General features: G+C 32.0%; 59 protein-coding genes and 1 other RNA gene (2 of these 60 running past the window's edge). 44 read left to right on the top strand and 16 right to left on the bottom strand.

Going from position 1 to position 57,671, the window contains the following annotated elements; translation table 11 throughout:
• Positions 1-582: the 3' portion of a glutamate dehydrogenase gene (locus BK011_05945; protein AUD65247.1), read on the top strand. It extends 708 nt beyond the left edge of the window; the window shows 582 of its 1,290 coding nt (coding positions 709-1,290); its start codon lies off the left edge, out of view; the stop codon is at positions 580-582.
• Positions 583-710: 128 nt separating this feature from the next.
• Here the strand turns inward: BK011_05945 and BK011_05940 are convergent, their stop codons facing one another.
• Together BK011_05940 and BK011_05935 are read right to left on the bottom strand one after the other, a co-directional pair.
• A complete protein-coding gene (locus BK011_05940; GenBank protein AUD65246.1) occupies positions 711-1,043 on the bottom strand; it encodes a hypothetical protein in 333 nt (110 codons plus the stop codon).
• A gap of 4 nt (positions 1,044-1,047) precedes the next feature.
• Complete coding sequence (locus BK011_05935; GenBank protein AUD65245.1) at positions 1,048-2,355, bottom strand: hypothetical protein; 1,308 nt, start codon at positions 2,353-2,355, stop codon at positions 1,048-1,050.
• A gap of 185 nt (positions 2,356-2,540) precedes the next feature.
• Between BK011_05935 and BK011_05930 the strand changes: the two genes are divergently transcribed.
• From BK011_05930 to BK011_05900, 7 genes are all read left to right on the top strand, one after another.
• Complete coding sequence (locus BK011_05930) at positions 2,541-4,769, top strand: hypothetical protein (protein AUD65244.1); 2,229 nt, start codon at positions 2,541-2,543, stop codon at positions 4,767-4,769.
• Positions 4,769-5,686: a hypothetical protein gene (locus BK011_05925; GenBank protein AUD65243.1), complete on the top strand. Its 918-nt coding sequence runs from the start codon at positions 4,769-4,771 to the stop codon at positions 5,684-5,686. The genes BK011_05930 and BK011_05925 overlap by 1 nt, the downstream gene beginning before the upstream one ends.
• Positions 5,687-5,819: 133 nt before the next feature.
• Positions 5,820-6,752: a hypothetical protein gene (locus BK011_05920; GenBank protein ID AUD65242.1), complete on the top strand. Its 933-nt coding sequence runs from the start codon at positions 5,820-5,822 to the stop codon at positions 6,750-6,752.
• A 14-nt stretch (positions 6,753-6,766) separates the two neighbouring features.
• Positions 6,767-7,711 carry an L-lactate dehydrogenase gene (locus BK011_05915; GenBank protein ID AUD65241.1) on the top strand — a complete coding sequence of 315 codons (945 nt, stop codon included), beginning with the start codon at positions 6,767-6,769 and terminating at the stop codon, positions 7,709-7,711.
• 438 nt (positions 7,712-8,149) lie between these two features.
• Positions 8,150-9,496: a hypothetical protein gene (locus BK011_05910; GenBank protein AUD65240.1), complete on the top strand. Its 1,347-nt coding sequence runs from the start codon at positions 8,150-8,152 to the stop codon at positions 9,494-9,496.
• Positions 9,497-9,716: 220 nt separating this feature from the next.
• Positions 9,717-10,076 (top strand): PadR family transcriptional regulator, encoded by a 360-nt coding sequence (locus BK011_05905; GenBank protein ID AUD65239.1) that lies wholly within the window; start codon positions 9,717-9,719, stop codon positions 10,074-10,076.
• A complete protein-coding gene (locus BK011_05900) occupies positions 10,036-10,995 on the top strand; it encodes a hypothetical protein (protein ID AUD65238.1) in 960 nt (319 codons plus the stop codon). Before BK011_05905 ends, BK011_05900 begins: the two co-directional genes overlap by 41 nt.
• 43 nt (positions 10,996-11,038) lie before the next feature.
• Here the strand turns inward: BK011_05900 and BK011_05895 are convergent, their stop codons facing one another.
• The 7 genes from BK011_05895 to BK011_05865 form a co-directional block, all read right to left on the bottom strand.
• Positions 11,039-11,740 carry a PIG-L family deacetylase gene (locus BK011_05895; GenBank protein ID AUD65237.1) on the bottom strand — a complete coding sequence of 234 codons (702 nt, stop codon included), beginning with the start codon at positions 11,738-11,740 and terminating at the stop codon, positions 11,039-11,041.
• A complete protein-coding gene (locus BK011_05890; protein AUD65236.1) occupies positions 11,737-12,702 on the bottom strand; it encodes a hypothetical protein in 966 nt (321 codons plus the stop codon). The genes BK011_05895 and BK011_05890 overlap by 4 nt, the downstream gene beginning before the upstream one ends.
• Positions 12,703-12,812: 110 nt before the next feature.
• Entirely contained in the window at positions 12,813-13,424 is a 612-nt protein-coding gene (locus BK011_05885; GenBank protein ID AUD65235.1) for a carboxylesterase, read from the bottom strand.
• Positions 13,425-13,865 carry a hypothetical protein gene (locus BK011_05880; GenBank protein ID AUD65234.1) on the bottom strand — a complete coding sequence of 147 codons (441 nt, stop codon included), beginning with the start codon at positions 13,863-13,865 and terminating at the stop codon, positions 13,425-13,427. It lies immediately after the preceding gene.
• 11 nt (positions 13,866-13,876) lie between these two features.
• Entirely contained in the window at positions 13,877-14,863 is a 987-nt protein-coding gene (locus BK011_05875) for a ring-cleaving dioxygenase (protein ID AUD65233.1), read from the bottom strand.
• A 101-nt stretch (positions 14,864-14,964) separates the two neighbouring features.
• Complete coding sequence (locus BK011_05870) at positions 14,965-15,627, bottom strand: DNA alkylation repair protein (protein ID AUD65232.1); 663 nt, start codon at positions 15,625-15,627, stop codon at positions 14,965-14,967.
• Positions 15,624-16,097: a hypothetical protein gene (locus tag BK011_05865; GenBank protein AUD65231.1), complete on the bottom strand. Its 474-nt coding sequence runs from the start codon at positions 16,095-16,097 to the stop codon at positions 15,624-15,626. The genes BK011_05870 and BK011_05865 overlap by 4 nt, the downstream gene beginning before the upstream one ends.
• 171 nt (positions 16,098-16,268) lie before the next feature.
• Between BK011_05865 and BK011_05860 the strand changes: the two genes are divergently transcribed.
• On the top strand, positions 16,269-17,363 hold the full coding sequence (locus tag BK011_05860; GenBank protein AUD65230.1) for a hypothetical protein: 1,095 nt from the start codon (positions 16,269-16,271) through the stop codon (positions 17,361-17,363).
• A gap of 54 nt (positions 17,364-17,417) precedes the next feature.
• Here the strand turns inward: BK011_05860 and BK011_05855 are convergent, their stop codons facing one another.
• The 3 genes from BK011_05855 to BK011_05845 form a co-directional block, all read right to left on the bottom strand.
• A complete protein-coding gene (locus tag BK011_05855; GenBank protein ID AUD65229.1) occupies positions 17,418-18,113 on the bottom strand; it encodes a 23S rRNA pseudouridine synthase F in 696 nt (231 codons plus the stop codon).
• A 217-nt stretch (positions 18,114-18,330) separates the two neighbouring features.
• A complete protein-coding gene (locus tag BK011_05850) occupies positions 18,331-19,131 on the bottom strand; it encodes a hypothetical protein (GenBank protein AUD65228.1) in 801 nt (266 codons plus the stop codon).
• Positions 19,132-19,347: 216 nt separating this feature from the next.
• The gene (locus BK011_05845; GenBank protein ID AUD65227.1) at positions 19,348-21,078 is read right to left on the bottom strand and encodes a hypothetical protein; all 1,731 of its coding nucleotides are present in this window, start codon (positions 21,076-21,078) and stop codon (positions 19,348-19,350) included.
• Between the two features lie 432 nt (positions 21,079-21,510).
• Here BK011_05845 and BK011_05840 point away from each other — a divergent pair, with 432 nt between their 5' ends.
• From BK011_05840 to BK011_05820, 5 genes are all read left to right on the top strand, one after another.
• Positions 21,511-21,972, top strand: coding sequence for a hypothetical protein (locus tag BK011_05840; protein ID AUD65226.1), 462 nt, complete (start codon positions 21,511-21,513; stop codon positions 21,970-21,972).
• Positions 21,969-22,529, top strand: a complete 561-nt coding sequence (locus tag BK011_05835) for a hypothetical protein (protein AUD65225.1) — start codon at positions 21,969-21,971, stop codon at positions 22,527-22,529. Before BK011_05840 ends, BK011_05835 begins: the two co-directional genes overlap by 4 nt.
• A 219-nt stretch (positions 22,530-22,748) precedes the next feature.
• Entirely contained in the window at positions 22,749-22,943 is a 195-nt protein-coding gene (locus tag BK011_05830) for a hypothetical protein (protein ID AUD65224.1), read from the top strand.
• Positions 22,940-23,563, top strand: a complete 624-nt coding sequence (locus tag BK011_05825) for a hypothetical protein (protein AUD65223.1) — start codon at positions 22,940-22,942, stop codon at positions 23,561-23,563. The genes BK011_05830 and BK011_05825 overlap by 4 nt, the downstream gene beginning before the upstream one ends.
• Before the next feature lie 46 nt (positions 23,564-23,609).
• The gene (locus BK011_05820; protein ID AUD65222.1) at positions 23,610-23,813 is read left to right on the top strand and encodes a hypothetical protein; all 204 of its coding nucleotides are present in this window, start codon (positions 23,610-23,612) and stop codon (positions 23,811-23,813) included.
• Positions 23,814-23,943: 130 nt separating this feature from the next.
• Here the strand turns inward: BK011_05820 and ssrA are convergent.
• Positions 23,944-24,285, bottom strand: a transfer-messenger RNA (tmRNA) gene (gene ssrA, locus BK011_05815).
• A 343-nt stretch (positions 24,286-24,628) separates the two neighbouring features.
• Between ssrA and BK011_05810 the strand changes: the two genes are divergently transcribed.
• The 3 genes from BK011_05810 to BK011_05800 are packed head-to-tail and all read left to right on the top strand — an operon-like array spanning position 24,629 to position 29,925.
• The gene (locus BK011_05810) at positions 24,629-25,297 is read left to right on the top strand and encodes a hypothetical protein (protein AUD65221.1); all 669 of its coding nucleotides are present in this window, start codon (positions 24,629-24,631) and stop codon (positions 25,295-25,297) included.
• Entirely contained in the window at positions 25,284-27,506 is a 2,223-nt protein-coding gene (locus tag BK011_05805) for a hypothetical protein (GenBank protein AUD65220.1), read from the top strand. Before BK011_05810 ends, BK011_05805 begins: the two co-directional genes overlap by 14 nt.
• A gap of 1 nt (position 27,507) precedes the next feature.
• Entirely contained in the window at positions 27,508-29,925 is a 2,418-nt protein-coding gene (locus tag BK011_05800) for a hypothetical protein (protein AUD65219.1), read from the top strand.
• A 37-nt stretch (positions 29,926-29,962) separates the two neighbouring features.
• On the opposite strand, the gene BK011_05795 is transcribed toward BK011_05800, so the two are convergent.
• Entirely contained in the window at positions 29,963-30,571 is a 609-nt protein-coding gene (locus BK011_05795; protein AUD65218.1) for a nitroreductase family protein, read from the bottom strand.
• Positions 30,572-30,746: 175 nt separating this feature from the next.
• Here BK011_05795 and BK011_05790 point away from each other — a divergent pair, with 175 nt between their 5' ends.
• From BK011_05790 to BK011_05780, 3 genes are read left to right on the top strand one after another with little or no spacing between them, the layout of a single operon-like run.
• Positions 30,747-31,271, top strand: a complete 525-nt coding sequence (locus tag BK011_05790) for a hypothetical protein (GenBank protein ID AUD65217.1) — start codon at positions 30,747-30,749, stop codon at positions 31,269-31,271.
• Entirely contained in the window at positions 31,271-32,275 is a 1,005-nt protein-coding gene (locus BK011_05785; GenBank protein ID AUD65216.1) for an A/G-specific adenine glycosylase, read from the top strand. The genes BK011_05790 and BK011_05785 overlap by 1 nt, the downstream gene beginning before the upstream one ends.
• Before the next feature lie 14 nt (positions 32,276-32,289).
• On the top strand, positions 32,290-33,264 hold the full coding sequence (locus BK011_05780) for a hypothetical protein (protein ID AUD65215.1): 975 nt from the start codon (positions 32,290-32,292) through the stop codon (positions 33,262-33,264).
• 14 nt (positions 33,265-33,278) lie between these two features.
• Here BK011_05780 and BK011_05775 read toward each other — a convergent pair whose 3' ends face one another.
• The gene (locus tag BK011_05775) at positions 33,279-33,725 is read right to left on the bottom strand and encodes a hypothetical protein (GenBank protein ID AUD66157.1); all 447 of its coding nucleotides are present in this window, start codon (positions 33,723-33,725) and stop codon (positions 33,279-33,281) included.
• 152 nt (positions 33,726-33,877) lie between these two features.
• Here BK011_05775 and BK011_05770 point away from each other — a divergent pair, with 152 nt between their 5' ends.
• From BK011_05770 to BK011_05660, 23 genes are all read left to right on the top strand, one after another.
• Positions 33,878-34,993, top strand: a complete 1,116-nt coding sequence (locus BK011_05770; GenBank protein AUD65214.1) for a tRNA guanosine(34) transglycosylase Tgt — start codon at positions 33,878-33,880, stop codon at positions 34,991-34,993.
• 63 nt (positions 34,994-35,056) lie between these two features.
• Entirely contained in the window at positions 35,057-36,199 is a 1,143-nt protein-coding gene (locus BK011_05765) for a cell division protein FtsZ (protein AUD65213.1), read from the top strand.
• A 40-nt stretch (positions 36,200-36,239) separates the two neighbouring features.
• A complete protein-coding gene (locus BK011_05760) occupies positions 36,240-37,337 on the top strand; it encodes a redox-regulated ATPase YchF (GenBank protein AUD65212.1) in 1,098 nt (365 codons plus the stop codon).
• A complete protein-coding gene (locus BK011_05755; GenBank protein AUD65211.1) occupies positions 37,334-37,924 on the top strand; it encodes a YggS family pyridoxal phosphate enzyme in 591 nt (196 codons plus the stop codon). The genes BK011_05760 and BK011_05755 overlap by 4 nt, the downstream gene beginning before the upstream one ends.
• A gap of 8 nt (positions 37,925-37,932) precedes the next feature.
• Positions 37,933-38,286 carry a hypothetical protein gene (locus tag BK011_05750; GenBank protein AUD65210.1) on the top strand — a complete coding sequence of 118 codons (354 nt, stop codon included), beginning with the start codon at positions 37,933-37,935 and terminating at the stop codon, positions 38,284-38,286.
• Between the two features lie 228 nt (positions 38,287-38,514).
• Positions 38,515-41,211, top strand: coding sequence for an isoleucine--tRNA ligase (locus BK011_05745; GenBank protein AUD65209.1), 2,697 nt, complete (start codon positions 38,515-38,517; stop codon positions 41,209-41,211).
• Positions 41,212-41,216: 5 nt separating this feature from the next.
• Positions 41,217-41,954 carry a 5'/3'-nucleotidase SurE gene (locus BK011_05740; protein AUD65208.1) on the top strand — a complete coding sequence of 246 codons (738 nt, stop codon included), beginning with the start codon at positions 41,217-41,219 and terminating at the stop codon, positions 41,952-41,954.
• Between the two features lie 54 nt (positions 41,955-42,008).
• Complete coding sequence (locus BK011_05735) at positions 42,009-42,866, top strand: hypothetical protein (protein ID AUD65207.1); 858 nt, start codon at positions 42,009-42,011, stop codon at positions 42,864-42,866.
• Positions 42,867-42,875: 9 nt separating this feature from the next.
• Positions 42,876-43,535, top strand: coding sequence for a hypothetical protein (locus BK011_05730; GenBank protein AUD65206.1), 660 nt, complete (start codon positions 42,876-42,878; stop codon positions 43,533-43,535).
• Entirely contained in the window at positions 43,525-44,199 is a 675-nt protein-coding gene (locus BK011_05725) for a deoxyribose-phosphate aldolase (protein ID AUD65205.1), read from the top strand. Before BK011_05730 ends, BK011_05725 begins: the two co-directional genes overlap by 11 nt.
• Complete coding sequence (locus BK011_05720) at positions 44,180-44,887, top strand: purine-nucleoside phosphorylase (protein AUD65204.1); 708 nt, start codon at positions 44,180-44,182, stop codon at positions 44,885-44,887. Before BK011_05725 ends, BK011_05720 begins: the two co-directional genes overlap by 20 nt.
• Positions 44,887-46,092 (top strand): hypothetical protein, encoded by a 1,206-nt coding sequence (locus tag BK011_05715; GenBank protein AUD65203.1) that lies wholly within the window; start codon positions 44,887-44,889, stop codon positions 46,090-46,092. The genes BK011_05720 and BK011_05715 overlap by 1 nt, the downstream gene beginning before the upstream one ends.
• Positions 46,089-47,366, top strand: coding sequence for a hypothetical protein (locus BK011_05710; GenBank protein AUD65202.1), 1,278 nt, complete (start codon positions 46,089-46,091; stop codon positions 47,364-47,366). The genes BK011_05715 and BK011_05710 overlap by 4 nt, the downstream gene beginning before the upstream one ends.
• A 233-nt stretch (positions 47,367-47,599) precedes the next feature.
• On the top strand, positions 47,600-48,526 hold the full coding sequence (locus BK011_05705) for a hypothetical protein (GenBank protein ID AUD65201.1): 927 nt from the start codon (positions 47,600-47,602) through the stop codon (positions 48,524-48,526).
• 175 nt (positions 48,527-48,701) lie between these two features.
• Complete coding sequence (locus BK011_05700; GenBank protein AUD65200.1) at positions 48,702-49,061, top strand: single-stranded DNA-binding protein; 360 nt, start codon at positions 48,702-48,704, stop codon at positions 49,059-49,061.
• Between the two features lie 259 nt (positions 49,062-49,320).
• A complete protein-coding gene (locus tag BK011_05695) occupies positions 49,321-50,667 on the top strand; it encodes a hypothetical protein (GenBank protein ID AUD65199.1) in 1,347 nt (448 codons plus the stop codon).
• Positions 50,668-50,871: 204 nt separating this feature from the next.
• Complete coding sequence (locus tag BK011_05690; GenBank protein AUD65198.1) at positions 50,872-51,174, top strand: PadR family transcriptional regulator; 303 nt, start codon at positions 50,872-50,874, stop codon at positions 51,172-51,174.
• A 7-nt stretch (positions 51,175-51,181) separates the two neighbouring features.
• Positions 51,182-51,745, top strand: coding sequence for a hypothetical protein (locus BK011_05685; protein ID AUD65197.1), 564 nt, complete (start codon positions 51,182-51,184; stop codon positions 51,743-51,745).
• Entirely contained in the window at positions 51,742-52,758 is a 1,017-nt protein-coding gene (locus tag BK011_05680) for a hypothetical protein (GenBank protein ID AUD65196.1), read from the top strand. The genes BK011_05685 and BK011_05680 overlap by 4 nt, the downstream gene beginning before the upstream one ends.
• A 73-nt stretch (positions 52,759-52,831) precedes the next feature.
• Positions 52,832-54,208 (top strand): dipeptidase PepV, encoded by a 1,377-nt coding sequence (locus tag BK011_05675; protein AUD65195.1) that lies wholly within the window; start codon positions 52,832-52,834, stop codon positions 54,206-54,208.
• Positions 54,209-54,220: 12 nt separating this feature from the next.
• On the top strand, positions 54,221-55,087 hold the full coding sequence (locus BK011_05670) for a thymidylate synthase (protein ID AUD65194.1): 867 nt from the start codon (positions 54,221-54,223) through the stop codon (positions 55,085-55,087).
• Positions 55,084-55,557, top strand: a complete 474-nt coding sequence (locus BK011_05665) for a hypothetical protein (GenBank protein ID AUD65193.1) — start codon at positions 55,084-55,086, stop codon at positions 55,555-55,557. Before BK011_05670 ends, BK011_05665 begins: the two co-directional genes overlap by 4 nt.
• Positions 55,554-56,351, top strand: a complete 798-nt coding sequence (locus tag BK011_05660; GenBank protein ID AUD65192.1) for a hypothetical protein — start codon at positions 55,554-55,556, stop codon at positions 56,349-56,351. Before BK011_05665 ends, BK011_05660 begins: the two co-directional genes overlap by 4 nt.
• Here BK011_05660 and BK011_05655 read toward each other — a convergent pair.
• Entirely contained in the window at positions 56,348-56,932 is a 585-nt protein-coding gene (locus BK011_05655) for a hypothetical protein (GenBank protein ID AUD65191.1), read from the bottom strand. The two genes, BK011_05660 and BK011_05655, sit on opposite strands and share 4 nt — an antisense overlap.
• An 83-nt stretch (positions 56,933-57,015) precedes the next feature.
• Here BK011_05655 and deoA point away from each other — a divergent pair, with 83 nt between their 5' ends.
• Positions 57,016-57,671 carry the 5' portion of a pyrimidine-nucleoside phosphorylase gene (gene deoA, locus BK011_05650; protein ID AUD65190.1) on the top strand. 640 nt of this gene lie beyond the right edge of the window, so only the first 656 of its 1,296 coding nucleotides appear in the window; it begins with the start codon at positions 57,016-57,018; its stop codon lies off the right edge, out of view.

Here is a 57,671-nt window from a genome sequence, read left to right as displayed (position 1 = left end):
AAAATTACTGCAGTTAGTAGTTGGGATATTCATGAGAAAAAAGCAATTACCTATCGTAAAAAAGATGGCATTTGCATTCATGAGCTATTGAGTATTTCAAATGGTTATGGCACAATTGATAAACAAAAAGCAGTTGAGCAACTTGGTTGTGAAGTCTTAGATGGTGATGATTGGATCAAACAAGATGTAGATATTTTATTACCTTGTGCACTAGAAAACCAAATTACTAAAGACAATGTTAAACAAATTTCTAAAAAAGTGAAAATGATTGCTGAAGGAGCAAATGGTCCAACAACACCAGAAGCTGATGAAGTCATTAAGCAAAAAGGTATCTTTATGATTCCTGACTTCTTGTGTAATGCTGGTGGTGTTACTTGTAGCTATTTTGAACAAGTTCAATGTAATATGAATTATTACTGGGGACTTGATGAAGTCTTAACAAAACTTGATATCAAAATGACTGATGCATTCCATGCAGTCTATAAGTTATCTCAAAAGAAGAATTTATTTATGAGAGATGCAGCTTATGGTATCGCAATTAAACGTGTTGCTGATGCAGTTAAACTAAGAGGTTGGATCTAACTTGATATTGATTAAAGCACCCGAGGGTGCTTTTTTGTCTTAATAGGAAATTCTATTTTCAAATCTAAAAATCAAAATAGACAAAAACCCCACAGTTATGTGGGTGAGTAAGATATAAGTCAAAACAATTATCTAAAAACCTTTAAGGTTTGTTTATGATAAACATCAAGTGGTACAGAAGATTCTTTCCCACAGTTTTCACAGTATATTTTAGGATAATCAGAAATAGATTCATCCCAAATTTCTAGTAAGATATCATATTCCTCAACATGTTCAGTGCCACAAACAAGACATTTAAAACGAACGAATTCATCAAAGATATCTTTATTCATAAAATCGTGGATATCAACAGGTGGTCCAAAGTAAAAGCCGTTTTGAAGGGCATAGCGATAGTCTTCTAAGCGAAGTTTTTTCTCTTCATCAGAAATTTTCAATTTGATGGTATTAAAATATTTTGGCATAGGTTTAACCTCCGGGGTCTCTTAGTAAAGAATAATCTAGATTAAGTTTCATGATGTGGCCACATGAACATAAGATGGGATGATACTTATAAATTGATTTTAGCATATGTATCCAATTTGAGCGAGAACGTTTGAGTTTAATAGAAGCATTTGAAAGTAGTTTTTTGAAAGTAGCGACCGATTTCTTTGATTTATTTGCATAGAAACCAAAATAGCGAATGGTGTGAAAGTGCTCATCTGGAATGTGAACGATGAGTTTGGCAATAAACCTAAAGACATGTTCAGTGATGGTTTGTCTACCAAGAAATGAAGGATCATCTTCTGATTTATCATCATCTTCATGAGGATCATAGGTCCAAGTGATCATATGGGTAGAAGTATCGAGATTCAAAATACGTTCTTCAGAAATTGCAGGACGTGAAGCATAACGTGTGATATAATCAGAAACTTTTTTCGCAGCATTCAGAAAACCATAATCTTTAAGTTTTGGACCATGTGCATAAAAGCCTTTCTTATATTTTGAGATGAGAGAAGATCTCAAACGATTGAAGCGGTTATAGATGTCCTTACTCGCGTGGACCTTTAAGTAATTTGAGATATTTCTAAGTAAAGCAAGTTGGAAGTAAAGTCTAAGTTTTTCAAAATGAAAGTAAGAAAACTTTCGCAAGTTTTGATTGAGATCGAGCGTTCTTTCAGCAACCAAAACGTGAATATGAGGATTAAACTTAAGATCACGCCCAAAGGTATGAAGAAAAGCAATGAGACCAAGTCTACGATCTTCTTTAACTGCAATCTTTGATGAAAAGACAAGTGCTTGAAGCGCTTCATTAACAGATGAGAAAAAGACATCAAAAAGCCCCCGATAAATTCTAAAGTAATCTCTAAGTTCTCTAGCGATAGAAAAGACGAAGTGACGGTGAGGGACATCTAAAAGTTTTGATTGAACAGCAATCGTTCTTTTCTCACGATAGTTCTGGTTACAAGAAACACAAAATCTAGAATGACAAGATAAACCTTGGAGATGAAAGTTATCACAAGAAGGACACTCGAAAAAAAGATGTCCTTTAGATAAATTTTTACAGTCAATCATTTTTTCAACATTAGAAATGATGGCAGGTCTTAGTCTATCGATAAACAAAGGTTTAAATATGGGCCAGTATGTTTGAAAGATGGATTGAATGGTTAGTTTTGGCTTTCGATAGGCTTTCAAATTTGAAAGTTTATTCAGTTCATTTTCATAGACATCCTTACCCTGCATCGCAGCGAAGGCTAAGAGATCTCTAAACTTATATTTGAGTAAGATAGGGTCCATGATTCTATTATAAAAAGAAAGATAAAAAAAGAAAAGGCGATTTTATCGCCCTGAGTGAATTTATTCACTTTTGTTCTGTGATCTATGAAACTATTTGTCAAAACTTAAAAATCAAGGCCAAAAGCTTAAGCAATATATAAAAATATAGTATACTTAAACTGTAAATATGGCACAGGAGATTTTTTATGAAAAAACTATTATTTTTATTTTCAATCATTGCATATCTATCGATGTTGATCGGATGTGAATCAACAGATGAACCTGAAGATCCTAATGATCCAACTACATATACGCTAGATGAAGCGAGAGTTACGATTGATTTAGAATTAGAACGAGTTTCTTCTGAATCCATCTATTTTGATGCACTACTCATTGATAACAATGGTTTTGAGTTGACTTTAGACTTAGTCGAAGATACTATTTTTGGTCAAAACTTTAAGTTATACATCAATGGTATTTTTATTGATAACAAAATGTATGAAATAGCAAATGATCACTTAACATATACATTTGAAGATATAAATGACATTGATCCAAATAGGATTGCAGCTGTAGATGTAACATTTAATCTCAACGGTGGTATGCTCGTACGTTCTGACTTTGAGCAAGTAGATCCCGATAGTCAATTAACCATAACATCAAAAAATGATGGGTATGGATCGACGTTTAGCATTATCGATGATACAAGATTTTTACTTACCTATTTCCATAAAATATTTATAAAATATAATGAGACATTTGATGCTTATGAAGTTATTCATGTTGATCCTGTAACAACGAGTACTTCACAGCTTGATATTGGTGAGTATGATTATGTGATTGCACTCGAGCAATATTTCGAAGACGAAGATATCTTAAATACAATATCTGCTTATACGAATGAAGAAAAGATACTGAAATTTATCATTTTTGATCAAGATTTATCGACATATGAGGATGGACCATTGATTGTAAGTTTTTATACAGAAGACATTGTTGGTCAAACATTTCATCAAATATTAACTGAAACAACATCCTTACCAATACCAATTAGAGAAGAGTATGTATTTGCTGGATGGTACTTAAATGATGAACAAGTTATTGATTTTCCAGGTTATAAAATCATCGATGGCATCAATGAGTTAACATATGAAGCAAGATGGGAAGGGTATCATATGAGTGATTTAACTTCTTATTTAAATGACTTGATTCCAGATGAAGTCTATGATGACATAAAATTACCTACTGCCTACAGTGGATTTTCGATTGTATGGTCATCAAGTCATGAAGATGTAATCACATCTTCAGGCATGTTTATCAGACCGTATAGTCCACAAACAGTAACCTTAACAGCAGAGATTACATCAAGTGTCGATACGCAAACAAAAACATTTGATGTTGCAGTCATCGGATATAAATCATTAGATAAACCAATTGCATCTAGCTATATTTATAGAGATTTCAATCAAGTTGATGATAACTTTTTTGAAACATTAGACATCATCAATACAGCATTTATATTGGGTAATAGTAATGGTGATTTATATGGCACAGGTTATTTAAGCAATGTAGCAACATATATCATGTCAGAGGCTAAAAAACATGGGAACTGGGTCATTATGTCAGTTGGACCGAGCACAGAGTGGTCTGCGATTGCAGCTAGTCCATCAAAAGTTCAGCATTTTGCAAATCAAATTGTTGATTATATTAATCAATATGAGTTTGATGGTGTCGATATCGATTGGGAAACACCTACTTCATCAGAAACAAAGTTATTTACTGCACTCATGAAAGTCGTTTATGAAAAAGTTAAAGAGAATAACCCAAATCATTTAGTGACTACAGCAATTACTGGTGGTCAATGGCAACCTCCAAAATATGATCTCATTTATTCTAATCAATATTTAGATTATATTAATTTGATGACGTATGGTTTAACAAGTGGTTCTGGACAATATCAAAATCCATTATATAAACAAACAGCTTATCACAATCCAACATTTTTAGTTGGACGTTCACTTACAACTGCATCTATTGATGAAAGTGTAAAAATATTAAGAGATACGTATCAAGTAAGCTATGATAAAATTATTGTAGGTGTTGCATTTTACGGCATTAAACAAACAAGAACATATAACGATTCAACGCAGTCATATACAACATGGAGCAATGCAGGATCTGTGTATTATCATGAAATTTATCATAATTACTTAAATAATGAACAGTATACAGAGTATTATGATCAAGGTGCAGGTGTACCATATATGGTCAATGACAGTGGAACGGTATTTATATCCTATGATAATCAAAAATCTATTTTAGAAAAGAGTAGATACATCATTAATCAAGAACTTGGTGGTATGATGTTTTGGGAATATGGTACCGATACTACGGGTATATTATTACAAGCTTTAAGAACAGGATTAATGAAGTGATGAAAAATGGTCATACATGTGATAGAACATGTATGACTTTTTTTGATATAATGTATGTATCATCGGAGGTCATTATGGTAAAGATTGTTGTACTTGAAAAAGATAGTGATAAAGAGATCAAAACATTTTTAGAAACTTTTTATCTCTCAAAAGCGAAAATCCATCAATTATTTCAAAATAAATGTGTTTATAGAAATCAGAAAAATCTATATCAGTTGGATAAAATCAAAAAAGGAGATGTCATTGACATTGATTTTTCTTGTTTAGATCAACAACCAATTATTCCTTTTATGGGACCTATTGAAATACTTTATGAAGATCAAGATATGATGATATTAAATAAACCGAAATCTCTGCTTGTTCATACAGATGGAAACACAATAGATACTTTAACAAATAGAGTAGCATACCATAAGAAAGACTATCCATATCAGATATTGCCAGTGCATCGACTTGATTATGAAACCTCTGGTTTGTTGATTTTCGCAAAACACCCTTTGGCACACGCTTTTCTTTCTCATCAGTTTGAAGAAAGACAAGTTGAAAAAAAATACATTGCCTTAGTTGAAGGTGTTGTAAGTAAAGATAAAGATGTTATTGATTTACCGATTGCAAGAGATAGACATTCAGAAAAGCAAAGGGTTAGTAAAGATGGGAAACGGGCAACTTCGATATATAGAGTCATAAAGAGATTTAATAGTGAAACACTTTGTGAAGTCATGATTATAGGTGGTAGAAAACATCAAATCCGGGTACACATGGCTTCTATAGGCCATCCTGTTGTTGGCGATAAACTCTATGGTCATCTAAGGAAAAATCATGGCATGATGCGTTTGGAATTTACAGCATGCAAGTTCATCCATCCTACTCAGAGGGTCTTATTTGAATATCAATTAAAAACACCGAATCAAGTATGAAATGATCATACGAACCATGCGTTAACTTTTGGCAAAAAAATCGTCGTCAGGCTTTTATGATAGAATATAGATATAAACGCTATGTAAAAATGAGATTGAGAATAAAAAATATATATGAATTGAAAGGAGTCTTATGACTTCAAAAGCACTAAGAGCTTGTTTTTTAGAAAAATTTGATGTGGTAGGTATTATCAAGTCACAAACATATATCAATGAAGCAATTCGAATGGGAAAGTATGCTAAAGATATCAGCTATCCAACGATGGTTGTTTTAGGATTAAGTTATCCCAAGAGAATTCTTAAACATACAAAAACGCATTTAGTACCATCATTTTATACTTTTGGAAGTGATTATCATACTGTCTTAAAAAAAAGAATTGAAACTGTTATGGAACCATTAAACATGAAGTATTCACTTGGTGTGGATAATCACCCATATGATGAGAGATTAGCTGCAGTCTTATCTGGTGTAGGTTTTTTTGGAAAAAACCAACTGATCATCAATAAGACATATGGCACATATATGTTTTTAGGTATTGTATTTGTAGATGTCGAGCTAGAAGAAGAGTTTATCTTAGACATCGATGACGATTGTGGAACATGTAGAAAATGTATTTCAGCTTGCCCTACACATGCACTTTATGATGGTGGTTATGATATGCAAAAATGCATTAGTTTTTACAATCAAGAAAAAAAGGATTTAACCCATGAAGAAATGGATGCAAACTATCAACTATTTGGATGTGATATATGTCAGTTAGTTTGTCCTAAAAATATAGGCAAAGGCACACGCATCCATAATGAGTTTGAATTATCTGGTAAAGAAATGGTATCGATTATGGATTTATTTGAACTTTCCAATAAGGCTTTTTCAAAAAAATATGATGATATGTCATATTTATGGAAAGGGAAAACAATATTATTAAGAAATGCATTAATGGTTATGCTTAAACAAAAGCAGACTGACTATATAAAACATATTGAGTCATCGATGGATCATTCAAAGCCTTCATGGTATTTATCAACTGCAGCAAAAGTTTTACAAAGATTAAAAGAAACTAAGTAAAGAAGGGGTTATTTATGCCAAAAAGCAAAGTAGTAATCGTTGGGACTGGTATGGTTGGGATGAGTTATGCTTATGCACTTGTGAATCAAGGCGTTGTAGAAGAACTCGTTTTAATCGATATAGATAAGAATAGAGCAGAAGGTGAGGCGATGGATTTAAATCATGGACTTGCTTTCGCACCAAGAAAGATGCATATTTATGCTGGTGATTATAAAGATGCAAATGATGCAGACTTGGTTGTCATTACTGCTGGTGTGAACCAAAAAGAAGGGGAAACTAGAATTGATTTGTTGAATAGAAATGCAGCTATAATGAAAACAGTTGTTAAAAACATTATGGATAGCGGATTTGATGGGATATTGCTTGTCGCTACAAATCCTGTTGATATACTAACCTATGTTGCAAAAAAGGCATCTAATCTTCCTGCACATAGAGTTATAGGAAGTGGAACATCCCTTGACACTGCAAGATTAAGATACGAAATCTCTAAAAAAATTAATATATCTGTTGGCAATATCCACGCATATATCTTAGGTGAGCATGGAGATAGTGAGTTTGTTTGTTGGTCAAACGCTTATATAGGTGTTAAACCGATGAAAGATGTTATTGAAACCATGAACGAAATAGAGTTTAATGATTTACACAAAATATATATGAATGTAAAAGAAGCAGCATATGAAATCATCAAGAGAAAAAAGGCTACCTACTACGGCATAGGTATGACGTTAGTCAGAATCACAGCGGCAATCATTAACAATGAAAATCGAATTATACCGATTAGTGTATATAATGATGGCGTTTATGATATTGAAAAAGATCTATATATTGGACTTCCAGCAGTTTTAAACCATCAAGGTGTTCATCATGTCGTCAAACTTAAACTTAGTGATACTGAACAAGAGCAACTCGATAATTCTGCAAATATACTTAAAAAGTTGCTTAATCAAATGGATATCTGAGTTTTTTAAAGTGAAAACAGTCAAGATCAAGTGTATTGGTATTTTTGCATGTTTAATTAAAATAAACTCAAAAATAGAAGTTAAGTGATTGCTTTTAAGTAAAAAGAATTTCAGTGCTTCAGTGTTTTAAGGTTTAATAAATATAAAATTGTTACTAAATAGAAAAAATAAAATGATAAAGTACTCACAAAGTGAGTATCAGTCTGTAGACAAAGTACAGTATCTTCGGATATTGTACTTTTTTATTTTTTGTTATAAAATGAAGGTGTGAGAGTACCAGTTTAAAAAGTGCGGCTTAGACTGCTTAAAAACACTTAAACCTAGAGTTTGATTAGTGTTCTGAGTACTCTCTTTTTATTTTTTAATCAAAAATGAACTTTTACCTATATATAAATATATAGGTAACATGGTAAAATAACAATAAAGGTTGGTGATTTCATGTTAACAAAACATCAAATAAACAATCGCGAAAACATCTTCATCATGGAAATGGATAAACTCGTTCCAAACAATCATCTAGTTAGAAAAATAGATAAAGCGATTGACTTCAGTTTTATTTATGATATTGTAGAAAATTTATATGCGGATGATATGGGAAGACCTTCTATAGACCCAGTCATTTTATTTAAGATTGTCTTTATTCAATATTTATTCAACATTAGATCCATGAGAAGAACAATTGAAGAAATCGAAGTTAATGCAGCATATCGGTGGTTTTTAGGATATGATTTTAATGATTTCGTCCCACATTTTTCAACCTTTGGAAAAAACTATGTACGTCGATTTGAAGGCACTTCTGTTTTTGAGGAGATATTTAATACGATTTTATATCAAGCTATGAAATTAAAGCTTGTCAAAATGGATAATATATTTGTCGATGCAACACATATTAAGGCATATGCAAATAAAAGACAAGTCAATGATATCTTAATCAATGATTCAACGAACAGGTATGTAGAAGCTCTACAAAAAGAAATCAATGAAGTTAGAAGTGAAGAAGGCAAAGAAGAAATAGACTTTAATGAAGCTAAAAAAGTAACAAAGAGTCTAACGGATCCGGACTGCGGTATGTTTCATAAAGGTGAGAAAGAAAGACAGTTAGCCTATAGTAACCAAGTGATCAGTGATGAAAACGGATGGGTATTAGCATCTCAAGTATTTCCGGGTAACTTACACGATAGTCAAACTGGACTTGAAACAGTCATTAATTATATAGATGCCCATGAAGAAGTTGACATGGCAGTCATGGATTCGGGGTATGATCATCCAGTATTACTTCATGAATTATTTAAACGAGGTGTTAAGCCTGTAATTCCTTATAAAAGACCTAAAGGAAGAAAAGGTGCAGGTGGATCATCCAATGCATTATATTTTACAAAACATAGATTCAAGTATATTGAACTTCATGATTATTATATTTGTCCAAATGAAAAAGTATTAACTTATAGAGGTACTAATAAACAAGGCTATAAAGCATATAAAACAAAAACGAAAGATTGTCTAAATTGTCCTTTTAAGACTCAGTGTACAAATCAAAAAACAAAAGTGATATTAAGGCATTTTTATGAAGCAGATAGTGAAGAAGCTAAACGGATTCGACTATCTGAGATTGGAAAAGAGGTATATCCGAAAAGAAAAACGTCAGTTGAAAGGGTTTTTGGAATTTCAAAAATGAATCATTGCCTGGGATTTACGTTTCTTAGAGGACTTAGGAAAAATGAGGATCGAAGCTTCATGATTTTAAGTATGTACAATTTGAAAAAATTAGCCACAATCATATGGTAATATCTTTACCATTCAACTGAAATTGAGTGAAAAACTCTTTTTTTATACTTCAAACGAAAAAAGAACATCTCTAAATGAGATATTCTTCATTGAAAACTGTTTTTGTCTACAGTCTGGTACTCACAAAGTGAGTATTTTTTTGTATAGACGAAAAATTCATTTCAGTGTTGCATAACGAATAATACTGTGTTATGATTAGTATGTAGGAGGTAGCAACATTATGAATGCACAATTTAAACGCGGTATCATAGAGTTATGTGTATTGTCCATGCTTGTTGAAAAAGATAGTTATGGATATGAAGTCATTAGTGAACTTTCTAAGTTCATTGACGTTAGTGAGAATGCAATCTATCCAATTTTAAGAAGATTAACGAAAGATCAATATTTTAAAACATATTTAGAATCTTCAACTGAAGGTGCAGCAAGAAAATACTATCAAATGACTGAAAAAGGATTTTTGTATTATATCGAATTAAGAAATCAATGGGATGAATTTATTGGTGGAGTTTACCAAATCATCCACAAAGGAGGAAAAAACAATGAAGAACTTTTTAGAAGATTTAAAGAAAGAATTGAGTAAAAGAAATATTGCTAAAGACGCAATAGATGACATTTTAAAGGATCATGAAGACATGATTAAAGAAGCCCTTGAAGATGGATTAAGTGAAGAAGATTTGGAAAAAAGATTCGGAACACCTGAAAACATCGCAGAAAGTTTAGCGACCGAAGAAGAAACAGTTGAGCAAGAAAAAGAAAAAAATATAGATAAAGATCAATCATTTGAATTTGAGTGTAAGCAAAGTGAAATGAGTATTCAAGTTGAACTCACAAATGAAGATATCTATATTAAGCCAACAGAATATAAAAATGTTTTAGTTAATATTGAAAATGCTGATGATCTAAAAGACTACATCGTCGAGTTTAATGATCAAACATTAAGCATAACTAGAAAAAAACAAAACAAGATGTTTAGCTTTTTCTCAACTAAGGCAAAAAACACAAAAATATATATAGGAATACCAGCTGAAGTTTTAATTAAATCACTGATTTCAAAACAAACAAATGGAGACGTTGTTCTTAAAAAACTAAATACAAAACATATCAGTTTAAATTTAGTCAATGGAGATATTGATATTAAGGAAGTAGTAGCTGAAGGTCTTAAGTTCCATATTGTGAACGGAGACATTGAGCTACAAAAGATTAAAGCAAGTACGCTATACTCATCACAAGTTAGTGGTGATTTGGAAATCAAAAACAGTTTGATCGATGGTAATCTTGAAGTGAAAACCGTAAGTGGGGATATTGAGCTTGAAGAGGTTACTTGTGATATGTTTGAAGCTGATTCTGTCAGTGGAGATATCGATGGTAAAGAATTTTATCCTAAAATGATTAGATTTAAATCACTTAGTGGCGATTTGAATATTAAGAATAAAGAGAAAAAAGAAATAAAAATCATCAAAAAATCTACGCTCTCAGGCGATATAAACGTAGATATCTAAATAAATAAAGGATCGATTTGATAGATCAAATCGATCCTTTTCTTTATAGTGACTCTTTTATAATTTTTTTTGATATTTTTGAAATGTCAAAGGCTTGTGCATATGTTGTGCGAGCTTCTTTTCCTCTAACAGACATTAATGATTCATAATATGCTTTGTACTTAAAAGAAGGACTATTTATAGCGAACCAATGTGTAGAAATTGCTTTTTGCCAAAGTTCGAAACCTTCTTTAGAGACATTCACATAAACATAAGGTTCAAACAACTCAGGATCTTCCCAATTTTCTGCATAATATGGTCCACTTGCAAAATGTGCTTCATCGATTCTTTTAAAGCCTTTAATACCTGCATAAAATTGTGCATCTTTGACAATATAATGTGTTGTTTCATGGTCTTTATGCATTGAATGTTTCCAATGTGTGATGAGCACATCAGGCTTATATTTTCTAATGAGATCAGCAACCTCAAACTTCATTTGATCATTATTTTGTAAAGTTCCATCATCATAAGGTAACACAATTGAGATACCATTTAACATATCGGCGAATGTTTTTGCTTCTTTTTGTTTTTGAATACGATATGTTTCAACGTCTATATCCTTAGGGTTTCCTTTTTCACCACTTGTTAAAGCGACTGTAATGATTTTATGTCCTTTCAAGGACATAGATGCCAAGACTCCACCAGCAGTTAGTTCCATATCTCCAATGTGGGCACCTATTGCCATTATTGTTTTAGACATTTTCATAGTTCCTTTCTCATGTCAGCCCAAGATCTAACAATCTTAAAGCCTTCATGTTCATATATATGTCTTGCTGGATTATTTTCACCAGTAAATAAAGTCATGTAATGAGCGCCAATGTCCCTCAAATGATAACAAAGTGAAGAGAAAAGAACTTTTCCGATACCAAATCCTCGATAATCACTATGAACACCGATACCAGTGAAATATCCTCTTAAGCTATCTTGTACTGACAAAGGACCGGTAAAACCAATCATTTGTCCATCTTTTTCCGCTATTAGAACTGGTTGATCATTTTCAAGTGCATGCTTGATTTCACTTTTCCATATTGGATTATTTAAGTTATCAAATAGCTCATTAAATCCAGTGAGTTTTAAGGATGCATATCCAATGTGAATCTTTTGATTTTTTAATGATTCAATGAGAGAAAGCGTGTCTTTTGGGTATTCATAATTTCTAATATCTTTATAATATGAGTTTTGAATGGCAAATGTTTGGTAACCAAGGGCATTAAAGAATGACAATGCCTTGGATTTCATATCAACACCAGGACTGTTTGGATGATCATCTGATTTAGTCTTAGGAATGATCCATGTTAAAGTGACTGGATTAAAGAAAACAAGATCGATAGATTCAATTTCTTTATACTCTTTTTTTATATGTGTTTCAAATGTAGTTAGTAGATCGGTTCCAATATGCCTTCTTTGATGCTTGAAATCTACCATGATCATAGTTACATATGCCTTTTTTCTTTGTGGATAAGCAACACCTGATATAAAACCAATCACAGAGTCATTTTCTTCACAAACATAAGAAATGATATCATAATCATTATGCTTCTTTAAGAACTTATCTTCGAAGATTATAGCATCGATATGTTTATATAAAAAATCATCAGTCTCTGATACTTGATTCCATAAATCTACACATGAAAAGATATGCTGATTTCTCATTTTTTTGATGGACACGTTATCCCCTCTTTTTTCTCTTTATACTCAAATTATATCAAATGTAGATTTTATATGGTTAAATTACCAGTTTTTAAATAATTTTTTCAAAAAAAGTAAGCAAAAATTGCTTACTTTAAAAGTTTATCTAATTTTTGATACCAATCAATGATACCTTTAAGCTCAGGTTCAGAAAAACGATGACCGTAATCAGTATAAAGGCTTGTGACAGTGGCATGTGCACCTTTAAAAATATTGATTAGTTCAATTGTTTCATCTTGAACGATGATTGGATCATCATAACCAGCACCAATAAAGACATGTGTGTTTTTAAGATCTGGTAATTCGATTTCTCTAAGTGGAACCATCGGATGTGATAAAATCGCATAGTTAATCACATCAGGATAATGAAATAATAAACTACCTAAGATGTTTGCACCATTCGAATAACCAAACCCAATAAGCTTATCTTTATCTAAAGCATATGTTTGAATCGCTTCATCTATAAAATTTTTTAAATCATGAGTTCTTTTGATTAAATCTTGTTCATCAAAGATACCTTCTACAATTCTTTTAAAGAATCTAGACATTCCATTTTCTAAGACATCACCTCGTATACTAAGTATATTGGCATTTGGATCAATCATTTCTGCAATAGGTATTAAGTCTTTCTCGCTTCCTCCAGTTCCATGGAAAAGAAGAAGTGTACGATGATTATCACCTTTTTTGAAGATATGCTTCAATTAAACCAACTCCTTTTCTAAGAGATCTTGACTATAATAACCTACTTTTTTAAGAAGAGTCGTTAGTGTCACTAACTCTTCAGTATTTAAAATATCAAACACTTTTTTAACCGTTTGTTTATGATGTTCAAAAATAGATTCAAAAAATGTTGTTCCAGAAGGCGTTAAATCAATAGTGATTTCTCTTTTATCATTAGGGTTTTTTAGACGCACCACATGCTTTTTCTTATATAATTGATCAATTACATATGTCATCGAACTATTTGCCATCAGCAGTTTTTTTCCAATGTTTTGCATTGGTTGACTACCTTTGTGATATAGATATTCTAAAACACCAAATTCAGTTGAATTTATTCCATAGGATTCAATATCTTTTCTTAGTATATTTTCGAGTGCATGTGTTGCACGGAGCATAATCGCTACAGCTTTTAAATCATTCATTTTTCTACCCCCTATAAGTATTCTTTTTTGAAGATCTTATCACTTCTTATGGTATCAATGGGTTCCACAACACTTTCTACATAAGCTCTCTGATTTCTAAATTTAGGAGGCAGTGCAAGTGTTTCACCTAAAGTTTCATAGTCCTCTTCATCATCTATAAATCCTGGACCTTCAGTTGCAAATTCAAATAAGATTCCTGGGTGTAGTCTTGTGTATAATGATTTAAAGTAGAAGCGGTCAACATAGCCTGAGTGTCTTGCACCAAGCATATCTAGATGATCTACCCATTCATAAAGTTCATCTAAATCTTCAATTCTAAATGCGACATGATGAACGCTGCCGTATCCTTGAGTTCCATATGACATATCTGGTGTATGTTTGACAATAACGCTAGCGCCGTTGCCGCCATCACCCATTTCATAGAGCGTTAAGTTTTCTTGAGAAGAAACATTTCTCATGAACATCATATCCACAAGGACTTGATGCATATAATTGTTATCAGAAGTGTTTAAAAATATGGGTCCTAATCCTGTGAGTGCAAACTCATTTGGGATGGGGCCTTTTTGCCATGGGGTTCCTGATGGAATACCTTTGTCATTTTGGTCTGAGAATAGTGCATATTGCTGACCATCAAAATCTTCAAAATAGATGACTTTTCTATCAAATAGCACTTCTATCCCATTGTTCTTAATTTCATACATCTCGAATCTTTTTATCCAGTATTCAAGTGCTAAATCTGTTGGGACTCTAAAGGATGTTCTTGAGATAGAATTAGTTCCTTCTCTGCCTTTAGAAACACCTTTAAAATCAAAGAAGGTCATATCTGTTCCTGGAGATCCCTTGTCATCAGCAAAAAATAGATGATATGTTTGAATGTCATCTTGATTTACCGTTTTTTTAACAAGTCTTAGTCCTAATGTATATGTGAAAAAATCATATATTTTTTTTGCGTCACTAGTAATCGCAGTGACGTGATGTATACCTTTTAAATTGTTCATAAATTCACCTCATAATGATTTGTAAGTTCAATTTATCATAAACAAAAAAAGAATTCAAAGCAAATGCTTCGAATTCGAAATATATGAAGTAAATTTGTGTTTTATAACCCCATGAGCTCATCTTTCTGTATTTTACTTAGTTTTTCAACTGCGTATCTAAATGCAACTCTTGGCATAAGATTATGGTTTTTCTGTAAATAGTTATATACTTTTAGTGGTTCTTTTTGAGAAAGAACTTTTAATAACCAACCATAACCTTTAAGTACAAGATAATGCTCATCATGCATAAGCATATCAGATACAAGAAGTGGATCAAATGCTTGATACCTATTTTTTCTGATTGGATAAATTAATATGACTGCTGTTGCTCTTCTTACAGCAAACTTTTCATGATTTTTCCATGCCAGTGTTTTTAGAAAAAGTTCGGGGTATATCATAAGTAAATGTCCAAAAGCATGTGTACAAAAATCATCGCAATCTCCCCAATCGTTAACATAATCAAAAAGCCATCTTTCGAAAATTTCAAAAGTTTCTTTATGATATTTCTGCTTAACTTTAAAAACCATATCAAATGCAATAGTTTTATAATGCCATATTTTTGTTTTTAATAATTGATCACATATATCTATAATCCTAGATAAATCACGATCTTCAATCTTTTGATATGTTTTTCTTGAGATATCTCGGATGTCTTTTGTAATTGGGTGGTTTATGTTTTTAAGTTCTTGATCTATATAGTTTCTAACTTCATTAAAAGTCTTCATTTTTCTTCATTCAAATACATCTTAAGTATCTGCTCACCATCATTAATTCCAGTATCTATAAAGCCATAATCAATATAGAATTGATAAGGTTGCTCACCTATCATTTCACAAGATGTATAAATCGTTTTAATACCGTCTTTGATAGCTTTTTCTTTAATGAGATCTAAGACTTGTGATCCATATCCTTTTTGTTGGTAGTCTTTTGCGATCATGAGTCTCCACAAATAGTAAGCAGGATGATCTTCTTTTGGAATGTCATCATCCCATAAAGCGACCATAACAAAACCTATAGGTTTGTTTCCTAAATATACTGCTCTTGGCCATGCTCTTTTTTTGTTTACATAAGCTTGAGCCAATGAAACCATGTTAGGTGCAACACATCTTTGTTGATATTCAGTTAATGTTTTTGATAAGTTAGTAACTTCTACAAAGTTTTTTTTCGTAACTTTCTTTAAAGTTAATTTTGCCATAGTAAGTCTCCTTATAAACGATTATTTATAAATAGTATACTATAAATAAAACATTATATTCAAAATTAGATCAAAAATACACTGAAATTATAACGATTTATGCTTTATTATATTATCAAATGATGAACTTCTTGATATACTTATAGTATCTTATAAAAATATGGAGGTCCTATGAAAGCTCTTAAGATATTTTCTAAAATACTGATTGTAATCATATTATTAGCAAGTTTATTCGTCGCAACTCTCACAATATTTGAATATAGACCTGAAGATATAGAAGATGTCGATATTATAAATAATCAAGAAGAAAAGATTAACTTAGATCAAATATATCAAATCATGACATTTAATATCGGTTACGCTGGTTTAGGTAAAGATGAAGACTTTGTTATGGATGGGGGAGAAAAAGGTAGAGCTGATTCCAAAGAAGTAGTTGAAACTTATTTTGACGGTATCAAAAACCTATTAACTGATTATCCGTCTGATTTTTATTTATTACAAGAAGTTGATCAAAAAGCAAGAAGAAGTTATAACATCAATCAAGTTCAAGGCATTAGGGATACTTTAGGAGATACATATTCAAGTCAATATGCATTTAATTTCAAATCGATGTTTGTTCCATTTCCTTTATCACTGACTGATTACATTGGACCTGTTGAAAGTGGCATCCAAACATTAACAAAATTTGAGGGTATAGAAACAAATCGCCATCAATTTCCTGGTTCATTTAGTTGGCCACTTAGAGTTGCAAACCTTAAAAGAGCAATGATGGTTTCATCATTTGAAATTCAGGGAAGTGATAAGGAGCTGATTATTGTCAATCTTCATATGTCTGCATATGATAGTGATGGATCACTTAGAGATCAGGAAATGGCATATTTAAAGACCTTTTTGGAAGAACAAAAAGTACTTGGAAATTATGTTGTTGTTGGTGGGGATTTCAATCAAACTTTTCCAGAAGCAGATAATCTATATCCTGTGAACTCTAACTTTTATGAAGCTTATACCATTGAAGAGGATTTTCTACCCGATGGATATCGATTTGAAGTTGATTTAAGTGCTCCAACGTGTAGACTCTTAAATCAACCGTATGTTAAGGGCTCAGAGGGGACTCAATATTATTTAATTGATGGTTTCATCCTATCTGAGAATATTGAACTATCGCCTGTATCTCTTGATAGTGCATATCAAGTGATGACGATTAATCATGAGTTTTTATATAGCGATCATAATCCTGTCATCATGAAATTTAAGTTAGTTGTTTAAAACAATATAAAATAAAAACCAAGAAATCTATAGTATAAAGATAGATATCTTGGTTTATTTTTTTAATAGATTAAAAAGTGTTTTTAGTTCTTTTTGTGTGAGTTCTCTATATTTACCAACGGGAATATCAAGTTTAATGTTCATAATCCGCGTTCTTTTTAGTTTGATGACAGTGTATCCAAAAACTTCACACATACGTCTGATTTGTCTATTCATGCCCTCTGTTAATATGATTTTAAACTGTTTTGTTCCGGTTTTTTCAACAATACAAGGCTTTGTTACCTTACTTAAAATTGGAACGCCATTTGCCATTTTAGATAGAAAATCACTTGTTATTTCTTTATCGACATCTACGAAGTATTCTTTTTCGTGTGCATTTTCAGAACGTAAGATTTCATTAACGATATCTCCATCGTTTGTCATTAAGATGAGTCCTTCTGAATCTTTATCAAGTCTACCTATATGAAAGATGCGCCTTGGATAATTCATAAAATCGACAATATTACCTTTAATTTTGCGATCAGTTGTGGAGGTGATTCCAACTGGTTTATTTAGTGCTATATATACGAAGTCATTATGTGGTTTTACATCAACATGATTTACTGTGACCATATCACCATCATTAACTTGATCGCCTAAGGATGCTATTTTTCCATTGATTTTTACTTTTGATTGTTCGATTAAGCGGTCTGCAGCTCGTCTAGAGCAGTAACCTGCTTCACTTAGATATTTATTAATTCTCGTGCCCATCTTAAGTATATATATGATAAATACTTACTTTATGTACTCTATCATATGCTCCTTTCAAAAAAAATATTCATTTTTATTATACCTTTTTTAATAGGATTTAGAAATGAATAGTTTAAACTGATTTATATTTAAACTTTGATTAAAAAATCGCCTCTATTGATTTGAATCATCTTGCTTCTAAGAAGTTGTGTCAGCTTAAACTAATTATAATCAGCTTTTATAAGAGTTTTTTTCTACCAACAACAAGAACATTCGTATAGACTATTGGAATCATTCCACCCTGTTTGTCAATCAAACTTTTAATTTTGGAATAAAAGATTGCCTTATTTTTCTTGGGGATAACTGCATGATCAGAATAAGTGTCTAAGAGTCTAATATAGTCCTCAGAAGTAAATGTTTTTTTAAGTGTGTATGTATAAGAGTTAATATCTCTAAAATTGTATGTTTCTAGAATACTTTTTTTATATTTTATGTCAGCTTCTATTTTTTTATCAACTTGAGAAATAGTTAGTTTCGATGTGGCCGCAAAATAATCTTTGAAACCAATATAAACTTCTTGCAAGAGATTGAATAATTCTTCATTATCTTTCCAAGCACAAGGTGTTGTTGATATCCATGCGAACACGCCATGATGTTTTAAGGCTTTATATATTTTGGGTAATCCTATTTCAGGATTAATCCAATGAAAAGCAGATGCAGAATAAAACATATCAATATTAAAATCATTCATATCGTAAGACTCAAAATCTGAGTTTACAATCTTTAGATTAGACCAACCTCTATATTTTTCAGCTGTAAAATTCGCTAAATTGCTTCCTATTTCAATAGCGGTAATATTACACCCTCTGTTTAGAAATGGTGCTGTAGCTTGTCCTGTTCCTATACCAATCTCAATTAAATCACAATTTTTCTCTAAATTAGCATACTTGAATATATCATGATATAAATCTTTAGAGTAAGTTGGTCTTAGTTCATCATACAAATCGGGATTGAGATTAAACGTTTCTTTTGGTTTCATACTGTCGACCTCCATTTAAATTATAACATGAATAAACTATGTATAATCGATATTTTTTTATATTTATACCTAATTTATATAGACTTTGATATAGATATTTTTAATATCGTTTAGAGTTTATACTGGATATCAAATGACCCGAGTTTTATAGTAAAAAAAGAGTAAAAGAGATAATAACCGCTATTTAAGTGATTATTATCTCTTTTTTAATTTAGTTTAATTGTTGTATAGTATTTTTTTGAGTTTTGATTTCAACGTTTCATATCTCATGTTTTTGTAGTTGATATCATATTGGTTAGATATTTTCTTGAAAACTACTGTGGTATTAGGCAACGTTTGAATACCTTTAGCTAGTTTTACTGTAACGGCGCTATTCAACGCTTCTTTTAATTGATTAACAGAGTATTGGTTGTTTGTTTCTATTTGAAGTAAACGATAAAGTGTCAATGCAATAAAACAAGTTAAGAAGTGACCTTTAATATGTTCGTCAGTCCATACATAAACAGGTCTTCCTTCTAAGTCTGTCTTTGTGACTCTAAAGGAATCTTCTATTATAGATAAGTTTCTATACTTATCTATAATCTCAGATGGGCTTAATTCTAAATCATTGGTAACGATGGCATAATATCCATCTAAAGCGATATCTCTTTGATACTTGTCTTCATTAAATTCATAATGGTTTTTAGCTTTAACGACTTCTCCTGTAGTTTTATCATAAACGGTTTTCTTAAAGTATTTTTTTACACCGAATGAGTTTGAGGCATTGAGTAAAGAAGGGTCATTCATAAATTTATCGATTTTTTCATCTAAGATTCCTTGTTTAGCGTGTTGGTATCTTTCTTCCTTTAAAGACCAAAAACATAAGAGGTGTTCATCGATAGAAGATATTACTTGACCTTTTTTGTTTTTGATATCTCTAACACGCTTTATCGTTTTATATTTGAATGTTCCAGATGCGTTCTCTATGTAACCTTTTGGGTCTAAAACAATATCAGCTAACTTATTACCTCTCATTCTTATCTTTTGAGAAATAATATATTTATCTTCTTGTTTATCAATATAATCTAAATTACTACCACTATTATTACCCTTGTCTGCGACAATGGTAATCTTACCTAGATTATATTGTTTTTTTATCTTTTCCAAGATTGGTTTCATGGTGCTTAAATCATTGGTTGAACCTGGAAATAATTCATATGTGATTGGTATTCCATTTCGATCGATAAATAATCCCATTTGAACAATACCTGTTTTCTTATGTTCTTTTGATACACCTTTTTGTCTTAATCCTGTCATCTCTTCAGATTCAAAATAATAGTTGGTCACATCATAAAACACAAGTGTACAGTCTCTTCCATAATGATTACTTATGCCTTGATGCATGGCATAAGTTAAGTCATCTTTTATATCCGCTAGATAATCAAGTGATTTATAGATGTCTTCTAATTTGAAATCACTAAACTCAAAAAAGTAGTTACCTTTGTTTTCGTAAGTTTTCTTTTTACTTGATGGGTTAAGACATCTAGAAAAAACAAGTAACTTTAAGATATCATCTAAATTGTATTGGCATTTCTTGTTTTCTTGATAAGCTTTCATAAAATTTGAGATACCTATTTGCTTATATATTCTTTCTAAAAAGATATACCCATAGTTGACTAAATTATCGCTATTGCTTTGATTCTCTGAAAATAAGATATCAATAGATACCTTACCTTTTAATCGCTTCGTTTCATCTTTAGCCCACTGCTTAAGGTCGTATAGAGCATTTGGGTTATTCTTTTCTAAAGCTTCTAAATTTCCAAAACTCTTAATGGTTCTATGTTTTACTTTTCCATCATGATCTCGGTAACCTTCAACCAAATAAACCTTTTTATGTTTTTTGTCAGGTGAGGTGGTTACTTTAACAAACATATGATCAACCCCATTCTTATCTCTATTATACCACATTAGACAACTCTATACAACATATATTTAATTTATTTTTGTTTTATAGTTAATCTATTAAAAAAACACTTAAATATCTATTTTTAGATATCTAAGTGTTTCACACAATGTAGTAAACTTGTTGTATAGTCATTAATCACTGCTTATCAACTACAAAACTCGGGTTATAACATGAATAAACTATGTATAATCGATATTTTTTTATATTTATACCTAATTTATATAGACTTTGATATAGATATTTTTAATATCGTTTAGAGTTTATACTGGATATCAAATGACGATTACAACTCATCGTAAGAAGAAAAAAGAAGTCATAAACAAGATATTGCAAATTGAAAAGACCAATAATACGGTCAATTTAGTGAAAGATCCACAGAAAAAGGTGAATCTATTCTGAAACTTATAGACATTGTTATCATAGGAGGAAAAACAATGAAAGATTATTTGAAAACATTAACTAAGAAACAGTGGTTTTCATTAGTTGCAACGTTAATATTAGTGGTACTTGGATTTGCTTCAGCATTTATGCCAGAATTAGAAGTCATTGGTGAAAACCTTGAATATTACTTCTTGTTGATGGGTATTGTCTCATCACCTGGTATCTTCTCAAAAGGTAAAGAAGTTGGCGATCAAGCAAAACGAAAGTTAGAAGCCAAAAATAAGATTAGAGAAAATAACACAAAAATCAAGCAAGCCAAAAAAGAACTTGATTTAATTGAAAAAGACAATGCTTATCTATTACCTATACTAGCAAGACAAAAAGAATATGGTGGTAAACTTACCCCAGATCAGGAACTTGCAAGGAGCAACTACGAAACTCAAAAAGCATCTGTTAATGACCGCATTAAGTTACTTGAAGAAGAAAACTTAAAGTTGATGGAGGTATTGAAATGAGAATATATGGTCAAATCAAAAACATCCAGGACTTACAAAAACTTCAAGAAGAAGCTAATGTAAAAGGATTAATTGCTGTTCGTGTAGCATCACCAACAAGTGCTTATCGATATGATGATAAGCAAAAGACTGCAGTTTCGTTAAAACCTGAAGAAGTTAAAATCATATTAAACATCGATGATGAGCAATATGAAACACTAATGTCAAGTATTGGCCAAGCCGAACTTGAAGAGATCAAAGAGGAAGCAGATGTACAACTTGAAAAAATCGTTATTACTGCAGATCCTGAAGAGTTTGAGATTGAAGATTCCGTAGAGGAAGAACAAGAAGAAACTTCATTTCAGGAAGAAAGTGTTCAAACAGTTGATTTACCAGGAGAAGTTAGACCTTCAGAAGAAGAACCAGTTCAAGAACCTGAAGAAACTCCTGAAGTACTTCAAGAGGATCCTAGAGTTGCTGAACTGGAAGCAGAAATCAAGACTCTAAGAGTAAGAAATCAAAGGTTAGAACGCACCCTTCAAGAGATTCAACTCTTAATTGAGAACAACATTATCTAATAAACCAAAAAGCAAAATCATATAGAAACTTTGCTTTTTTTTGTTTTTAGATTATAATTGAAATAGTTAGCATAAAATGGGAAAACACCATTAATATGATTATAAATAAATTATATAAATATAGCACTTAATTAAACATTTTTGTTGAAAAACCGTAGACATATGGTAAAATGATAATGTCTCTCGTATATGAGGGCTATAGCAAAGGGAGGTTTTATTATGGCAACATGTAGTTTTGATACTGTAGTCAGAATAAACAATAAGTCTGCCAAATCATTTGAAAGTATACTTAATAATGTGCAGCATAAAACCGTTGATTTACATAGTAAAGCAAGTGTTAAAAGAATGAATGCAACTGATATAGAGACTTTTATTCAAAATAAAAAGAAGATCAGTGCAAAATCTGATATATGAGTTTGGTAAGTATAAAATTAAATGACTACTTAGAAAAAGCTGGAATCGATGAAACTGAAAAGTTGATATCCAGTTTTTTTTGTAGCCGTGATGAAGATGTTGATTATTTTATTCACGAAAAAGCTATTCCTTTTGAATATTCAGATCATTCGAGAACTACATTGTTATGTTGGCTAGATGAAGAAAAAAATGAATTAGAACTGATTGCTTATTTTGCTATAGCAGGACAAGTATTTTATTTGGACAGATTATCAGCAACGTTACAAAAAAAGATTAGAGGTAATGGAGTAAAGAAATCAAGTAATTCAATTCCAGCATTTCTGATTGGACAAATAGGAAAAAATGATAGAGCAACATATCCAATTGGGAGTGAAGTTTTATTTAATGAAATATTTAAATCAGTTCAAGAAATTAATAAGTACCTTCCATCTAGACTAATCTATTTGCATTGTAAGGATATTCCAAAACTCAGAAATATCTATGAATCTAAAGGTTTTCAGCTGCTTGTTGATGTGGAGGGTAATCCTATACTTTATGAAGGAGCTAAAGAGGAGTATCTTATATATATTATGTCTATGAAAGAATTGAATAGGATATTAAGTGAGAATGAGAAACAATAACATAGAATCTCTTGAATTTGAATAAAAACAATATAAAGGTAAAAATATGGCGATTAAGAAGGATATTAAAGTTATTATTGTTCCACCGATATCTGATGATTACAAGTTTGATTTAACCGAGCAACAAAAAATTAGATTAGTAGAACTTTGTTTAGAAATCGTTGCAGAAGATCCTGAAGGATTTAAAAAATTTTGTGAAGAGTATGATAGAAAAAAAGAAATAGAAACTAAAAAAAATAATGGTAAATAAAAAAACAATCAGCCCTGGGGAGGGAACTAACTGATTGTTTTTTTGTTTTACAAACCGCTAATCAAGCCAATAAGTTACAATTATATAACCAGCAATGACTTTTACATAGGGGTTAGCGTAAGCTCTCTTATGGTGGAGATGAGGGGAATTGAACCCCTGTGCAAGACACTTCATCACATAATTTCTACATGCTTAGCTTATTTATGTTTTCTAGTCATTAACTAAACAAACAAAAGTTAACAACCATATCCTAAATTAAGTTCGTTTATCGGACTAGGAAATCTGACAAATATAACTTACTAAATTGGACCGCGTATGAACCGTAAGTAAATTCATAGTTGGCTCGCACCTGTTCTTAGGCAGCGTAAGAAAAATTTTGGTTTCCGGTTATTAAAAACCTCGGCTTTTTTACATGAGCAACCATGACATGCTTATATGTGAATTCATGCCGTGACGAATCCAGAACATCCCCAGCGCATATATATTACATCAAATCATAAAAAAAGTAAAGAAAAAATAAAAAAAAGTACGAATGGGACATATACGCCCTATTGCAAATCAAATATTCACGTTATATTTGAGATAGACAATACATTTGTCATCACAAACCGGTGTGATAGTATGGGTCTCGTACTACCTAGAATAGTGGAGGGGGAAACCCATGCTATGGCCAAACAGGGCATTAACAGTCACGATTGTTAGCCCTTTTTTTATGACTATATGTAAGTTATAGTGTATAATATGTAAGTAATCGAAAATAAATTTGAACCATTTACTAAATATGATAAAATAATCCGTAAACGCGAGGTGAAAAGATGATTAAAGGCATTATATTTGATATGGATGGAACCATCTTAAATACTATTGATGATGTTGTTGTAAGTGTGAACTATGCAATGCGTAATTTTAATCTACCAGAAAAGACTATACAGGAAGTTAAAGACGGCATAGGTAGAGGTGCCATCAACTTAATAGAAGATGTAGTTCCAAAAGAAACGACTCAAGAAGATATATTGAAAATATACGAAGTTTATCAAACATATTACGATAAACATAACAATGATTTAACAGCACCATATGATGGTATTTTAGAATTGTTAAGTACATTGAAAGAACAAGGTTATAAACTGGCTGTTGTATCTAATAAATATAGATATTTAGTTGAAGCACTAAATCACGATATATTTAAAGACTATTTTGATATATCTATGGGTGAAATGGAGGGCATTCCTATAAAACCAGCTCCAGATATGATCTATATTGCGCTAAAGGAAATGAATTTATCTAAAGATGAAGTGATTTTCATTGGTGATTCAGATGTAGACATGATGACTGCAAATCATGCACAAATCAAAAGTATTGGTGTGACATGGGGATATCGTTCAAAAGAGGTTTTAAAAAAACATCAAGCAAGCTACATTGTTGATCAGCCAATTGACATATTAAACATAATAAACGAGGTGAATGCACATGGCAATGATTAAACTTGATCAAGTATCAAAATATTATCGCTCAGAAGAAACAGTCTCTGTTGGGATGAAAAATATAAGTCTAGATTTTGAACTTGGTGAATTCGTCGCTGTCACAGGTGAATCTGGAAGTGGTAAATCTACACTTTTAAATGTAATCAGTGGACTCGATGGATATGAAGACGGTGAATTATATTTATTTGGAGAAGAAACATCACATTATACCATCGCTGACTGGGAAAGATATCGTGGAACTTATATAGGGTTTGTGTTCCAAAACTATAATATTATAGATTCATATACAGTATTTCAAAACGTGATGCTAGCACTTGAGATTCAAGGTTATGATCCTAAAGAACGTAAAAAAAGAGCATTAGAACTTATCGATAAAGTAGGACTTACATCTCATAAAAACCACAAAGCTTCTAAGCTTTCAGGTGGACAAAAACAAAGAGCAGTTATCGCAAGAGCACTAGCCAAAGACTGCCCTGTTATTGTTGCTGATGAGCCAACTGGTAATCTTGATTCTAGTTCAGCAGAACAAGTTATGAGATTACTTTATACGATTGCTAAAGATAAACTTGTCATTGTCGTTACGCATGACTATGATCAAGTAAAAGATTATGCAACAAGAAAAATAAAGATGCATGATGGTGAAGTTGTCGAAGATAGAAAAATTAAAGATTACGATTTAGCACATTTAAATGAAGTTCCAAAACCAAAGCGTATGGGGTTTTTAACTCTTTTTAGATTTGCACTTAGAAACTTATTATCTACACCTAAAAAATTAATATTCTTAATGATCATGCAAATCATTGTCATTGCAGTTTTTACAATTGTCTACACGAATCAAATTAGTGGTATTAGAGAAGTAGGTTTAGAACAGTCATCAACATTCCCCTCTGTTCCAGAAACTAGAGTCTTAATTGAAAAAAGAGATGGCACTGAGTTTACAGCAGCAGAACTAGAGTCGTTTAGATCTATGAGAGTTGTTAACGAAGTTTATGAAGAAGCAATGAACTTCTATAATGAGACAAATCTATTTCTTTCTAAAGCAAGTGGAGACTATTATGGAAGAGGACGAGTAGAGGCTACAGATTCAGCCATCGTATTAAACGCAAATGATGTTGAAGGGAATCTACCAGTAGAAGTCAATGAAATCGTTATAAGCGCTTATTGGGATTTCAATGTTGGTGATACCGTTACTTTAAATGCGGGAAATGCTTATGAGTGGTATGGAGATGATTCAAGTGATACATCTATTGGTACATTTGTCGTTTCTGGTATTGATAAATTAGAAAGAGAAATTGTATATTTTTCAGAAGCATTTTTAGCGCAGCCAACTTCAGACGAATCTACCATTAATTATGGTCTTTTAGCTCAAATTGAGCAAAGACTCAATTATGATTTATCATTTGAAATAAACGATAATCGTATGTGGACTTATAAAGATGAATACTCAGGATTTGATGAAGATATTTATATCGATGGTGAGGGCGATCGTACAGTTTTAACAGGACAAACGATAATTTTTACAGCATTTGATATCAATTATAATGAATATTTTTATGAATTATCTAACTTAACGATTTCTGTTCCAGAAGAGATTGATGGTGCAAGAATTCATCCAGATACACATCAAATCATTAAGGATTATTTCTTAGATTTATGGGAAAGTCAATATACAGTAAGTCCAAAAAATTATATTTCATTAAGTGTTGATGGATACTATGCGGGTAATCGCGTTATAGATACCATTGATTCGGATATATATAAAGTTTATTATCCAGCTAATGTTTCGGGAGCAGGTAGAGAGCTTCAAGTTTTCTTTTTAAGCTTTCTAGCAGTGATATTGTTAACATTATTTGGATTATTCCTATATTCTATTGTTCATGCAGTAACAAAAAATGTGATGAACGCAAGAAAGAAAGATTTTGCAATATTTAGATCGATTGGAGCAAATAAAACCACACTAGCACAACTTGTCGTCTTAGAACAAGTGATTATGTCAACAGTAGGGTTTATTATAACAATGATCATCATTAACTTGATTAGTTCAAATATCACGTTGATTGCAGCGGATATTCAGTATATGCAAGTTAGAGATTACATGATACTATTAGGTGCATTTATGCTCTTTGGTGCATGGTTAGGTTTAAGATTTAATAAGAAAGTCTTTAAACAATCAGTCATTGAAACATTAAGTCAAAGTAGGGGTGAATAATATGATTAGAGTAGAACAGTTAAATAAATATTTTAATCGCAGAAAACGAAACGAAATTCACGTCTTAAACGATGTTTCATTAGAGTTCCCTGATAAAGGTTTAGTTGTACTGCTTGGACCTTCAGGATCAGGTAAAACAACGTTATTAAACGTTTTAGGGGGACTTGACAAAGTTCAATCTGGAACAATTCATTTTGATGACAAAGTTATACCTGGTTATGATGTTCACACATGGGATAAAATTAGAAATGAATATGTTGGATATATTTTTCAAAACTATAACTTATTACCACAACTATCTGTTTTTGATAACATCGCCTTTGTTTTAAAAATGATGGGTATTAAAGATCCTAATATCATTGAAGAACGTGTAAATTACATATTGAAATCTGTTCATATGTATCCTTTTAGAAAGAAAAAAGGATTGCAGTTATCAGGTGGGCAACAACAAAGAGTTGCAATCGCAAGAGCATTAGTTAAAAATCCAAGAGTCATCATTGCTGATGAGCCTACAGGAAACCTAGATAGTAAAAATACACTTGATATCATGAATATCATCAAACAAATTTCACAAGAAAAACTTGTCATTCTTGTCACACATGAAAGACATATTGCAGAGTTTTATGGAGATCGTATTATCGAAGTCAAAGATGGACAAATCATTGCTGACAAGGAAAATGTATCTTCAGATGAACATCACATCGGTAAAGATGATACCATTTATTTAAAAGATTACAGTCATATCGCTGATGCATCATCCAATGGTGTTAATTTAAGTCTTTATAGCGATCATGAAGATGAGCTCAAAGATTTAGATATTAAACTCATTGTTAAGAATAAAACACTCTATTTAGATATCAAATCACCTTATCAAAAGATGAAAATTGTTGATGATAATTCAGGAGTGGTTATCAAAGATGAACATTATGTTAGAAAAACGAGAGAAGAATTGATTGAAACGAATTTCGATCAAGATGTATTAGATAACGAGCATATTGAAAGACAATCAAGAACGATGGTATCAATCAAGCAAACACTATGGTTAGCTTTTCAAAAGATATTAAACACAAGCCGCAAAGGAAAGCTCATGCTATTTTCATTTATGATTGCAGGCATGGTTATTGCGGTTACTGTATCTATGTTTTCAGCAACTGCATTATTAAAGCCAGAACAATTTATGTCAATGCCAAAGGGTTATTTAGAAGTTCGTAGAGAAAGTGGTATTCCTTTTAATTTGGATGATTTAAATGATATTGGATCCTCTGATGAAGATTTTTATATCAATCCTTTTGGAAGTGCAAATCTACAGTTTGTACTACCTAATGATACTTTATCATCAGTGTCTATCAACGGAAGAATTGATGTGATTGACCATATCGAAGAAAAAGATTTGTTATATGGTGAGATGCCAACTACAGATGAAATCGTCGTTTCTAAGATTGTTGCTGATATATTGATAGACGGCAGCATGTTCCAAGGTGCTGGAGGTCAAGAGATTGGTATATGGTCTTACGAATATTTGATTAAAGAAAAAGTAAGAGTTAAAGATAGAGATGTTAGGATTTCAGGCATTGTGGATAGTGAGCTTCCAATGATCTATATGACAGAAAACTTAGCATTCTTATATGTCATGCCGGGAGATGGTATCTTACCACTTGGATATTTTGATGAAACTTTAGTTGCTGGAGTATTACCAAGTGATGGAGAGTTACTTATTTCTACAAATCTATATATTCAAATGTTTGGGAATAACGACTATACAAATCAATTTCCTAAGGCAATGCCAGGTAGTGATTTTGAAATTTCTGGTGTATTTACAGAGTTTGATGATATTTCATATGTGATTCCAAACTCAGTCATTTTAGAGATGAGAGTTGAAGATCCTAGTGTATCAAGTATTTATATGTATGCTAATGATTCAGATGCATTAAAAACAGCACTAGAAACTGAGTTTGCAAGTTATGTAGTTATTGATATATATGATGAAGCTTTAACCGATGCTAAAGAAGCTAGAGCAGAAGTGATTGTTCCTACTTCAATTACTGCAGGTGTACTGATTGGTATATCTATGATCGGGTTCTATTTTGTCATTAGATCAAGCCTTATTTCAAGAATTTATGAAGTATCAGTATATCGCGCTTTAGGTGTTAAGAAAAACGATATTTTCGTATCATTTTTATTAGAAATATTTGTATTAACATCTGTTTCAACACTTATTGGTTATGTGCTTGCATCATTCGGACTAAATAAGTTATCACAAGGTTTTATTGGTGAGTTTAATTTCTTTACAGTAAATGCACTTACTTTTGTAGTAGGACTAATTATGGCATATTTAATCAACATTTTAGCAGGGATGTTCCCTATTGTAATGTTGCTTAGAAAAACGCCAGCACAAATCATGTCTCAATACGATATTTAATCATAATAAAAGGGCTCTCTTGAGCCCTTTTCATTATCTATAACCAATGTGCTACATCATCAACATCAAGTCTTACTGAAGGATATCCATCTTCAGCTTTTTTACCAATTGATAAAAGCATCACAGGTTTATATCTTTTCTTATCGATACCCAGTGCATCAGCAATCTCTTCATGTTTGAAACCACCAATTGAGCATGTATCATAACCATGTTCTCTAGCGATATGCATGAGTTGCATGGACATTAATCCTGCATCAAGCCATCCTGTTTTCTCAATAGAACTTTCAGTTAAATTATCAACCATATTAGAAATGTTTCTTAACTGTCTTTCTCTAACATCTTCAGGCATAAGTCCAGCTTCAACAGCTTTATCAAATATCTTTTCTGCAAGTTCAAATTTCTTTAAATCTGTAAAAATACAAATCATTGCACTTGATGTATCAAGTTGCAGTTGATTTCCATACAATACAGGTCGTAGTTTTTCTTTAGCTTCTTTTGATTCTACAATGAAAAAACGATACGATTGCATGTTCATAGAAGATGGAGCACGCATGGCTTTTTCAAGCATTTCAGTCATTTCATTTTTTGATATTTTAACATTTGGATCATATTTTCTAATCGATCTACGATTTAATAATTCTGACATTTTAACTCCTCCTTTAGTACTGATGTATTATAACATTTGAGTGTTTTTTAGTGTTGGAAAATGCTTTTTTATTCTTGTCAAGAATTCTTTCTTTAATGTATCATTTTTAAAAAATTATGTGAATAGGATAACATCATATGCTTTGTGTTATAATAACTTTGAAAGGATGATTCATATGACAACACATTTTATATTAATTAGACATGGCGAACCTAGATATGATGAAGTCATCGAACGAGGCTATGTTGGGATGGGGTATGAGTTTGGCAAACTCACAGAAAATGGTATTGCTCAAGCTGAAGATCGAGCAAAAGATCCGAATCTAAAAGATGCGGATATTATTATTTCTTCACCTTATACAAGAGCACTTCAGACTGCTGCAATCATCTCTAGAGAAACAGGTATTAAACTAGTCGTCGAAAACGACCTTCATGAATGGATGCCAGATACAAAATTCATTTATGATTATGAAGTTAGCGGAGCTTTTCAAGAGTACTTTGAAGCTGAAGGTAGGAGAAACGTTGGTCATAAATATCGCTGGGAAGCATATGAAGACTTAAAAAAACGCGTCCATTTAACATTATTGAAATATAAAAACTATAAAAAAGTTATCGTTGTATGTCACGGCATTGTGATGTCGACTTTAACAAGATTTGATGATGTCATTGAACATTGTGGCGTAAGAGAAGTGGATTTATAATGGATATTAAAAGATTAGAAGCTTGGTATGATGAGAATCATAGAAAGCTTCTTTTTCGAGAAACTACAAATCCATACAACATATGGGTAAGTGAGATTATGCTTCAACAGACACAAGTTGAAACTGTCTTACCCTTTTTTGAACGTTTTATAAAGAAATATCCAGATATCAAAACCCTTTCAAAAACGGACGAAGAAACTTTAAAAAAGGATGTTGAAGGATTGGGGTATTACCGAAGGTTTAAATATATGTTGAAAGCTGCAAAAATGATAGTGGAATCTTTTAACAGTGTTTTTCCAAATGCATATAAGGATGTATTATCTCTGCCTGGCATTGGTCATTATACTGCAGGTGCGATTATGTCTATTGCATATAATAAGCCATATAGTGCGCTTGACGGTAATGTTATTAGAGTCTTATCTAGATATTTGAATATAGCAGATGATATGAGAACTGAAAAAAACAGAAAAACTCTTGATCAAATCAATCAGTCCTATATTGAAAAAGCAACGCCTTATAAGTATACACAAGCAATGATGGAACTAGGCGCTACGATCTGTAGACCCAAGAATCCTAAATGTGAGATATGTCCACTTAAAGAACATTGTCAAGCCTATGAGTTAGGTATTCAAGACGAAAGACCAGTGTTATCCAAACTTAATGATAAAAAAGAGTTTAATTATATGACCTTAAAAATATATGATCAAAATGGATATATATATTTAAGAAAGCGAACAGAAAGTTTGCTTGAGGGCATGTATGAATATCCTCAGTTTGAAAGCGAAAGCATATATGACGTGTTAAATCACCTTGAACAAGAAGGCGTAGTTTTAGATGTCATACATGAAGAAAAGACGGTTAAACATATATTTACACACCAAATTTGGATGATGCGTGTTTATGAAACAAGACTTATAACAAAACCTAAAACAGAATGGATCAAGTTAAGTACGAATGAACTAAATCAGATACCAATGGCTATAGCGCATCGGAAAATCAAGTGATTGGAGATATAGATATGATCAAAACAGTTGTATTAAAAAATAAAATTGCAGAAGTAACTTTGATTTCATATGGTGCTGGTATTTATAAGTATCAATATCATGGGCATCATTTAATCATTACTCCAAAAACGATTGATGAGTATATGCACAATTTAGCGTTTTACGGCAAAACGATAGGTAGAACAAGTGGAAGACTGGTTGTCCCTAGTTATGAAATTCATGGACAACCATATGAAGTGAAACCTTATCATTCAGATGTTACATCGCTTCATGGAGGGCCTAAAGGTTTTTCCACACAAAACTTTGATGTAGTATCTAAGACAGATTCAAAAGTGGTCTTCAGATATATTTCAGATGATTTAGAAGAAGGGTATCCAGGAAAACTAACTTTGGATGTCACTTATGAGCTTGATCAAGAAGGTGCACTACATATTGATTTTGATGCACATTCTACAAAAGATACATTATGTAATATTACGAATCATGCATATTTTAATCTAAATCAAAAAAATAAAACAATTCTTGATCATGAAATCACGATTAAAGCCTCAAAATATTTAAACATCGATGAAAAACACCTTTTAAAAAGCGTCGATCAAGTCACAAATACTCCTTTTGATTTTAGAGAGCCAAAACGATTTAGAGACGCTATTAAAGACATGCAACATACTCCTTTTAACGGTTTTGATCATGCATGGATATTTGATAATTTAAGTGATGATGCAGTTAAAGCATCTGCATATGATCCTATAAGTCGTATTGGTCTTGATGTTTATACATCATACCCAGCAGTGGTTGTTTATACTCATAATGATCCTGCGATTATCAGTTTAGATGGTCCATATGATCAAGATGCTATCCACTCATCATTCACATTTGAATGTCAATATGAACCAGGCGGTATTCATCATAAAAGTTTAAATAGTGCAATTTTAAATAAAGATGAACTTTATCATCAATTCATTACCTATAAACCATATATAAAATAAAAAATGGGAAGCACTTAGCTTCCCATCATTTCTTTAAAATGTTGATTCTTGTTTAAATAAGTATATAGTGGATATCCAAGAAGTAACATAACGACTGCTTCACCAAGGAAAACCCACATTGCAATCGGTAGAAACGGAATTTGATTCATCACTGATATCATTAATCCAATAACAATACCATTACTGATCGCTGGAAATAATAAAGATAACCATTTTGGTTTACTCATTAAAATCATTAGAATTAAAGCTATGACTGTGGCAAGAGTACCAAACAAAGCATCAACTAAGCCATAAGGACTCATGAGATAGTTCGCAACAAATGTTCCAATCGTTAATCCAATGAAGTGCTTTTTATTAAAAAACACTAAGATGAGTAAAACTTCAGCGATTCTAAACTGTACGGTTTCAAAACTTAAGAATTGAAACACAAATACCAAGACAACATACATTGCAGCAATCATAGACTGCAATAAAAAATCTTTTAAAACGAAATTTTTCACTTTTAATCTCCCTGTTTTGTTTTAGCTGGTTTCCTAGGGTACAGCTAATATTTTAAATACTTTAACATTGTATCAAATGTATGATATAATATCAAGAGCAAAGGATTGATAAAATGAGTATAAAATTTGAAGTATTACATACATGTAAACAAAGTGGTGCAAGACTAGGAAAACTAACAACCCCACATGGTGTATTTGAGACGCCTTTTTTTATGCCAGTAGGCACTCAAGCAACCGTAAAAACCTTGACACCAGAAGAAATAAAAGAGGTCTCAGAAGGCCTTATACTAGGTAATACATACCATTTGTGGCTACAACCAGGAAATGATATCGTTAAAGAACATGGCGGCATTAGAGGTTTCATGCAGTGGGATGGCGCCTTACTTACTGATAGTGGTGGATTTCAAGTATTTTCATTAACAGATATGCGAAAAATCACTGAAGAAGGTGTGTTTTTTAAACATCATAAAAATGGATCACAACTGTTTATGTCTCCTGAAGATTCCATTAAGGTCCAAGAAGACTTAGGTGCAGATATTATCATGAGTTTTGATGAGTGTCCACCGCCATATGCTTCTTATGAGTATATGAAAGATTCTGTTGACCGGACATTAAGATGGGCAAAACGAGGTAAAGATGCACTTACTACAGATCAAGCACTTTTTGGTATTGTTCAAGGTGGACTTGATAAAGAATTAAGAAAGTATAGTGCTGAAGAGCTTATAAAAATGGATTTTCCAGGATATTCAATTGGCGGCTTATCCGTTGGTGAGACCAAAGAAGAAATGTATGAAATCACGAAGTTTTTAAACCCGATTTTACCGGTTGATAAACCAAGATATCTCATGGGTGTTGGTGCACCAGATGATTTAGTTGAAAATGTAATCAATGGTATGGACATGTTTGATTGTGTTCTGCCTACTAGAATCGCAAGACACGGAACGGCACTGACAACAGAAGGTAAAGTAGTCATTAAAAACGCAACTTATGAAAGAGATTATACCCCACTTGATCCCAATTTAGATACACATGTAAAAAAATATACAAAAAGTTATATTAGACATCTGTTTAAAGGAAATGAAATATTAGGTATGAGACTTGTAACATATCAGAACTTGGCTTATTTAAAACATTTAATGCAAGAAATCAGACAGGCTATTAAAGAAGATCGTCTTTTGGATTTCAAAGAAGAGATGAAACAAAAGACAAATTATTTTAAAACAAGATAATTATCTTTATTTTAAAAGATAAATCGTGTAAAATAGAGTTAGTAACTAGGAGGGAATAGACCTATGGTATTCGGAGAGTCAGATAATTTTAATCAAAAACCTATTATCAAAGTTATCGGTGTTGGAGGTGGAGGCGGAAACGCAGTCAATCGTATGATCGAAAATGACGTTAAAGGCGTCACTTTTGTTGCGATGAATACTGATGCTCAAGTTTTAAAAGTATCTAAAGCTGAAACACGTGTTCAACTAGGCAAATACTTAACAAGAGGTTTAGGTGCTGGTGCAAAATCAGAAGTTGGTAAAGAAGCCGCACTTGAATCCATTGATGATATTGAAGAAGTATTAAAAGATGCAGACATGGTCTTTATCACTGCTGGTATGGGCGGTGGAACTGGGACAGGTGCCGCACCAATTATTGCTAAAAAAGCTAAAGAGATGGGATGCTTAACGATTGGTATCGTTACAAAACCATTCGCGTTTGAAGGTCCTGCTCGTATGCAAGCAGCAATTATGGGTTTAGAAGAATTGAAACCGCATGTAGATACTTTAATTGTTGTACCAAACGAAAGATTACTTGCCGTATCTGGGCCAACAACTCAATTACTTGATGCATTTAGAGAATCTGACAATGTGCTTCGTCAAGGTGTTCAAGGGATTGCTGAAATTATCGCTATTCCAGGTTTAATCAATGTTGACTTTGCAGATGTTAGAACTGTTATGGAAAATAAAGGTACTGCACTCATGGGTGTTGGGATTGCATCCGGTGAAGATCGTGCCATTGAAGCAGCTAGAAAAGCTATTCACTCTAAATTGTTAGAAGTTTCTATTGATGGAGCAACTGATGCAATCGTTAATATTACTTCAGGAACAAATATTACATTAATCGAAACTGGACAAGCCTTATCAGAAATTAGAAATGCAACTGATCGTGACCTAAACATCATTTATGGAACAACAGTCAATGAAGATTTAGATGATGAAATGATTGTAACAGTCATTGCAACAGGATATGAATTAAAAGCTAAAGGTTCAACGATTGAAAACTTAGCTTCAGAAATATTTAACAAGACATCTACTGATCAAATGCAATTAACAGACCAAGGCTTAGTAGAAAAAGAATACGATGAAGAGGAAGCACATGAAGGCGTTAAAGAAGGTAACAAGCGTAGCCTACCTTCATGGCTTGCTAAAAAATCAAAATTTTAAAAAGGCGAACAGCCTTTTTTAATGAAACGAGGAATGATTTATGTTGAAAGCAGGAATCGTTGGATTACCAAATGTTGGTAAATCAACATTATTTAATGCCATTACAAAAGCGGAAGCATTAGCTGCTAATTATCCGTTTGCGACGATTGATCCAAATGTTGGTGTTGTCTATGTACAAGATGAACGTTTAGATGTTTTAGCGCGCATTTATAAACCAAAAAAAGTTGTGCCGACTGCTTATGAGTTTATTGATATTGCAGGCTTAGTCAAGGGCGCATCAAAAGGTGAAGGTTTAGGGAACCAATTCCTATCACACATTCGTGAAGTTGATGCAATCTGCCAAGTGGTTAGATGTTTTGAAGACGAAAACATTACCCATGTTGAAGGCAACATTGATCCAGTTAGAGATATTGAAACGATTAAATTAGAACTCAACTTAGCAGATTTGGAAGTTGTTGAAAAAAGAATCTCTAGATTAGATAAAAAAGCAAAAGCAAAAGTTAAAGAAGCGCAAGAAGAACTACAAGTTTTGAATAAAATCAAAGAAGCACTTGATCAAAACATAAGCCCAAGGACATTGGAGTTTTCTGATGAAGATAAAAAACTGATAAAAAGTTTTAATTTATTATCATTAAAACCAATGATCTATATTGCAAACGTTTCAGAAGAAGACTTGATGGAAGCTGATTCAAATAAGTTTTATCAAGATGTTTTAGATTATGCGCATAAAGAAGGCACAGAAGTTGTTTTAATTTCTGCACAAGTAGAAATGGAAATCGCATCACTTAATCCAGAGGAACAAGCACATTTCTTAGAAGCTTATGGACTTAAAAAGTCAGGACTTAATCAAGTGATTGATCGCAGTTATGATTTGCTTGGCTTAAAAACATATTTTACTGCTGGTGAACCAGAGGTTAGAGCTTGGACATTTAAGCAAGGTATGAAAGCACCTGAATGTGCTGGAATTATTCATAGTGACTTTGAAAGAGGATTTATTAAAGCTGAAACTTTAGCTTATGATGACTTACTGAAATACGAGACACCTCAAAAAGCTAAAGAAGCTGGAAGAGTTAGATTAGAGGGTAAAGAGTATTTAGTTAAAGATGGAGATATCATGCTCTTTAGATTTAACGTATGATTAAAGATTATAAAGGTACAGTTATCTGTGCATCAAAATATTTTTCACCGCAAGAATTGAGAAAAATCTATAGCAAAGGTTACCATGACTTTGGTGAAAATAGAGTGCAAATGATGACTGAAAAGATAGAAGCATTAAGTGACTTGGATGTTAAGTGGCATTTTATTGGACATCTCCAATCCAATAAAGTCAAAGATATCATTAATCAAATTGATTATCTACACACACTTGACCGTTTATCAGTCGCAAAAGAAATCCAGAAACACGCAACTAAGAAAATTAAATGCTTTATTCAATTAAATTTGACAGAAGAACCACAAAAAAGTGGCATATATGTCGATAAATTGGACCAATTTCTTTTAGAAATTAAAAAATATGATAAAATAGAATTAGTCGGATTTATGACCATGGGTAAAGATCAAGATGAGGTTGCTACTGAAGAAGCTTTCAAAAAAATGAATGCTTTATCAAAAGCTTATAACCTTCCACTTTTATCAATGGGGATGACAGAAGATTATCATTTAGCAATCAAACATCACGCGACACATTTACGCATTGGTAGAAAATTTTATGAGTTGCTAAACTAGGAGGATATATGGGACTTTTTGGCAAAAATAAGAATAAAAAGCAAATGCATGAGCAAGATGGATTAAATCTTGAATCTAAAGAGTCTACATATGAAAGAATCATCTTTGAAAAATTAAGTTCAGATGATGATAATTATCTTACACATCTTGCAGATCAAATGATGGAAGGTGCACCACTGATTCTAAATTTTGAGCCTTTAGATATTGATCAGGCAAACAAAGTGATTGCATTTTTCTCAGGTATCATTTACGCGATTAAAGGCGAGATTGTCCATGTACAAGAAAAAGTATTCATGTTTGCGAACAAAGATGTATATAAAGATGGCTCGATGGATCCATTCTTAAAAGATATTGTAGAATAATAAAAAAATTAAATATTGCAATGAAAAAGACACATAAATCTTGTAAAGGTTTTAAGCGAATTAGGGATGGTGTAAGCCTAGTAACAAACACAATGATTTATATCACTTTGGAGCAATCTTAATAAACTAAGTGCTAGGGAAACCTAGAACTAAGGTGGTACCGCGGAATTTTATTTCGTCCTTAGCGATAAGGACGATTTTATTTTTATATAACAAGGAGTGAATAAAATGGATTACAAAGACACGTTAAGTATGCCTAAAACTGATTTTCCAATGAGAGGGAATTTAGGGGTTAGGGAAATTGAATTTCAAAAAGCATGGGAGGATATGGATCTTTACAAAAAAGTCTTAGAAAAAAACAAAGACAACAAGCCATTTATTTTGCATGATGGACCTCCATATGCAAATGGTGATATTCATATTGGACACGCTTTAAATAAGGTCTTAAAAGACTTTGTTTTACGTTACCAAACTATGAAAGGTAATTTTGTTCCATATATTCCTGGATGGGATACACATGGGCTCCCTATTGAAACTGCAGTCACTAAAAAAGGTGTAAATCGTAAGGAAATGTCTTTAGTTGATTATAGAAAGGTATGCTATGAGTATGCAATGGATCAAGTTGAAAGACAAAAAGAACAGTTTAAGCGTTTAGGTATTTTAGGTGATTGGGATCATCCATATATCACTTTAACAAAAGATTTTGAAGGTAGACAAGTAAAAGTCTTTGCGAAAATGGTTGAAAAAGGATTGATCTACAAGGGATTAAAACCTGTTTATTGGTCACCATCATCTGAATCTGCGCTTGCAGAAGCAGAAATCGAATATCAAGATAAAGTTTCTATTTCAATCTATGTTGCCTTTCCAGCTTTATCAGATGATAAAGACTTAAAAGATGCAAGCTATATGATATGGACAACAACACCTTGGACGATCCCTGCAAACTTAGCAATCTCTGTTCATCCTGACTTTACATATGTGTTATTTGAAGCAAACGGTAAAAAATATGTAGTTACTGAAACTTTATTAGACCAAGTTTCTAAAGAGTTAGGATTTAATGATCCTAAAATCTTAAAACGCTATAAAGGTAAAGATTTAGACTTAAAAACATATAAGCACCCAATTTATGACCGTATATCACCAATCATTGTAGGTGATCATGTCACAGATACTGATGGTACGGGATTAGTACACACAGCACCTGGTCATGGTGAAGATGACTATAGAATTGGTAAGCAATATGGACTTGATATTTTCTGTCCTGTAGATGATCGTGGATATATGACAAAAGCATCAGGACCATTTGACGGTATGTATTATGAAGTGGCTAATGAAGAAGTTGTTAAAAAACTAGATGAACTTGGAGTTTTATTAAAATTTTCTAAGTTTACCCATTCATATCCGCATGACTGGAGAACAAGAAAGCCAGTCATCTTTAGAGCAACACCGCAATGGTTTGCTTCTATCGATAAAATCAAAAATGAGTTATTAGATGAAGTTAAAAAGGCTGAGTGGATTCCAACTTGGGGTGAACTAAGAATTTCGAATATGATATCAAATAGAGAAGATTGGTGTATCTCAAGACAAAGAGCATGGGGTGTTCCAATTCCAATTTTTTATGCAGAAAATGATGAACCGATTTTAGATAAAGCGGTACTAGATCATATTGCTGATGTTTTTAGTGAATTTGGTTCTAACGCTTGGTTTGATAAAGATCCTAAAGATTTACTCCCTAAAGGATATACACATCCGGGTAGTCCAAATGGTATCTTTAGAAAAGAAACTGACATCATGGATGTTTGGTTTGATTCTGGTACTTCACATTCTGTTTTAGAAGATAGAGGTCTACCTTATCCAGCTGACCTATATTTAGAAGGATCTGATCAATATAGAGGTTGGTTCAACTCATCTTTATCTACAGGGGTTGCAGCTTTTGGACAATCACCATATAAAAAAGTCGTTTCTCATGGCTTTGTATTGGATGGTCAAGGTAAAAAAATGAGTAAATCCTTAGGTAATGCGGTTGATCCTAATAAAATCATGAAAGTACAAGGAGCTGACCTTTTAAGATTATGGGTAGCATCAGTTGATTATCAAGCTGATGTAAGAATCTCTGATGAAATGATGAAGCAAATCGCTGAAGGATATCGTAAGATCAGAAATACCATTCGTTTTGTTTTAGGTAATATCAGTGATTTTGATCCTAAAAAAGATTATGTCTCATATCAAAATCGTGGTAAATTGAATCAAGTCATGACAGATAAGTTTAGACAACTTTCTAATCAGATGATTGAAGCATATGATAACTATCAATTTGATCGTGTCTACCGTGGTATCGTTTCATTTATGACAAATGAACTGAGTGCATTTTATCTAGACTATACAAAAGATATCTTATACATCGAGAAAACTGATGGATTAGAACGAAGAAGTGTTCAATCGGTTCTATATGATACACTTTTAGATATGCTAAAATTATTAACACCAATCATACCACATACAACAGATGAAGCATATCGTTTCTTACCTGGTGAAAAATTAGAAAACGTCTATTTAGAAAATATGCCTGAAATATATGAGAATATCGATGAAAACTTACTTGCTGCTTTTGATACATTAGAACAAGTCAGAAATCTTGTCTTAAAGAGATTAGAAGAAGCAAGAGAACAAAAAATCATCGGAAAATCACTTCAAGCTGAAGTTGAACTGAAAGTTACAAAAGCACAAAAAGAAGCAATGGACCATTTAGATTTTAAAGCGCACCAAGTTTTTATTGTTTCTAAAGTACATATTGAAGTAAGTGATCAGTTAGAAGTTTCTGTTAAAAAGGCAGAAGGTGAAACTTGTGATCGTTGTTGGAATGTCGTTGATCATAAACATGAAAATGGATTATGTGATCGTTGTGATAAAATTGTAAATGGGTGAAATTTATGAATATATTAGTTGTAAATGATGATGGATATCAAGCAGAAGGCTTAGGGATTCTAGCCAGAGCATTAGCGCCTTACGGAAATATTTATATTGCTGCACCAAAGACACATCAAAGTGCTAAAAGTCATGCAATAACTATAAAATCACGTATAGAAACATTTGTGACTGAACCACTTTATGGTTCAAAAGCTACACTTGTTGTAGATGGTACACCTGCTGATGCTGTAAGACTAGGTCTTAAGGTTTTTGATGTTGATTTTGATCTTGTTGTATCAGGGATTAACTGTGGACAAAATATCGCTAAAGACATATACTACTCAGGAACAGTTTCAGCAGCTTATGAAGCAAAGATATTAGGTGTTGATGCAATTGCTATCTCATCACCTTTTACCATGCCACCATATTTATACGATGAAACTATAAAACTTTTCGATGAAATATTAGAAACAAAGATTTATGAGGGTGATGGTATATTAAATATAAATTTCCCAAAGGAATCTTTTCAAAGACCGATTGGTGTTAAAATAACAACTCAAGGTTTAAGATATCAACATGCAGAATTTGTCAAATCAGAAAAACCTGATATTTTCCATATCAAGGGGAGTATTATTAATTATCAGGAACATCCAGATAGCGATGTTAACGCTTATGAAGAGGGATATGTTTCTATAACACCACTTAAGCTTAATCGCACGGATTATGCTAAAATTAAGGAGATCATGAATCCTTCATCTTAATTGTTTAAACATGATATTTGTGATAAACTAATCATATAAAAGGTAGGTGTCGGTATGGCTCAATTTCATATCCATTTTTTCAAGGAAAAAAGTCGTAAAATTGACCTTGATACACTCATTCAATTTTTTGATGATATCGAAGGTATCAAAACTGAGATGGATGAACAAAGTGTAAGATTTTTATATACACATCCTAGACTAGGTCATCAAGCCAAGTTTTTAATCACGCCAAAATCTCAAGTCCCAGATATTTACAGGTTAAGTCCACGTTATTTAGATCTGAATTTTCATTTAGAAATGCCATTATTAACACCTAATTATGTAGCAAATCAATTATTTGAAATTGTGAAGAAAATCTGTCAGCGATTTGATTTTCATATTTACAACGAAATGTTTGAAGATGTGCTGCCTTATAAGTACGAAGTTTTATCTAAAGTTTATCATATGTTAAAGCAAGCTTATGTTGATAAAAATCCTGTTATTATGAGTAATTACTTTATCATGCATACAGATAAGTTATCTGCAATCTATAGATATTTAGATGAACATTATGATTTACAAAAATATTATCAAGATTTAGATACATATGTACCACCTTATCATTTTTTAAAAACTGAGGGTAAGAAACTTGTTATTGGTATAGAGTTTAAAGAACATACTATGACTGTTTTTCCTCCGCATTTGGATTACGTGTTTTATCGAATCCATCAAGAGATTAAAGTATTTAATGCTTTAGAAGTTTTTGAAGTCATAGATAAATACATCCAAGATGTTCCAGGGTTTATTAAAGGAACAAAAGTTATTCCAAAGAAATTTATGAAAAAAGCCCACAAAGCATTAAAGAAACATGATTTTGATAAAATATCACATACGTTTGAAAAAGTTGATTTAAAATATTTGCTTGACGTATAAAGGAGTTATATGAAGTTATCCATTAGAGTATTACTACACACTTTAGGATTTATCATCATCGCACTTGGCATTTCAAGTATCCTAAACTCTAATTTAGGAGCTTCACCCATAGATGCATTTAATTATTTTTTGCAAAAAATAGTGGTAGAATTCATACCTTGGGCAACCATTGGAAGAGTGATTATTTTTACTGGATTGGTAGTTACCCTATTAACATTTTTACTTAATCTTGAGTATGATATGTTGATCAGTGCGATATTTTTATTTGTTGTTGGGATATTTGTTGATGGTTGGAATGCTTTATTTGCGCTCATTCCCATCGAGATTACATCATTGTTAGCGATTAAAATACTAATGGCAAGCTTAGGCATGATGCTCTGTGCTTTTGGAGTTGCGATCACGATTTTAACTGGACTTCCAGCATCACCTTATGAAAGACTTATGCTTGTTATTTATAAGAAAATTAAAGTGCTATCACTATCAAAGATTATTGTAGAAGGTTCGTTTTTTATCATCGCTGTTATTCTAGGCCTTATGACAAAAAGCTTATTTGAACAGGTTCATGTATTTACTGTCATTATGACATTTATGATGGGCATACTTGTTGGTATGTTCACACATATATTAAAAAAAATAAATCAAAAAGGAGAATTAAAGTATGAAGCTTAATAAAATGATTGATCACACAAAACTAGGTGCAAACATTTCTAAAGATCAAATTGATCAATTGATTGATGAAGCAAAGGCACATGACTTTAAGAGTGTATGCGTTAATCCAATCTGGGTTAAGTATGCAAAACATCATCTTAAAAAAACAGATGTCTTAGTATGTACAGTCATTGGTTTTCCTCATGGCACACACCATCATCTAGTTAAAGCCTATGAAACATTAGAAGCAATTAACGATGGTGCGGATGAGATAGACATGGTTATCAATGTCGCAGCATTAAAACAAAAAGACTATCACACAGTCCTTCAAGAAATCAAAGGTGTTGTAGAAAACGCCGATGGAAGATGTGTAAAAGTTATTATAGAAACAGGCTATTTAACTGACGAAGAAGTAGTAAAAGCGTGTGAACTAGCTGTTGAAGCAGAAGCTACTTTTGTGAAAACATCAACTGGTTTTGGTACTGGTGGTGCAACGGTTCATCATGTCGAACTAATGAAAAAAACTGTAGGAGAAAAAGCTTTTGTTAAGGCAAGCGGTGGTGTTAGAACTTATGATGATGCCATGAAAATGATCGAAGCAGGAGCAACTAGAATTGGTACATCAAATGGCGTAAGCATAGTCAATCAAAGGAGTGAAGAAAAAGATGCCAACACCTCATATTGAGTTAGAAAATAAAGATTTAATCGCAAAAACCGTATTAATGCCTGGAGACCCTTTAAGAGCAAAATTTATCGCAGAAACTTTTTTAACTAAAGTTGTTCAAATCAATACAGTTAGAAATATGTTTGGATATACAGGATACTTTGGTAAAAAGAAAGTCACTGTCATGGGTTCAGGTATGGGTATGCCAAGTATTGGTATATATAGTTACGAATTATTTAAGTTCTATGATGTAGAAAAGATTATTCGTATTGGTTCAGCTGGAGCTTATAGTCCAGAATTAAAACTATATGATGTATTGCTTGCTGAAAAAGCATATTCTGAATCATCTTATGCAAAAACAATGGGAGTATCAAGCCGTAAGGTTTTACCAGCATCTAAGCCTTTAAATAATAAAATTTTGAAGGCTGCTGAAAAGTTAAACATCCCAGTACATCTAACAACTATCCATTCATCTGATGTCTTTTATCGTTTGAACCCAGATGAGTATAAAGATATATATCAAAACCATGGTGCTGAAGCTGTTGAAATGGAATCATTTGCGTTATTTGCGAATGCAAAAGCATTAAAGAAAAAAGCTGCTTGTTTATTAACTGTTTCTGATTCGCTTGTGACACATGAGGCAACATCAGCGCAAGAACGTCAAGAAGCATTTACAAAAATGATGGAAGTTGCACTTAACAGCATCTAATGATCGGGATTAAAAACGAGTTTAAAACGATACAATTCGCGTTATTTTTTACAGGTATTGATAAAAAAGAAGAACGTGTGTATCGTTTTTTATTACCAAAATTACTCATTTCAAGCACAAAAAATTATCATACTAAAGCACTCATGTATCGTCATTTAGAAAACCTATATGGCGCACAACTTTATACAAAAACAGAAAAACATGCCAACTTTAATGTCATGTCTTTTATGTTGACAATTGTTGATCCAAAAATTGTTTTAAATCAAAACTTGGTTAAAGAAGCTGTAGCATTATTAAATGAGATATTTATGGATAGAACATCATTTAACGCGCAAATCTTCGAAGAAGAAAAAAGGCTTTTGATTGAACAATGGGAAGCTTTAAAAGATCACAAAAGAGCTTATGCAAATATTGAGTTTGCAAAATCGTTTTATGATGAAGATCTAGCAGCATATCCACTTTCGGGTACATTGGAAGATATTAAAAAAGTTTCTCTTGAAAATCTTTTATCATATTACCAGACTGCATTTTTTAATCAAGATATTAAAATCGTCATCAATGGGCATATAGAGACATTTATCGATGATATAAAAACGAGTCTTCTTGTAGAAACGAAAGATATGCAACTAAGCCCTGAGTTTGAGTTTAGAAAACCACATCCATTGGTGAAACGTTACGAAAAAACACATATGAACCAAGCGATTTTAAAATTAGGGTTTGTTTTGCCAATCTATCGATTTGATGGTCTCTATGAAGCCGCATTATGCTTTGACACAATGCTTGGTGGTTATCCAGAAAGTAGATTATTTAATGAAATTAGAGAGAAACAAGGTCTTTGTTATGATATTTCATCTAATTATGACTATTATAAAGGCACAATCGTCATCAGTAGTGGAGTTGCTAAGCACCAAAAAGATTATGCACTGGATGAAATCATCAAAGTTGCAAATAGTTTTGAGGAAAATCCTGTAACTCTTGAGGAATTAGAACATGCGAAAGCATATTTAACTCATCAGATAAAAAGCAGTTTAGATCATCAATCATACATGACAAAAAGATCTTTTTTCAGATCGATTTTCGGAGATACAACAACAACTGAGCAAAGATTAATCAACATAATGAAAGTATCTATAGAGGATATTCAAAAGGTTGCTTCTATGGTTACGTTAGATACTATCTATGTCTTATATGGAGGAGAGTCATGATTAAAAAATATCATCAAAGATTCAATGAACATGTATATATCATGAAACTCAAAAATGGTATGGAAGTTCATTTATTACCAAAAGATGATCCATATTACACCACTTATGTGGAGTTATCCATTCCATATGGTGCTTTATCATTAGATTATACATATCAAGATAAACTTTATCAAACACCTCCAGGGACTGCACATTTTATGGAACACAAAATATTCGCGATGCCTGATGGTGATGCGTTTTTAAAATTTTCTAATCTCGGCGTTGATGCGAATGCAATGACATCATACCACCAAACATCATTTGTTTTTAGTGCTACCGATCAAGTAATTCCAGCATTATCACATTTGTTAGACATGCTTGATACACCATATTTCACAAAAGAAAATGTGGAACAAGAAAAGTTAATCATTGAAGAAGAACTTAAGATGTATTTAGATGATCCACACTCAAAGATGCAAAATCAACTGATGGAAAATATGTACCATAATCATACTTTAAAACATGATATTGGCGGCACTGTGGATTCTATTCAAGATATTCATCCAGATATGCTAATGGACATCTACAAACACTTTTATAACCATCATAATAGACTATTAGTCATATCTGGGCATATTGACCTTAAAGCGTTAAAAGCTTTTTTTAAAGCTTATGATGAAGATAAAAAACTGGTAGATAAACCAAAGGTTATATTACCAAAAGAATCTAAGACCATTGTCAAAAAAGCAGAAATTGTCTACGATGATGTTCAAGTAGATAAGTTAATGATTGGTATCAAACTCGATCCCTTAGGAAGATTTGGAAAAGAACTTGTTAAGCGTGAGATGGTGATGACGATGTGTTTGAGTATACTTTTAGGGTCATCTTCAAAAATGTATGAATACTTATTAAATGAAAAATTGATTAATCAAAGTTTTTATGTCAATACAACATTTGAAAGAAAAGCAGAAAATATTGTGATTTTTGCAGAAAGCAAAAAGATAAATAAACTAAAAAATATATTAATTCAGTATTTAACAAAGGATGCATATGATGATTTGAATGAAGAAGATTTTATTAGACATAAGCGAGTTTACTTAGGACAATTCATTTTTGCACTCAATCATTTAGAAACGAAAACTTATCTTTATGGTAAATATAAACATCTAAAGTCTTCATTATTTGATGTCATCGATATGATGAATGATGTAACATATGAAGATATAAAATTTGCTTTAAAGAGAATCCAGAAACGAAAGATGAGCATATTAATCTATAAAAAGGCTAAATCATAGCCTTTTTTTTCTGACGTTTGGTGCATAGTGTTGTTAAATTTTTCTGATAAATCATTAACAAGGGCGAATATTAAACTTTTTATTTTGAGTGGAATTTTCCAAAACTAAAATGTTATAATGAACGTGCCAAACAAATAAACTAAGGAACCGCAAAAGCGAGTATTTTACCCTGGTTTGTTTGGCGACTTTCCTTAGTTGGGTGAAATACTCGCTTTTGTGGTCTAAGGAGTATTATGCCCAAGTTCAAAATATGTTCACTTTGTGGTACAGTTAATTCTCCAATCAAGCATGGTCGTACTAAGAATGGTAAACCGAGATTTAAGTGTAAATCTTGTATGGGAACTTTTATACAAGACGAATCTACAACAAGTTACTTAAATAATAGTGATTACATCTTCAAAAGATTTATTGGATTTATGATTGATGATGTAACTTTAGAAGTAATCGCAAGAAACCTAAGCATTGATATAAAGACAGCTTTATATTATCGATACCTTATCTTCGAATCTTTAAGAGATTACCAAGATGAGGTATTTTTGAATGGAACTATTCTAGTAGATGAGACTTTCGTCAGAATAAGTGATAAAAGATATAAACTGGTTAGACGTGATGGTAAGGGGATTAGAGGGATTTCATTTAATCATCTTTGCGTGATTACTTTGATAAGTTTAGAAGGAATAACTATAGCTAAAGTGTCATCAAGAGGAAACGCTTCACCAAAAAAGTTTATTGATTTATGTACAAAAAACATTGGAGAAGTGACTAAATTTATCCATGATGGATCGGTAATACAGAAACAATTTATGCGTCAATTTAGTGTCCCTAATTATGATGCACGCAGAGAATGTGATGGAAAATACAATACACTTTTAGTAGATTCATTACATAGCAATATAAAAAGATACTTATTCAAGCACGCAGGATATCGTCTAAAAAATCTACAACATTACATGAATTTTTTCGTTTATAGATATAATCATACGCCTAAATCAAAACACATTAACAGTCGTCAAATTATTGAAAGCAGGAATTCTATGATTGATGATTTATACAGAAGAGTTAAAAAGATAAAAAAGAGAATCACTTATAGAAATTTCCAAAGTGATCCTGGAATTACGGATGTACTAGAATCAGTGAGTAGTGATTATTATGAAAAATAACAACACTATGCACCAAACGTCAGCTTTTTTTTATAATGAAATGACCCATAGTCCATCAACCATATATCTTAACTCATTTTTACGAAATCATCTAAGAAAATATATAGTGAACATTCAATTGTCCATTTTTACTTCAATGACTCCTCATTTATACTAAAAAGAAAAAGGAGTTATTATGTTAAATCAATTAATACTTGTTGGTAGACTTGCAAAGGATCCTGAAACTAAGATTTTAGAAGATGGCAGAAAAGTCAGTGATATCATTCTTGCTGTTCAAAGAGGTTTTAAAAACATGGAAGGCAATTATGATACAGATTTTATTAAAGTATCTGTATGGGAGGGTTTAGCCACAGCAATAGAATCATATTGTGTAAAAGGAACGATGATTGCTGTTAAAGCAAGAGTACAAACCTATAAATACGAAATTGAACCTGAAAAACGACTAAATATGCTCGAAGTGATTGCTGAAAGAATTACGTTCTTATCATCAAGTCAAAAAAATGATCCAGATATAAAAGATTTAGAAGAAAAATAACACTTATTTAAAAAAGTGTTCAGTCTGTAGACAAAGTACAGTATCTTCGGATATTGTACTTTTTTATTTTTTGTTATAAAATGAAGGTGTGAGAGTACCAGTTTAAAAAGTGCGGCTTAGACTGCTTAAAAACACTTAAACCTAGAGTTTGATTAGTGTTCTGAGTACTCTCTTTTTATTTTTTAATCAAAAATGAACTTTTACCTATATATAAATATATAGGTAACATGGTAAAATAACAATAAAGGTTGGTGATTTCATGTTAACAAAACATCAAATAAACAATCGCGAAAACATCTTCATCATGGAAATGGATAAACTCGTTCCAAACAATCATCTAGTTAGAAAAATAGATAAAGCGATTGACTTCAGTTTTATTTATGATATTGTAGAAAATTTATATGCGGATGATATGGGAAGACCTTCTATAGACCCAGTCATTTTATTTAAGATTGTCTTTATTCAATATTTATTCAACATTAGATCCATGAGAAGAACAATTGAAGAAATCGAAGTTAATGCAGCATATCGGTGGTTTTTAGGATATGATTTTAATGATTTCGTCCCACATTTTTCAACCTTTGGAAAAAACTATGTACGTCGATTTGAAGGCACTTCTGTTTTTGAGGAGATATTTAATACGATTTTATATCAAGCTATGAAATTAAAGCTTGTCAAAATGGATAATATATTTGTCGATGCAACACATATTAAGGCATATGCAAATAAAAGACAAGTCAATGATATCTTAATCAATGATTCAACGAACAGGTATGTAGAAGCTCTACAAAAAGAAATCAATGAAGTTAGAAGTGAAGAAGGCAAAGAAGAAATAGACTTTAATGAAGCTAAAAAAGTAACAAAGAGTCTAACGGATCCGGACTGCGGTATGTTTCATAAAGGTGAGAAAGAAAGACAGTTAGCCTATAGTAACCAAGTGATCAGTGATGAAAACGGATGGGTATTAGCATCTCAAGTATTTCCGGGTAACTTACACGATAGTCAAACTGGACTTGAAACAGTCATTAATTATATAGATGCCCATGAAGAAGTTGACATGGCAGTCATGGATTCGGGGTATGATCATCCAGTATTACTTCATGAATTATTTAAACGAGGTGTTAAGCCTGTAATTCCTTATAAAAGACCTAAAGGAAGAAAAGGTGCAGGTGGATCATCCAATGCATTATATTTTACAAAACATAGATTCAAGTATATTGAACTTCATGATTATTATATTTGTCCAAATGAAAAAGTATTAACTTATAGAGGTACTAATAAACAAGGCTATAAAGCATATAAAACAAAAACGAAAGATTGTCTAAATTGTCCTTTTAAGACTCAGTGTACAAATCAAAAAACAAAAGTGATATTAAGGCATTTTTATGAAGCAGATAGTGAAGAAGCTAAACGGATTCGACTATCTGAGATTGGAAAAGAGGTATATCCGAAAAGAAAAACGTCAGTTGAAAGGGTTTTTGGAATTTCAAAAATGAATCATTGCCTGGGATTTACGTTTCTTAGAGGACTTAGGAAAAATGAGGATCGAAGCTTCATGATTTTAAGTATGTACAATTTGAAAAAATTAGCCACAATCATATGGTAATATCTTTACCATTCAACTGAAATTGAGTGAAAAACTCTTTTTTTATACTTCAAACGAAAAAAGAACATCTCTAAATGAGATATTCTTCATTGAAAACTGTTTTTGTCTACAGTCTGACACTTATTTAAAAAAGTGTTTTTTTTATGTTGACAATCAATACTATGCAATGTATAATAATACACGTAAGACAGTATGAGGTGGGTTATGAAACAGCAATTAAAAAAAGGTGTAATTGAAATCTTTGTCTTAGCATTATTAAGCAAAGGTGATTCATATGGATATAAGTTAATACAAGATTTATCGGATTTTGTAGAGATCAGCGAATCAACACTATATCCAATATTACGCCGTCTTGAAAAAGCAGGACAATTAAAGACATACAATGCTTTATATCAAGGTAGAAATAGAAAATATTACCAAATTACAAAAGCAGGATATCAAGCCATTGACGATTTTCTTGATGAATGGAAAGATATCAAAAAAATATATGATTTATTAACTAAGTGAGGCTAAGATGGAAAAATGGTTAAAAACGCTTGAGCAAAGATTAAGCAAAAAATTTAATAAAACTGAAGTTGATGAAGTAATCTCTTATTATGAAGAAATTATTAATGATCGACTTGAACATGGAGAAGCAATAGAAGATATTTTGAAACAGTATCATATGGCAACCATTGAAAGAGATATGATGGTAAGTGAGTTATCAAAAAGAGAAGTAAACTCAATACAGGATTTATTTAAGACTGTATTTCAGTTTTTCTTCATATTGATTGCAACACCTTTGTGGATTCCGATTGCAGTCATCTATTTCGTTAGTTTCGTCATCGTTTTTGTTTTCTTTATCGTTTCAATAGCCATATTTTTCAGTGGCCTTGCAGCAATCATTTATTATATAGCTGTTGCATTTACTGACATGACAAGTTTTTTAGAGGTGACAGGTTACATCGGTGTTGGACTTATCGTTATGTCTATCCTAAGTCTTATTAGTTTATGGTTTTATAAAGCTAGTCAAGGTGTTGCAAAAGGCTTATTTAAAGTTTTTGTTAATTTAATTAAAAAATATAGAGGTGTAAAATGAGAACAATGATGAAAGTATTATTTATTTTATTAGGTGTAGGAGTTATTTTTGTAATGGCAGCAATCATATTTGTGCCAGAATGGAGTTTAGTTGCCGGCACATTCAATAGTGATAGAGACTATGGTGAAATGATAACTCATGAAGAAGATCAAGTGATTACAGGTATAAAGCTAGAGTTAGAAAATAGACACATTGTAGTAAATAATGTTGATCAAGATGAGTTAACCATCAATTATTATGCAGAAGAAAACGACACATTTACGTTTGATATAGTTGATGATGTATTCGTTATGACACATGATTTTGAATCTTTTTGGCTTAATATCTTTTCATGGAATATGGTTTCAAGAGAGTATGTTACTGTTACAGTGAATATCCCAGAGACTTGGACACTTGAGTCAGTTGATTTAAAAACAATGACTGGCGATATCGATATGGATTTTGATGATGAAAAAACATATCAAAATGTAAGACTCTATAACCGTACAGGCTCAATGGATATATCAAATGTCACTGCATTAGAGTTATATGCACATACGGATACTGGTGATATTTTCATGAGTGATATCAATGTAAGTGGAGATTATGAAGTTGAGCTTTCAACTGGAGATATGACATTAAATGGAGTATCTGCAAATACATTTTCAGCTAAATCATCTACTGGTGACATTGAACTTATGGATATTACTGCAAATGATGCTACTGTAGATAATTCAACAGGAAGAATTTCGATTTCAGATAGTACATTTACAAGCTTAAACGCTGATATATCAACTGGAAGAATTGTATTAAATCATGTCATAGCAAATAGTTATATTTTAGAATCATCAACAGGCGATATTGTCGTTACACTATCAACAATAGATGATTATCGATTTGATCTAGAAACAGATACCGGCAAAATTAAAATCAATGGTAATAGTCAAGGTGATGAGTATCAAAGTCTAAATGGATCAATCATCTTCAGCGCAAATACAAATACCGGTAATATTACAATTGAAGTGGATGCTTAATTGCATCCATTTTTTTGATATCACTTAAATATTAAGTGATTATGTGCTACAATAAATTAAGGAGATGATGAAGATGAAAATAGATTTTAAACAAGAAGTTATTAATCGCAAAGATGATATTATAAGAGACTTAAAAGGTCTTATTAAAATTAATTCAGAGCTAACAACATACGACGCAAACAGAAAGGGTGCTCCATTTGGAGAAGGTATCAAAGAAGCACTTGATTTTATGCTTCAATTAGGTGAAAAAGATGGCTTTGATATAGTGAACTTAGATGGATATGCGGGACATATTTCTTATGGTAATCAAAAAGAATATGTTGGAACGATAGGACATTTAGATGTTGTACCTGCGGGTAATGATTGGACATATCCACCATATGGAGCAGAAATCCATGATAATAAGATGTATGGACGCGGTACTGAAGATGATAAAGGACCTACTATTGCGATCTATTATGCACTAAAAATATTAAAAGAATTAGGTGTACCACTATCTAAAAGAATTAAGCTGATTTTGGGAACAGATGAAGAAACAGCATGGAGAGGTGTACGTCATTACTTTAGTGTTTATCCAGAAATTCCAGTGTCAGGATTTATCCCAGATGCAGATTTCCCACTTATTTATGCTGAAAAAGGTATTTCTAGAATATTTATTGAAGGAAAACTAGAAAGCAAAGATATCATAAGTGTAAAAGGTGGATTTAGAGATAATATGGTTCCTGACTATGCAGAAGCATATTTAAATCCAACAAAATCATTTGATCAATTGTTTAAGGCATTTTTAAAAGAAAATAATTATCAAGGTGTCGTTGAAAAGCAAAACCAACAGTTCTACATCAAAGTTGTAGGCAAAAGTGCTCATGGATCAACGCCTCAATTTGGAGAAAATGCTATTGATCGATTGTTTGAGTTCTTTATGTATGCAGGTTTAGAAGATGAAATCGTTAAGCTCGCTGAAGAAAGATTAATTAAAGATATTCATGGTAATAAATTAGGTGTTAACTATCGAGATGAAGAGATGGGTGATTTGACTATCAATCTAGGTGCACTATCTACTACTGATGGTATGTATCGTTTCAATTTAAACTTAAGATATCCGAATGGTGTAGATTTTGATCAAGTAGTTCAACTTATCAATGAAAATGTGCAAATTTATGATGCTAAAGCCACTGTTGATAATCATCAGGAACTTCTATATGTTGATCCAAAATCTGATTTGGTTCAAAGTTTATTAAAAGTTTATCGTAAGCACACAGGTGATATGACAGAACCAATTATCATTGGTGGTGGAACATTTGCAAGAGCTTTACCAAATAGTGTAGCGTTTGGACCTCACTTTTTAGATAAACCTACATATATTCATCAAAAGAATGAATTTATTGATTTAGATGACTTTTTTAAAGCAATCATCATTTATACGGAAGCTTTATACGAATTAGCGAAATAAGGAGGCTTTATCATGAAAGCTTATCTTGATTTATGTAGACATGTATTAGAACATGGCACCTTTAAAATGGATCGTACCAAAACAGGAACCAAAAGTGTTTTTGGTTATCAAATGCGATTTGATTTAAGCGAAGGCTTTCCCCTTTTAACTACTAAAAAAGTTCACTTAAGATCAATTATTCATGAACTATTATGGTTTATTTCTGGGAATACCAATATTAAGTATCTCGTTGATAACGGGGTAAGAATTTGGAATGAATGGCCTTACGAAATTTTTAAAAAAAGTAAAGACTATCAAGGTGAATCTATGAATGATTTTGTCGAAAAAATCAAAAGTGATGATGATTTTGCGACTAAATATGGAGATTTAGGACCAGTTTATGGTGCACAATGGCGTAATTTTAACGGTATTGATCAACTCCAGTATATTCTAGATGAGCTAAAAAATAATCCAAATTCAAGACGGATGATTTTAAGTGCGTGGAACCCAAGTGAAATTCATAGTATGGCACTACCTCCTTGTCACACATTAATTCAATTTTATGTTGCTGATGGTAGGTTGTCACTTCAGTTATATCAAAGAAGTGCCGACATCTTTTTAGGTGTTCCCTTTAATATAGCTTCTTATGCTTTACTGTTAATGATGGTTGCACAAGTGACAGGCTATAAAGTCGGTGAGTTTGTACATACTTTAGGGGATGCACATATCTATCAAAACCATTTTGACCAGATTAAATTACAATTATCAAGAACGCCCAAACAACCACCAAAAATGATACTCAATCCAAATGTAAAATCTCTATATGATTTCAAATATGAGGATTTTGAATTAAAAGATTATGATCCACATCCTGCAATCAAAGGAAAAGTAGCCGTATGATTTCAATGATATGGGCAATGGATGAAAATTGGTTGATTGGTAAAGATAATGTATTACCTTGGCATTATCCAAAAGATTTGGCATATTTTAAAAATAAAACAAAAAATGAAGCGGTTTTAATGGGTGATATGACATATCAATCATTAAAAGGTTATTATAAAACAAAACCTTTACCTTTTAAAAAGGTTTATGTTGCAAACATAATGGATGCATTTTATCCTGATGCTATTCATGTTAAAGATATTTTTACTTTCATAAAAGAAACAAAAGAAGATATTTTTATTATTGGTGGAAAGACCATTTACAAATTATTATTGCCTCATGCAGATAGACTTTATATTACTTATGTTTTAGGACGTCATGAAGGTAATGTGTATTTCCCAAGTTTTGATTTAAGCAAATTCAAATTAATTGATAAAAAAATGGAAGACAGGTTGATTTTTGCAACCTACGAAAGGAAAGTCGTATGATCACAACTGTGTTTTTACTGATTGCAGTATTGTTTACTGCGATGATGCATGTCATCGTAGAATCTTCTTATTATATACTTCCTTTATGGTTTTTACTTAGTTTGGTTGTATCATTTATATTAACCATTTTATTTGTAGTTATTCAATTACCTTTGCTTTTAAAATTAAGTTACATGAGTAAGTATAAAAATTATGTATATCGGAGTGTTGCATACTTTTTAAATCGATTTATACTAAGATTAAAGCTTGAGGTTGAAGGATTAGAAAACGTGCCCAAAGACGGTAGATTGACTATTTATGCTAATCATAAATCATATGCTGATCCAGTTATTATGATGGAGATTATCAATCGTCCGACATCGTATACACCAAAAATGCCTGTTTATAAAATACCCATCATGCATACGTTATTAAAATCTGTTGGTGCATTTCCAATTGATAGAACAAGTGATAGAAACACTGCAAGAGCCATGGTTGATGCAGTAAAAGTTATAAAACAGGGGGTAGCAATGGTCATATTCCCAGAAGGTGGTATTAAAGACCGAAACGACATCAAAATGGTCGCAATGAGAGCTGGTGCTTATCGCGTAGGTATGAAAGCAGAAGCAGATTTATTACCAGTATCCATCCAAGGGACCACTGATATAAAGCATCGTGCTCCTTTTAGAAGCACTCATATTAAAGTTACCGTACATGAAGTTATAAAATATCAAGATGTTAAAGATCTAAAAACGTCAGATTTAGCAGATAAAGTCTTCAATATTATCAATAGTAGTTTAGAAAAAAATGACTAGCTTTCACTAGTCATTTTTTCATGTTTAAGCACTCTAACTTGCTGGTTTTTTATTTCAAAATATATAATATCACCATTATCTAGCATATAATTAGAAATTTGATATTTGGTGGGTTCTGCATAAGTCATTAGTGCTTTAATGACGTGAGAATGTGCAACACATAGAATCTGTTTATTATGATATCCTTTTTCCAACTGTAAAGCGGATTTAACAACTCTATGAATGAGTTTTTCATCATCTTCATAACCAGGATGGGTATAACCTTTTTGTCTAACTAATGGCATACCAATTTCAACAGGTTTACCATCTAAGTGATTGAAATCTCTTTCTACAAATCTTTGAATTACATGTATAGAGTGATGCATTTTAAGTTCATTTTTTATGATAAAAGCTGTTTCTAATGCTCTAGATAAAGGTGATGATAAGATTGCATCAAAGTTATGTTCACGATTGTTTAGGAATGCTCCAACTTTCTTTGCTTGGTCTTTTCCGTGATCATTTAATGGGTTATCTATACGGCCTTGAATAATCCCTTTTAAATTATATTGAGTTTGTCCATGTCTAACCATTGCAAGTATCATATTGTCCCTCTTTTCTACCTATCACATTATAACATAAAACATAAGTTTTATGATAAAATATATAGTAAGGAGACGTGATAAATATGCATATCGTAGATATTATAACTAAAAAAAGAGATGGCCATGCATTAACAAAACAAGAAATTGAGTATGTCATTAGTGCATATACAAAAGGAGATATACCTGATTATCAAATCAGTGCTTTTTTAATGGCAACCTATTTTAATCAAATGAATGATGAAGAAGCAACTTATCTTGCATTAGCGATGAGAGACTCTGGAGATTCCATTGATCTAAGTGATATTAAAGGGATTAAGGTTGACAAACACTCTACAGGTGGTGTAGGTGATAAAGTTACACTTATTTTAGGTCCGCTTTTAGCTTCATTAGGCGCGAAGTTTGCAAAAATGAGCGGTAGAGGTTTAGGTCATACGGGTGGTACCATCGATAAACTTGAAAGTATTCCAGGATATCAAGTTGAGATCAAAGTTGAGGATTTTATTAAGCAAGTCCAAGAGATAGGCATTGCAGTTGTGGGACAAAGTGGAGATGTTGCTCCTGCAGATAAAAAATTATATGCTTTAAGAGACGTAACTGCAACGGTTGATTGTATTCCGTTAATTGCATCTAGTATCATGTCAAAGAAACTTGCAAGTGGAGCAGATGCGATTTGTCTTGATGTTAAAGTTGGACATGGTGCTTTTATGAAGACTGAAGAAGAAGCAGAAAAACTTGCAAA

This window comes from Tenericutes bacterium MZ-XQ (assembly GCA_002838205.1).
In the GTDB taxonomy this organism is placed as follows: Bacteria; Bacillota_I; Bacilli_A; order Acholeplasmatales; family Acholeplasmataceae; genus Mariniplasma.
Note: the sequence above shows the minus strand (reverse complement) of the source record. Positions and strands in the feature narration are given on the sequence as shown.

Coding starts and splice junctions, on each gene's coding strand:
- BK011_05820 (AUD65222.1), top strand. CDS start 23,610: ATGGCGATTAAGAAGGATATTAAAGTTATTATTGTTCCACCGATATCT.
- BK011_05660 (AUD65192.1), top strand. CDS start 55,554: ATGATCACAACTGTGTTTTTACTGATTGCAGTATTGTTTACTGCGATG.
- BK011_05825 (AUD65223.1), top strand. CDS start 22,940: ATGAGTTTGGTAAGTATAAAATTAAATGACTACTTAGAAAAAGCTGGA.
- BK011_05690 (AUD65198.1), top strand. CDS start 50,872: ATGAAACAGCAATTAAAAAAAGGTGTAATTGAAATCTTTGTCTTAGCA.
- BK011_05710 (AUD65202.1), top strand. CDS start 46,089: ATGATTAAAAAATATCATCAAAGATTCAATGAACATGTATATATCATG.
- BK011_05895 (AUD65237.1), bottom strand. CDS start 11,740: ATGAAAATGTCTAAAACAATAATGGCAATAGGTGCCCACATTGGAGAT.
- BK011_05675 (AUD65195.1), top strand. CDS start 52,832: ATGAAAATAGATTTTAAACAAGAAGTTATTAATCGCAAAGATGATATT.
- BK011_05900 (AUD65238.1), top strand. CDS start 10,036: ATGAAGAACTTTTTAGAAGATTTAAAGAAAGAATTGAGTAAAAGAAAT.
- BK011_05760 (AUD65212.1), top strand. CDS start 36,240: ATGTTGAAAGCAGGAATCGTTGGATTACCAAATGTTGGTAAATCAACA.
- BK011_05730 (AUD65206.1), top strand. CDS start 42,876: ATGAAGTTATCCATTAGAGTATTACTACACACTTTAGGATTTATCATC.
- BK011_05700 (AUD65200.1), top strand. CDS start 48,702: ATGTTAAATCAATTAATACTTGTTGGTAGACTTGCAAAGGATCCTGAA.
- BK011_05840 (AUD65226.1), top strand. CDS start 21,511: ATGAAAGATTATTTGAAAACATTAACTAAGAAACAGTGGTTTTCATTA.
- BK011_05865 (AUD65231.1), bottom strand. CDS start 16,097: ATGGCAAAATTAACTTTAAAGAAAGTTACGAAAAAAAACTTTGTAGAA.
- BK011_05665 (AUD65193.1), top strand. CDS start 55,084: ATGATTTCAATGATATGGGCAATGGATGAAAATTGGTTGATTGGTAAA.
- BK011_05795 (AUD65218.1), bottom strand. CDS start 30,571: ATGTCAGAATTATTAAATCGTAGATCGATTAGAAAATATGATCCAAAT.
- BK011_05925 (AUD65243.1), top strand. CDS start 4,769: ATGAAAAATGGTCATACATGTGATAGAACATGTATGACTTTTTTTGAT.
- BK011_05655 (AUD65191.1), bottom strand. CDS start 56,932: ATGATACTTGCAATGGTTAGACATGGACAAACTCAATATAATTTAAAA.
- BK011_05715 (AUD65203.1), top strand. CDS start 44,887: ATGATCGGGATTAAAAACGAGTTTAAAACGATACAATTCGCGTTATTT.
- BK011_05910 (AUD65240.1), top strand. CDS start 8,150: ATGTTAACAAAACATCAAATAAACAATCGCGAAAACATCTTCATCATG.
- BK011_05940 (AUD65246.1), bottom strand. CDS start 1,043: ATGCCAAAATATTTTAATACCATCAAATTGAAAATTTCTGATGAAGAG.
- BK011_05880 (AUD65234.1), bottom strand. CDS start 13,865: ATGAATGATTTAAAAGCTGTAGCGATTATGCTCCGTGCAACACATGCA.
- BK011_05755 (AUD65211.1), top strand. CDS start 37,334: ATGATTAAAGATTATAAAGGTACAGTTATCTGTGCATCAAAATATTTT.
- BK011_05920 (AUD65242.1), top strand. CDS start 5,820: ATGACTTCAAAAGCACTAAGAGCTTGTTTTTTAGAAAAATTTGATGTG.
- BK011_05830 (AUD65224.1), top strand. CDS start 22,749: ATGGCAACATGTAGTTTTGATACTGTAGTCAGAATAAACAATAAGTCT.
- BK011_05720 (AUD65204.1), top strand. CDS start 44,180: ATGCCAACACCTCATATTGAGTTAGAAAATAAAGATTTAATCGCAAAA.
- BK011_05805 (AUD65220.1), top strand. CDS start 25,284: ATGGCAATGATTAAACTTGATCAAGTATCAAAATATTATCGCTCAGAA.
- BK011_05750 (AUD65210.1), top strand. CDS start 37,933: ATGGGACTTTTTGGCAAAAATAAGAATAAAAAGCAAATGCATGAGCAA.
- BK011_05680 (AUD65196.1), top strand. CDS start 51,742: ATGAGAACAATGATGAAAGTATTATTTATTTTATTAGGTGTAGGAGTT.
- BK011_05785 (AUD65216.1), top strand. CDS start 31,271: ATGGATATTAAAAGATTAGAAGCTTGGTATGATGAGAATCATAGAAAG.
- BK011_05935 (AUD65245.1), bottom strand. CDS start 2,355: ATGGACCCTATCTTACTCAAATATAAGTTTAGAGATCTCTTAGCCTTC.
- BK011_05800 (AUD65219.1), top strand. CDS start 27,508: ATGATTAGAGTAGAACAGTTAAATAAATATTTTAATCGCAGAAAACGA.
- BK011_05810 (AUD65221.1), top strand. CDS start 24,629: ATGATTAAAGGCATTATATTTGATATGGATGGAACCATCTTAAATACT.
- BK011_05775 (AUD66157.1), bottom strand. CDS start 33,725: ATGATTGCTGCAATGTATGTTGTCTTGGTATTTGTGTTTCAATTCTTA.
- BK011_05905 (AUD65239.1), top strand. CDS start 9,717: ATGAATGCACAATTTAAACGCGGTATCATAGAGTTATGTGTATTGTCC.
- BK011_05740 (AUD65208.1), top strand. CDS start 41,217: ATGAATATATTAGTTGTAAATGATGATGGATATCAAGCAGAAGGCTTA.
- BK011_05860 (AUD65230.1), top strand. CDS start 16,269: ATGAAAGCTCTTAAGATATTTTCTAAAATACTGATTGTAATCATATTA.
- BK011_05745 (AUD65209.1), top strand. CDS start 38,515: ATGGATTACAAAGACACGTTAAGTATGCCTAAAACTGATTTTCCAATG.
- BK011_05705 (AUD65201.1), top strand. CDS start 47,600: ATGCCCAAGTTCAAAATATGTTCACTTTGTGGTACAGTTAATTCTCCA.
- BK011_05685 (AUD65197.1), top strand. CDS start 51,182: ATGGAAAAATGGTTAAAAACGCTTGAGCAAAGATTAAGCAAAAAATTT.
- BK011_05735 (AUD65207.1), top strand. CDS start 42,009: ATGGCTCAATTTCATATCCATTTTTTCAAGGAAAAAAGTCGTAAAATT.
- BK011_05725 (AUD65205.1), top strand. CDS start 43,525: ATGAAGCTTAATAAAATGATTGATCACACAAAACTAGGTGCAAACATT.
- BK011_05850 (AUD65228.1), bottom strand. CDS start 19,131: ATGAAACCAAAAGAAACGTTTAATCTCAATCCCGATTTGTATGATGAA.
- BK011_05930 (AUD65244.1), top strand. CDS start 2,541: ATGAAAAAACTATTATTTTTATTTTCAATCATTGCATATCTATCGATG.
- BK011_05875 (AUD65233.1), bottom strand. CDS start 14,863: ATGAACAATTTAAAAGGTATACATCACGTCACTGCGATTACTAGTGAC.
- BK011_05670 (AUD65194.1), top strand. CDS start 54,221: ATGAAAGCTTATCTTGATTTATGTAGACATGTATTAGAACATGGCACC.
- BK011_05915 (AUD65241.1), top strand. CDS start 6,767: ATGCCAAAAAGCAAAGTAGTAATCGTTGGGACTGGTATGGTTGGGATG.
- BK011_05855 (AUD65229.1), bottom strand. CDS start 18,113: ATGGGCACGAGAATTAATAAATATCTAAGTGAAGCAGGTTACTGCTCT.
- BK011_05695 (AUD65199.1), top strand. CDS start 49,321: ATGTTAACAAAACATCAAATAAACAATCGCGAAAACATCTTCATCATG.
- BK011_05770 (AUD65214.1), top strand. CDS start 33,878: ATGAGTATAAAATTTGAAGTATTACATACATGTAAACAAAGTGGTGCA.
- BK011_05845 (AUD65227.1), bottom strand. CDS start 21,078: ATGTGGTATAATAGAGATAAGAATGGGGTTGATCATATGTTTGTTAAA.
- BK011_05790 (AUD65217.1), top strand. CDS start 30,747: ATGACAACACATTTTATATTAATTAGACATGGCGAACCTAGATATGAT.
- BK011_05765 (AUD65213.1), top strand. CDS start 35,057: ATGGTATTCGGAGAGTCAGATAATTTTAATCAAAAACCTATTATCAAA.
- BK011_05870 (AUD65232.1), bottom strand. CDS start 15,627: ATGAAGACTTTTAATGAAGTTAGAAACTATATAGATCAAGAACTTAAA.
- BK011_05780 (AUD65215.1), top strand. CDS start 32,290: ATGATCAAAACAGTTGTATTAAAAAATAAAATTGCAGAAGTAACTTTG.
- BK011_05835 (AUD65225.1), top strand. CDS start 21,969: ATGAGAATATATGGTCAAATCAAAAACATCCAGGACTTACAAAAACTT.